The organism is Rhizobium sp. YJ-22 (genome assembly GCF_029601685.1).
Lineage (GTDB): Bacteria > Pseudomonadota > Alphaproteobacteria > Rhizobiales > Rhizobiaceae > Metarhizobium.
This window is the reverse complement of sequence record NZ_JARRIR010000001.1, coordinates 338,256-393,327: the sequence shown is the minus strand read 5'-3', so window position 1 is coordinate 393,327 and position 55,072 is coordinate 338,256. Positions and strand designations below refer to the sequence as shown.

Here is a 55,072-nt window from a genome sequence, read left to right as displayed (position 1 = left end):
CGGGCGCGCCAGGCGGCGGCGTTGGTCTCCAGGTCGGAAAGCGGCATGAAGTTCTTCATGTGGAAGGGAATGCGCACGCGCACCGGCAGGCCGTCTTCCTTCTCGATCTCGTCCATGAGTTCGAGCTGGTAGAGATTGCCGTCCATGTTCTGGATCGAGGTGAGGCCGAGCGAGGCGCAATAGGCCATGCCCTGCTTGAGCACCTCCTTGTCGGCGGCGCGGTCGGCGGCGGTGATGTTTTCCGGCTCGCCGCCGGTGCCGACGCCAAGCATTTCACGCCCGCCGGTCTTGCCAAGCGCCGAGACCGGGCGGATGGCGTTGGATTCGCGCAGTTCGCCGCTCGCCAGCCCGTCCTCGGCCATGACGATCTCGTTGCCGATGCCGACGTCGCGCCCCTCGAGGATGCCGGCCCTCGTCAACGCGATGGTATTGGCCCAGGCGGTGTGATGATCGGGCGCGAAGATCAGCAGCGGTCGGTCGGGCAGGATGGCATCGAGATGATGGCGGGTGACGCGTTCCTCGTCGGAAATGATGGTGTAGTCGGCGCTCTGGCCGATGATCAGCGCCAGATCCGGGTTGGCGGCCGCGTATTCGAGCACCTTCTGCTTCAGGGCGTCAAAACCCTTGACGCGGAACAGCGACAGTTCCGACAACTCCACCGAGCCGCCGAAGATGTGCAGATGCGCCTCGTTGAAGCCGGGCAGCACGGTGCCGCCCCCGGCGTCGATGACCCTGGTGGCCGGGCCGGACAGGGCGGCGACATCCGCCTCGCTGCCGACCGCGACGATCTTGTTGCCGGCGATCGCCAGCGCTTCGGCCCGCGGATTGGCGTCGTCCATCGTCAGGACCTTGCCATTGCGGATGATGATATCAGCCTGTGTCGACATCGCGACCTGTTCCCCGTTTGTTAGAATGACATGCCGCAGATCGTGCGGAAGAAGGCGAAGACGTCCTGTCCTTCCTCGTCGCCGAGCGGATCGGGCTGCGAGGAGAGCTTGACGAGGACGGTCTGCGTGGAGGGATCGACCCACAGCCACTGGCCGTGGATGCCGATCGCGGCAAATGCGCCGTCGGCATCGCCCGACTGATACCACTGGCTGCGATAGCGCCCGTTCGGCAGGTCGACATTGCGCCCTTCCTGCCAGGCCTGGCGATCGCCGTTTTCGCGCATGTCGGCGACCCACGCCGCGGGCAAGACCTGCCGGCCTTCGACCGCGCCGTCATTGCGCAGGAGTTCGCCGACGCGCGCCAGATCGCGGGCGGTGACGCTGATGCCGCCGGCCGTGCGCGGCGAGCCGATGGCGTCGACGGTGATCGAGCCGTGGTTCCGGGCGCCCATCGGCTTCCAGAGAAGATCGGACAACAGATCGGCATAACGCGCGCCGGTCACGGTCTCGATGATATGGCCGAGCAGATCCGAATTCGGCGAGAGATAGTTGAACGGCCCACCATGCGGTCGGTCGGCCTTTTGCAGCGTCATCAGGAAGGCCGGCAGCGTTTCGACCGGCGTTCCCTCGATTGGCGGGTTCCACAGCATGGCGCGGCGATAGCGGGCGAATGCGCTCTGCGGATCGAGATAGGATTCCTCGAAATCGAGGCTGACGCGCATGTCGAGCACGTCGCGGTAAGTCGCGTCGCCATAGGCGCTGCCGACGGCCTGCGGCACGTAATGGGTGACGGGCATATCGGGATCGAGAAGGCCTTGCGCCTCCAGAATGCCCGACAGCATCGCCGTCAGCGACTTGCTGATCGAGAAGACGAGGTGAGGGGCGTTGACGTTTGCATGCGGCGCATAATATTCGGCGACGACCTTGCCCTTGCGCAGCGCAACGAAACCATCCGTATGGGCATGGCGCAGGAAATCCTCGACGGTCTCGGCACCGTCGATCCCGGTGCTGATGCGCGTCGACAGGAAATCCGGGCTGGCGAGCGGCGCTTCCGGCTCGACGCGGGCGCAGGAAATCTCGGCGGTCGGCACGAGGTCGCGCACATTCTGGAAAGCCCAGACATTGTAAGGCGCGGTGCGCCAGTTGGAGAGCGTCACATCGGCGCGCGAAAAACCGTGCGTCTCGACGAAACTGCGGATCATGTTTTCCTCCTCGGGCGCTCCGGGTCCGTCAGGGAAGCGGATATCCGACGCCTGTTCTTGACGACGCAATTCTCTTTCCGGGCTCGCGGATCGGGCCCGGCGCGTCGTGGACGATGGGCCGGAAGACAAGGCTTCCGGCCACAATAGCTCTGGAAGGCTACCCTTACTTCTGCAGTTCGGTCCAGATCTTGGTGTAGATCGCCTGGACTTCCGGCGGGCAGGCGAGGTTGAACTTGCCGGCGGCCTTCAGTTCTTCCGGGATGACGATTTCCGGCGCATCCTTCATATCGGCCGGCATGAAGGCTTCCGAGCCCTTGATGCCGTTGGCGTAGCGCGCGAAAGTGGAAATCAGACCGGCATTTTCCGGCTCCATGATGAAGTTCAGGAACAGCTTGGCATTGTCGACGTTCTTGGCATCGGCGAGGATGGAGGCGTTGTCCATCCAGACCGGGTAGCCTTCCTTCGGATAACCGTAGGCGACGTCCTTGTTCTGCAGGCGGGCGCGGAAGGAGGCGCCGTTCCAGTTGACGCCGGCCATCAGGTCGGCCTTGGCATATTGCTCGACATTGCCGTAGGCCATGGAAGCCCATTTCGGCTTGGCGGCCATCAGGGTGTCGCGAACCTTCTTCAGCACTTCCTTGTCGCCGGTGCAGGGCTGGCCGCCGGCATAGGTGACCGCCATATGCATGACGTCGGACATTTCCGGCACGACGTTGACCTTGCCGACGAGTTCGGCCGGCGGATCGAGGAAGATGGCCGAGGTGTTGATGTCACCCTTGTAGGCGGAGCGGTTGACGGTTACGCCGGTCGTGCCCCACTGCCACGGAACAGAATAGTGGCGGCCCGGGTCGAAGGGTACGTCGACCCACTGCGGATCGATATTCTTGAAGTTTTCCATCTGGTCGGGGCGCGATTCCAGGAGCAGGCCTTCCGAGATCCAGATCGGCATGACGCTGGCGGAGGGCACGACGATATCGAAGCCATGGCCACCCTGGCGGATCTTGGCGAGCGCCGTGTCGTTGGAATCGTAGTCGGTGACGGTCACCTTGACCTTGAACTTGTCGCCGAACTTCTTGATCAGGTCCGGGCTGGTGTAATTGCCCCAGTTGTAGATGTTCAGTTCGCCATCGGCATGCGCCACGGCGGCGGAGCCGAGAAGGGTAAGCGCAAGCGCGGCAAATCCCAGTTTCTTCTGCATTGGCTGTTCTCCGGTTATGATGTCTTTTCGGTCCTGCTGAGGAAGAAGAAGATAGTCACGATCGCGAAGGACAGCAGCAGGAACACCGTCGAGATCGCATTCATTTCCGGGGTCACGACACGGCGCAGCTGGCCGAGCATGTAGGTCGGCAGCGTGTCCTGACCGCCCGATTTCACGAATTCTGTGATGACCACGTCATCGAGCGAGATGACGAAGCCGAGCATGAAGCCGGCCAGCACGCCCGGCCACAAAAGCGGCAGTGTGACATAGCGGAAGGCCTGGAACGGCGTTGCGTAGAGATCGGCCGCGGCCCGCTCCAGCGTCAGATCCATGCTTTCCAGTCGCGCCCGGATCGGCAGGTAGGCGAAGGGCACGCAGAAGGCGGCATGGGCCGCGATCAGATAACCGAGGCCGGAATAGCCGGTCCACACCTTGACGCGCGAGAAGAAGATCAGAAGCGCGACGGCGGTGACGATTTCCGGCACCAGCAGCGGCAGGTTGATGAACGCATATTTGAAGGTCAGGCCGCGATACTGCACGGTACGGGTCGTGGCGATCGCCGCCATGGTGGCGACGACGGTGGCGACCACCGAGGCGGTGACGGCGATCTGCAACGAGCGGATCGAGGCATCGATCACCTGCGCATTGTTCCAGGCGCTCTGGAACCAGCGCAACGAAAAGCCTTCCCAGATGGCGATCGAGGTGCCGGCGTTGAAGGCATAAATGACCAGCGTGACGATCGGCAGGTACAAGCCGATGAAGCAGATCATCGCGATGGTGGAAAAGCCCGGAACGCGCCGGACCGAAAACGGCTTAGCCATGGGCGCCTCCCGACTTGCTGGCGTTCTTGACGTAATACAGCATGGCGACCAACACGATGATGACGAGGGTCACCGACAACGACGCGCCGAGCGGCCAGTTGCGGCCCTGGCCGAACTGCAGCTCGATCAGGTTGCCGATCATCAGGTTCTTGCCGCCGCCGAGGACGCGCGGAATGACATAGGACGACAGGGCGGGAATGAAGACCAGGATGGCGCCGGCGATCAGGCCAGGCTTGACCAACGGCACGATGACCCGGAACAGCACGTTCCACCGGCTGGCATAGAGATCATAGGCCGCCTCGATCAGCCGGAAATCCAGCTTCTCGATGCTGGCATAGAGCGGAAGCACCATCAGCGGCAGGAAGACATAGGTCATGCCGAGCAGGATGGCGAAATCCGAAAACATCATCGGGATCGGCGCGGCGATGAGCCCGAGCTTCATCAGCAACGTGTTGACGATGCCTTCGTTGCGGATCACTTCCTGGATCGCGAAAGCGCGGATCAGCATGTTGGTCCAGAACGGGATGGTGATCAGGAACAGCCAGATCTGCCGGTTATGCGAGGGCCGCGTGGCGATGAAGTAGGCCGTCGGGAAACCAAAGGCGACGCACAGGCCGGTGGTGGCGATGGCAAGCTTGATGCTGCGCCAGAAGATCGAAAGATGCGCATCCGCGATCGACAGCGTGTCGTCGAAAATATCGCGGGTGAACAGGACGCTGAACCAGGCGTCGGTGGAGAACTGCCACTTCACGTCGCCGTAATTGCCTGGCGCCAGGAAGGAATAGAGAACCACGATGAGAAGCGGGCCGACACCGGCCACGGCGATGAGGATCAGGGCGGGGGCGCTGAGCAGCCACCGGTCCCGGATATCCTTCCTTCGCACCTGCTCGCTTGCTTCTGCGGCGCTGATCGTCATCTCAATCCCTCAAGATCTGGGCGACGTCGTCGCTCATGTGGATGCCGATCTGCTCGCCGGTCGAAAAGCCGCAAGGGCCGCTGCGGGAATTCTGCTGGCGCACGGTGAAATGCGTGCCGTCTTCCAGGACGGCATGGATATGCGTGTCGGTGCCGAGGTAGACGATGGTCTGGATGGTGCCCTTGAGGTCGGCCTCGGCCGAAACGGCGGCGGCGCGCGCATGCTCGGGGCGGATGACGACGGTGACCTTGCCGGAAGGCTGGGTGCCCTCGGCGAAGCGGGCGGCGATCTCCTTGCCGGAGGCGAGGCGCACGCGGGCGACGTTGCCGTTGACCGAGACGACGTCGGCGGCGAGGAAATTGGTCTCGCCGATGAAATCGGCGACGAAGCGGTCGGCCGGGCGATCGTAGATCGCGTCGGGGGCGCCGACCTGGCGCACTTTGCCCTCCGACATGACCGCGATGCGATCCGACATGGTCAAGGCTTCTTCCTGGTCATGGGTGACGAAGACGAAGGTGATGCCGGTTTCCATCTGCAGGCGCTTGAGCTCGATCTGCATCGACTTGCGCAGCTTGAGGTCGAGGGCCGAGAGCGGCTCGTCGAGCAGCAGCACCTTCGGCTGCGGCGCCAGCGCCCGGGCGAGCGCCACGCGCTGCTGCTGGCCGCCGGAAAGCTGGGTAACCAGGTGTTTTCCGCGTGCTTCGAGCTGGACGAGGCGCAGCATGTCCTGCGTGACCTTCTCGATCTCGGCCTTGGGGCGGCCGAGCATCTTGAGGCCGAAGCCGATGTTTTCGGCCACCGTCATGTGCGGGAAGAGCGCGTAGTTCTGGAAGACGGTGTTGATGGGGCGCCGGTTCGGCGGCAGAAGCGAGATATCGGCCTTGTCGAGAAGGATCTTGCCGCCCGTGGGCATTTCGAAGCCTGCGAGCATCCGCAGAAGAGTGGTTTTTCCGCAGCCCGATGGACCGAGCAGCGTGAAGAATTCGTTTGAAGCGATCTTGAGCGAGACGTTGTCGACGGCGCGGAAATGGCCGAAGTCCTTGACGACGTTCTGCATATCGATATCGCCGCCCCGGGTGGTCCCAGCAGGCTGTTGGTGCATTCATTCCCCCTGTTGTTGCGGGAAGGGACTTCTGCCCTTCTCCGTTCGGTTGTGCAAAGAGAACCGATCTTTGTTGACAGATGATCGCGCCGCTCTACACTGGCCTGAATTTGATCATATCAAAACACAATTTGATCAAATTGGGAAGGGCGCTTTTGGTCGATCGGCATGCTGATCGAAACGTGGCATTTCACAGGACGACTGGCAAGCACGCCCGCGAGGCTATTGGCAGAGGATGCAACATTGGGGGCGGGCAGGCCGGGGGGCGGCTGCCGGAAGGAGCGAGGCGATGTGGGCTTGCGATGACAGGCAGACATTCGAATCCGTCAAGCAATGGGTTTATCGCAATCTGCGGCAAGCCATCATGTCAGGTCGGTTCCCGCGGGGTCAACCGGTAACCATCCACGGCATCGCACAAAGTCTGTCGGTCAGCGCCATGCCGGTGCGCGAGGCGATCCACCGGCTGGTGGCCGATGGCGCGCTCGAACATCTCGACAATCGCCGCGTGCGGGTGCCGGACATGGATCCGGAGAAATTCGACGAGGTCATCGCCGCGCGCATCGCGCTGGAGACGGTGGCGGCCGAGCGTTGTATGCCGCACATCGATTATCTTCGGCTGGCACGGCTGGAAAAGCTCGATGCCGAGATCGACGCCGCCTACGAGTCCGGTAATATCGAACTCGGCATCGAACGCAACTTCGCCTTCCATCGCTGTCTTTACGAGGTGCATGCCGCGATGGTGCTGCTGCCGCTGATCGAAACGCTGTGGCTGCGGCTGGGGCCGTTCATGCGCGAGGCGACCGAAAACCTGCACGAGAGCTACCGCGTCGACCGCCATGCCGAAGCGCTCGCGGCAATCCGCGCCCGCGATACCGAGGCTTTGCGCCAGGCGATTGCCGCCGATATCCAGGACGGTGCCGGCCATCTCGGCCGCACCCGTTTCCTGGAGGTCGAGGCGAGCGCCGCCGCCGAAGCGAAATGACGTCGGGAGAGGAAAGCCGGCAAACGCTGACCCGTCGCCGCCCCGGTCGCGAGCGATTTTCCCGCTCTTTCAAAGACGTCCCGCCGGCATGGAAGACAGGGCGGCCAAGAATGGGGAATTCTCGCATTTTTTTGAAAAAGACTATTTGCAATCGCCCCCCTTTTGTTTATAAGCCGCCCCACCAGCCGAGCCAATCACCTCGGCCCTGCTGGGGAATAGTTCAATGGTAGAACAGCGGACTCTGACTCCGTCGATCTTGGTTCGAATCCAGGTTCCCCAGCCAATTTCTTCTCAGTAGAAATTATCAAATGATTTGAATACGTTGGACGGGCTATTCGACCCACTGCGTACCTCTGGACGTACCTCAATGCGTACCTCTGGGCCAACTTTCCTCTCGACTGAGCATGACCTACCGGCACCCGACTGATTTGCGATTGGTGATTTCGGCCCACTATCGGAGCCGTCTGGCGCGTTACCCCCGCACTGATCGGCTACGCGGCCGGTCGATTACCGCCCACCATAGGGAGTACCCGCGTCCTCTGGAGTGATTAACCCACCCCTGAAGAGCGCGACTACTCGTCGTCTAACCACCACTCCACCCCCGCAGCAACTCTCCCGACCACCACGGGGGAGCGCATCTGCATGCGACAACCGCAAGGAAATGGAATGAAGATCGAGACCATCAGAAAACGGATGGACAAAGTCGAATTCGGGCGAGCTACTGGCCCGTTCGAGGTCGAGCTTTCAGACATTCAAATCGACCCGACGATGCAAGTTCGTGACCGCTTGGACAAGGGCAACCTACATCGCATCCGCTCGGCATATCGTGCAGGCAGCGAGGTTCCTCCATTGCTCCTGGCGTTCGTCGGAACCGATGATCAGCACCTTTTCGTAATCGATGGGCATCACCGCTTCACCACCCTCGAACTGCTTGCAGCGGAAGCAAGGCACCGAGGCGGCAAACCAGTCGATGCCGTGCAAGCGATGATCGTCAAACTCTCACCTGACGAAGCTCGTTACCAAGCGGCCATCGCCAACAACGCCCACGGTTTACAACTGAAATCCAAGGAAAGCCGTAGGGTCTTTGCAACCTATGTCCGAGCTGGCCGTCACAGAACTTCGGACGGGTTCAAATCGTACCGGGAGATCGCCAAGGAGATGGGACGCGATCACAAAACAATCGCAGCCTGGATGAGGTCAGACTTTCCGGCAGAGGCAACCCGCATGGGCGAGCCTGAGAAGGCCACGGAAGGAGGCGATGGACCTCCACGTCCAATCGTGATGCTCAAGCACGAGATCGACGCTTGGCTGCTGGAAGGTCGGAACCTATTCGATCAGGGACGTAGCGGCGACCGTAGTGGCCTTGTGGAAGGCATGGAGCGGTTAGTTGAGGCGTTCAAGGCAAATCTGGCGAGCGAGGACTGGGACGGCCTCATTCCCGGCATCGACGTGGCACCTTCGAGGATGAGCCTGCCAGCGGATGCAGACTTCTGATGCAAACGGGCTGGGGAAATTCCCCATGTACAGTTCCCAGCCCCACCGGCCTTTTTCGGGAAAAATCTTCGAGCCAACATTCTATAACGCAGCTTCTCCGACACCCCCGCCACCCCATGGTGTTTAAGGTGCTCCGTGGCAGCGTTTGTATTTCTTGCCGCTTCCGCATAGGCACCGAGCGTTACGCCCCTTCGCTGGAAAGACGAACCTGTGGTCCGTTTCATCCTCTGGCACGATGCTAGCCCGGGTGACGGCTATCCGGGTATCTGGTTGCGCCCATACCATCGAAGGCATAAACAGCTCTGGTTTGGCAGCGGCCGAGTGGTATCGACCACGTATGGTTTCACGTTGAAACGGATTGAGGGAAAGCGTCATGATCTGCTGACCTATCGTTTCAGACTTGAGCCCAGCGTTTCGTATACCGCCAACCAAAATCTGCTCAACTTGATCTACGCCCTTGCCCTTGCATCGAGCCTTGAGGTCAGCAAACACACTTGGCGCAATCGCGCTGTAGTCACCAATCGCAGATGCGAGATGGGCTCCACCAGGTAAAAGTTGGTGAAGGTATGCCCTGAACTCCGGCGTCAAACCCCTTCCATCCGGATGCTGGAAGTTGGAGACCAAGGCGAAGAAGGGGTGGTATTCCGTAGGTGATAGCCCATATCCAGCAAACAGGATGGACAACCGATGGTCAACGGACTTGATCGTCTGGTTGCCTGCAAACCTCTTCGTTAAGTCGTTCGCGGTCTCTTGAATGATTTGGCGAAGGTTGCCGCCGGTACCGCCTCGGTGCACAAGGGAGCTTGCGAGCCAATCGTGGGTATCGAAATGAGATACCCTCGCCAGTCCAGCGAAGCTAACCGCTGCTATGCCATCCCCCGCGAAGAGGGCGATGGTTTTACCGTGCTCATCATCGGAATAGCCGCCCGAGATGCGGCGATCAGTGGCCACTACGCACAACGAACCGGATATGTATGCGATGCTCAAGGTCATGGTGGCAGTCTAGCATAACGCAGGAGTGACGAGGAGTTCGAGAAAGTATGCCTCATGAGAACCAACTGAAATGGCAGTTCGATAATTTCGATTGACAACCCAAATCGAACCGAACAATAACAGACCATCCAAATCGAACCGAAGGTCCTCGCCATGTTCACCCGTGCATATCTCCGTGCCTCCACGAAGGAACAAGACGCATCTCGCGCTCGCACCGAGCTTGAAACCTTCGCCAACGAGCGCGGCCTCATCATCGCGGCAACTTACCTGGAAAACGAGAGCGGCGCTTCGCTCCAACGCCCAGAGCTTTTCCGCCTCCTATCGGATAGCCGCCCTGGCGACGTGCTTCTGGTGGAACAGGTAGATCGCCTGAGCCGCCTCAATTCAGCGGACTGGGAGCGGCTTCGCAACGAGATCAGGCAGAGGCAGGTTAAGGTGGTCGCACTCGACCTGCCGACCTCCTGGCAACTCGCCACGGCCAATTCAGATGACTTCACTGCGCGTATGGCGGACGCGATCAATGGCATGCTCTTGGACATGCTGGCTGCTATTGCCCGCAAGGACTACGAGGACCGTCGCAGGAGGCAGGCTCAGGGCATTGAGAAGGCAAAGGCGAAGGGCACCTATGCTGGCCGCCCGGAGGACACCAAGCGGAACGCAGCCATCGTTTCTATGCTCAGTTCAGGTCAGAGTTGGAACACTATCATTCAAGCCACGGGCTGCTCGCGGTCCACCCTCTCCCGGCTGGCGAAGCGACAGACACCGAGCGTTGAGGCTTGAGCCCTTGCGTGGGGGTGTCTGTTTTTTTCATCACCTCAGGGTGTTTGCGGTGACGGATAACGCTCCAACAACGCCGCCCTGGCCTTTGCAGACAGTTGGACGGCTTCCACGCAGGCCCGCCGCGCCTTCATCGCATCCGGTGCCTTGTAGTGGCCCATGGTCATGTCCAGCGGCATGTCGCCCTTCGAATGCGCCACGACCTCTGCGATTGTCCAAGGCGAGAACCCGACCGCGCCTTCGTTGATCGCGCTACTGGCCCTGGAAATGAACCATCGACGGAAGGAATGGAAATTGACGCGGGACTTACCATCGCTGGGTCTTGGGTCATCCACGCCGACCGAGTTGCGGAATGTGCCGAAGGATTTGGTCAGTCGCTGCCCGCGCTCCTTCCGTGGATCATCGCCGGGGGCGAGCCTCGGCATCTCGGGAAACAGATCGTCGCTCAACCCCTTGCCCTTAACCCTGCTCGCGATCACACCACGAAGGTCAGGATGCATTGGAACGAGCCTTGAATGCTTCTCATGCTTCCCAGCTCGAAACCGGATTTGGTCGCCCTGGCAGTCGGCAACCGTCAGATCAACGATAACGCCCATCCGCGCCCCAGTCAGCGCCGCTATAACCATGGCATCGTAGACGAACCCCCTTTTGGGCTTGCCGGAGAAGAGCCTTTCCAGCTCCTCGTCATCGAAGCTCCGCATGTCGTTACCTTCCTCAGGACGCTCCTTCTCCGCTCGTTGCTGCGTCCAGACGTTCGTTTCGACATAGCCTTTGGTCATGAGCCATTTCCAATAGCCGGAAAGGCCGGTCACGTACTTGTTGATGGTCTTGCTCGCCAAGTCGCCGCCGATGAGGCGGGAGCTGACAAAATCGCCAGCCACCCTTCTGGTTACAACTTCGATGGAGCCTTGGTACTGGTTCTCTCGAAGCCACGCCTTAAGGTAGCCAAGCACACGCTCGAAGTCAGCCACGGTGCGCGGACCCCATTTCTTCTTCTCCAAAAGGAACGTGGGTACGGGAAGGTCCAAGGGAGTTACATTTCCCAGAGCGACATCGGCGAAGGCCTGCGCCCTTGCTTCACGGTTAGGCTCGTACTCCTCTTCGCCTTCATCACCTCCTATGGGACGGCCTTGGATTTCCTCTGCCCGCCTCTTCACCGCGTCTGCGATAGCATCGATGTTAACCTCATCAAGCGCCCCAGCACCGCGCCCAGCGGCCTCCAGGGCAGCACGCAGGGCCATTGCCTCACGCATCAGGGGGTCAGATGGGGCGTCCTTGCTATACGCCTCAAGTTCGGCCTTGAGCCTCGCCACGACCGCATGTTTCAGCACGTTAGCGGTCGCGAGGCTATCGGTGCCCAACGCCTGCTTGAGCTTGGTCTTGCCGACTTGTTTTCGGAGGTTACGAGGGACATCGACCACAACCCTCCATCCTCCACCGTTCATCGGCTCCAAGTACCTCCTGTCGTGCCGTGCCACCCTGTTCGTACCTCGCTGCGTACCTCTACTGCGTACCTCTCGTATCCTCTCAACCTATTGAAAGTCAACATCTTCATAGGGTTGCAGACTACCGGGCTGGACGTCCAGGTTCCCCAGCCAAATTTTCCTTGAGTTTTCAACTGTTCGAAAACGTTACTTTCCTCGTGAAATTTCGCATGTCCTCAGTCTTCCGAACGGTCGCTGTTCTCGCGATCGTGGTGGTAGCGCTTGCTGAGCGGAAAGGGCGGTAGCCAGGATTCGCGGCGGGTGGTCCAGAGTTCGTAGGTAGGGGTGAACTGGGCGGGGGCGTCGAGGGAGCCGAGGCTGACCTCGATTTCGTCGGCGCTGCGGGAGAAGACCGACGAGCCGCAGCGGGGGCAGAAGAAGCGGCCGGCATAATCGCGGGTTTCGCCCGATACCGTCACCGCCTCCTCGGGAAAGATCGCCGAAGCGTGGAATAGTGCGCCGTGATGCTTGCGGCAATCCAGACAATGGCACAGACCCACCCGGTAGGGGCGCCCCGCAGCCACAAAGCGGATATTGCCGCACAGGCAGCCGCCGGTAAAACGATCCATGCCCTGTTTCTCCTTCTCAAGCGCGGGCAGTTTAGCGCTGTGATGCCTTCCTTGCAAAATTCTCGCCAGACGACAGGTGCGCCACGGCTGGGAACCCTTTTTGCCGGCGGACGTTTGCCTCTGCGTGAACATGAGTAGATCAAACGAGGAGATCGAACATGCGTAACATCATGATTGTCGGGGCGGCGGTGGCGGCCCTTGGTTTTGCGGGCGGCGCCTATGCGGATGACGGCGCTGCCACCGGTGCGGCCGGCGGCGCGGTCACCGGCGCCATCGTCGGCGGACCGGTGGGGGCCGCTGTCGGCGGCGTCGCCGGCGCCATCGTCGGCACAGCGCTCGATCCGCCGCCGGACCGGGTCGTGACCTATGTCGAGCAGCAGCCGATGAGCAGCTCCGTCGTCGTCGAGCAGCCCGTCGTGGTCGGGAAGGCGATCTCGCACGAAGTCGTTCTGACGCCGGTGCCGGAAGACCCGCGCTATGCATACACCGTTGTCAACGAGCAGCGTGTCATCGTCGACCCGGAAACCTATACGGTGGTCCGTGTCCTCAATTGATAGCGGAAGCAGCATCGAGCCGCCCCGTGATTCGCCTGGAATCACGGGGCGGCTCTCACGCGTTTGATACCGGAAGCCGCTCGCCTGTGGCAGGCCATACTCCCTTTGGAACCTGCGCTGCGGTTCAAAAGGATGGGTTTTTGGATGCGCGGGCTTTCTTCGACAGAAATTTGACGCTTGCCGATAAATTTGCCATAAATTCCCCTGTCCATTCCGAACATAGCCGGATCGTTATCGCGGCTTGGGAGAGGACCGGGCAGGCTGCGGGGCGTCGAACATGGCGCTTCCGAGGGCTTGGGGCTCCTTGCCGGTTGCGTGTTTCCTGGAGGTGGATCATGCCCATGCAGACCGTTCGAACGCCGATCAGCGGGGATCAGCTCTCCCTGCTTCGCGATGTTTTCGACGCCGCTTGTGCCGAACATGGCATCCGCAAGGACAGCCCTGATGGCGAAGCTCTTGCGGTGATCCTGGTTCATTCGCTGCAGAAGGGCGTTCGCGACCGCGAAAAGCTCATCTCGCTTGCCCAGGTCCTGACGACCGCCGATCGCTGAGCGTCCACCGTATCCGGCGCAGTCGCGCCGTCTTCGAAGTTTTTCCCCGTAAATTCAGGTCCGTCATCCGCTTTCGGCCGCCTTTGCGGCGAGGGCAGTGCAAAAACAAATTGTCGAAACCCGCCCCTGCTGGTATCATCGCGCCAACGAAACTCATGGACAGCGCGCCAGCAGCATACCCCGTCAGGGTCTTGCGCGGCGACCGGATCAAAAACGTGACAGACCCCGAACGCGGCCCGGTGCCGCTGGACAACGGGGCGTCGGCGACAGGCCGCAAGGGCAGCAAGAGCTCCCGGCGCGGCAAGAAGAAACGCCACGGGGCTCCCCGTGACGCATCTGCTGTTGCCAAAGCGAGCCCTCTCGGCGCAGCCGAGGCGGCAGCACGCCCGACAGGCGCGGAGCCGGCAGAGCCGGTCCGCAAGCGCAAGCGCCGCCGCCGCTCCAAGAGTGGCGAGCCCGGACAGGCTGCGCAAGTTCAATCCCGATCGGTCGAGCCGAAAGCCTCCGAGCCGCCGAAGCCGGAAGGCGAGCGCCGCCACAAACGGCGCGCGCGTGGCGGCAAGAAGGCGCAGCATGCGCGCCCGCTGGCTCCCGTGCATATGCCGGCGCCGCCAACGCCGGCTTCCGTGCGCCCGAAATCCGGCCGGCCGGATGGGCCGCAGCGGCCGGATCGCGACGCCCAGGAGGCCCGCGTCCATCACCGCGACGGCGAGCCGGTGTCCGATGATCTCTATGCCGCGCTCGATCTCGGCACCAACAATTGCCGCCTGCTGATCGCCCAGCCGACGCGGCCCGGCCAGTTCCGGGTCGTCGATGCCTTTTCGCGCATCGTGCGGCTGGGGGAGGGGCTGGGCGCCAGCGGCCGGCTTTCGGATGCGGCGATGGAGCGCGCGGTCGAGGCGCTGCGCGTCTGCGCCGTCAAGCTGAAGTCCCGCCAGATCCGGCGCATGCGCCTGATCGCCACCGAGGCCTGCCGCGCCGCCGAAAACGGCGAGGAATTTCTGAGCCGGGTGACGACGCAAACCGGGCTGAACCTGGAAATCATCAATCGCGAGACCGAAGCGCGGCTTGCCGTGTCCGGCTGCTCGTCGCTGGTCGGGCGCGATGCCCGCTCGGTGGTGCTGTTCGATATCGGCGGCGGCTCTTCTGAGATCGCCGTGCTGCGCATCGGCGACAACCGCTCGCCGCGGCTGGCCAACCACATCACCCACTGGACCTCGCTGCCGGTCGGCGTGGTAACCCTGTCGGAGCGCCATGGCGGCCGCGACGTGTCGCCGGATATCTTCGAGGCGATGGTTTCTGAAGTCGAGGGCATGCTCGCCCGCTTCGATTGCCCCTCGCTCGACAGCGTCGCGGTGACCGACGATTTCTACCTGATCGGCACCTCCGGCACGGTGACGACGCTGGCCGGCGTCCATCTCGACCTGCCGCGTTACGATCGCCGCCGGGTGGACGGGCTGTGGCTCAGCAATGCCGAGGTCAGCGAGATGCAGGCGCGGCTCCTATCCTGGGATTTCGCCGGTCGCGCCGCCAATCCCTGCATCGGACCGGATCGCGCCGATCTGGTGCTGGCCGGTTGCGCCATTCTGGAGGCCATCCGCCGCCGCTGGCCGTCGAAGCGCATGCGCGTTGCCGACAGGGGCTTGAGGGAAGGCCTGTTGACCGACATGATGGCCGATGACGGTGTGTGGCGCCGCAATCGCCAGCGCCGCCAGCAGATGCGGCGTGACGGAGCTTCGAGACATCCATGACCAAACCCCCGATCGGCGGAAACCGCACCGGCCGCAAGCTTGGCCAGAAGGTCAAGAAAGGCAAGCTGAAGGCGTCGTCGCGCCGGTGGCTCGAACGCCATATCAACGATCCCTATGTGCAGCGCGCCCAGCTCGAGGGCTATCGCGCCCGCGCTGCTTTCAAGCTGCTGGAGATCGACGAGAAGCACCAGATCCTCAAAGGTGCGCGCCGGATCATCGATTTGGGTGCCGCGCCCGGAAGCTGGTCGCAGATCGCGGCCAAGGTCACCGGCTCGACGGCCGAGGACGTGCGCGTCGCCGGCATCGATTTTCTCGAAATCGCGCCGCTGCCGGGCGTCACCTTCCTTCAGATGGATTTCCTTGAGGACGAAGCGCCGGATGCGGTCATGGCAGCGCTCGGCGGCGCGCCGGATGTCGTGCTTTCCGACATGGCAGCGCCCACCACCGGCCACCAGAAGACCGACCATATCCGCACCATGCATCTGTGCGAGGTCGCGGCCCATTTTGCCGTCGACGTGCTGGTCAAGGGCGGGCACTTCCTTGCAAAGACCTTCCAGGGCGGCATCGAGCGCGAACTGCTCGACATGCTGAAGAAGAATTTCCGCCAGGTCATCCACATCAAGCCGGCCTCGTCGCGGGCGGAATCGGTGGAGATGTTCCTGCTCGCCAAGGGTTTCAAAGGCCGCGATGCGCAGGCGCCGGATGCCGAGGTGCAGGAGCCGGAACAGGCCGTGGAAGAATAGACCGGCTGCCGGGGCGCGGCCGAGGGGAGGGGAGACCGCCATGCTGCTGTATATCACGCTGGGAACCAACGATCTGGCGCGCGCCCGGCCGTTTTACGATGCCGTTCTGGCCGAACTCGGCTTGTCCTGCCGCGAGGCGGACGAGAACGAGTTCGGCTATGCCGCTGAGGGTGACGACCGCTGCCGTCTCTGGGTGACGAAGCCCTATGACACCAGGCCCGCGACCATCGGCAATGGCTCGATGGTGGCGCTGGTCGCCGAAACCCGGTCGGCGGTCGATGCCTTCCATCGCGCCGGCCTTGCCCATGGCGGCACGGACGAGGGCGCGCCGGGCCTGCGCCCCTATCACCCGCATTTCTATGCCTGCTATGTCCGCGATCCCGATGGCAACAAGCTCTCGGCCGTCTGCGAGAGGCCTGAGTAAACTTACTCGGCGACCACCTTTTCCGGTTCGGCGGCGGCGCGGCGATGGCCGGAAACGGCCGCGCCTGCCTGGCGGTCCATGGTGATGAAGGGAACGGCGCCGAGCAGCGCCATGATGGCGATCACCCAGAAGGCGATGTGGAAATCGGCCAGTTGCAGCGTCGTGCCGTTGAAGACGGTCGCGGCGTCCAGCACCAGCGCGGCGAAGGCGACGCCGAGCGCCAGGCTGATCTGCTGCAGCACCGAGCCGAGCGAGGTCGCCTGGCTCGCCTTGTCGTCGGGAATATCCGCGTAGGACAGCGCGTTGACGCCGGTGAAGAAGAAAGAACGGGTGAAGCCGGCGACGAGCAGGAAAACGATGATGACGAGATGCGGCGTCTGCGGCGTGAAGAAGCCGTTGGCAGCCGTGGCGAGACAGGTGATGCCGGCGGCCGACAGCAGCGTCGTGCGAAAGCCGAGGCGGGCGAAAACGCGCGGCGCGATGAATTTGGTGGTGATCGCCCCGATGGCCCCGGCGAAGGTGATGGTGCCGGATTCGAAGGGATTGAGGCCGAAACCGAGCTGCAGCATCAGCGGCATCAGGAACGGGATGGCGCCGATCGAGATGCGGAAGATCGAGCCGCCGAGCGTCGCCACCCGGAAGGTCGCGTTGCGGAACAGGCCGAGATCGACGATCGCCGCCGGATGCCGCTTCCAGTGCAGCACATAGGCGATGGCGCAGCCGAAGCCGGTGAGCGTCGAGACGATGCCGACCGCCGGCGGCAGCGCCGGCAGGCTGATGACCGACAGGCCGAAGACGATGCCGGCCGCCGCCAGCGCCGTCAGGATCAGGCCGCCGATATCGAGCGGCGGCGGCGAGGTGGCGGGCACCTCCGGCAGGTAGACGCCGGTCAGCCACAGCCCGGCCACGCCGACGGGAATGTTGATCAGGAAGATCCAGTGCCAGGTGAAGAAGGTGGTGATGAAGCCGCCGAGCGGCGGCCCGGCCAGAGGCCCGACCAGCGCCGGAATGGTCAGCAGCGCCATGGCGTTGACCAATTCGCTGCGCTTGGTGGTGCGCAAAAGCACGAGGCGGCCGACCGGGGTCATCATCGCCCCGCCCATGCCCTGCAGGAAGCGCGCCAGCACGAAGCCGACGAGGCTGGAGGAGATGGCGCAGAGCACCGAGCCGACCATGAAGACGATGATGGCGAGGCGGAAGACGCGCTTGGCGCCGAAGCGGTCCGCCATCCAGCCGCTGATCGGAATGAAGATGGCGAGCGCCACCATATAGGCGGTCAGCGCCAGCTTGAGCGTGATCGGCCCGACGCCGAGATCGGCGGCGATGGCCGGCAAGGCGGTGGAGATGACCGTCGAGTCCATCTGTTCCATGAACAGGGCGACGGCGAGGATCAGCGGAACGATACGATTCATCGGCTTGGAACGGTTTCGACGCGGGCAGGCGGTACGATGCGCCCGCTGTAATCCTTAAAACGTATGATGACAAATCGGGCGCCATCGAGAGCGATCACGTCTGCGTGAACCGGTTTACGGCCGTCGTCGCGACCCTATCTTGCGTTTCGTCAAGGCCTCGCCATTGATGCCCGCAGTCGCGCATTTGCCCGGAGGATTGTCCATGCCCCTGTCGTTGCCGATGAAGCGCCGCACCCTGTTCGGCACCGTGGGCGCCGGCCTGTTGGCCGCGCCTTTCGTCTCGAACGGACTTCTGACGAACCCCGCGGCCGCGGCCGCCGACGAGAAAGACAAGGCCATGAGCCTCCCGCCCGATATCAACCGTTTCAAGCTCGGCGGCTTCAAGGTCACCGTGATCAAGGATGGCGCGCGCCCCTCCGACAAGCCGCAGGAGACCTATGGCCTCAACCAGCCCCCGGGCGATGTCGCCGCGTTGCTGAAGGAAAATTTCCTGCCCGAGGACCGTTTCGTCAACACCTTTTCGCCTGTCGTCGTCGATACCGGCAAGGAGATCGTGCTTTTCGACACCGGGCTCGGAGCCGGCGCGCGGGCGCAAGGCGGCGGCCGGCTGCTGGAGGGGTTGGCCGCAGCCGGCTACAAGCCGGAGGATATTTCGCTCGTCGTGCTCACCCATATGCATGGCGACCATATCGGCGGCTTGATGGAGGACGGCAAGCCGGCCTTTCCGAAGGCGCGCTATGTCGCCGGCCAGGCCGAATATGATTTCTGGAAGGACAAGGCCCGAGAAGGCACGCCTGCCGAGGGCAACCACAAGATGGTGCTGTCGAATGTCGTTCCGCTTGCTGAAAAGACCACCTTCATCGGTGACGGCGCCACCGTCCTGCCGGGCATCACCGCCATGCTGGCGGTCGGGCATACGCCGGGCCACATGATCTTCCGTCTCGAATCGGACGGCCGGCATCTGGTGATGACCGGCGATACCGCCAATCATTACGTCCTGTCGCTGCAGCGGCCGGATTGGGAGGTGCGTTTCGACATGGACAAGGCCCAGGCCGCCGCCACCCGCAAACGCGTCTTCGACATGATCGCTGGCGAGAAGATCGCCTTCCTCGGCTATCACATGCCGTTCCCGGCGGTCGGTTTCGTCGAGAAGATGGGTACCGGCTATCGCTTCGTGCCGAAGACCTACCAGTTCGATCTCTAAAGCATTTCCAGCAAAAGCGTGCAGCGGTTTTGCGCCCGGAAATACGCTAAAACAACAAACGAAAAATGGCGCGCCCGTCCGGCGCGCCATCGAGATGCCGGTTCTCAGGCGTAATCGTACATTTCGTTGGCGACATCGCGCAGCATGTTGCTCATGCGGCCGCGCAGTTCGTCATCGAGAACGGCGATGCCGGCAGCATCGAAATCGCGGCGCAGGCGGGCAAAGGCGCCGTCGGCATCGTCGATATCGGCGGCGGCGACCATGCGGGCATAGGCCTGCGGATCTTTGTCATGCAGCACGGCGGCGGCCCAGAGGCCGAGAAGCGTGTTGCGCCGGGCGCGCGCCCGGAACATGAAATCCTGATCGTGGGCGAATTTATCTTCGAGCGCGCGGGCGCGTTGCTTCAATGCGGTCATGGCTTCATCCCCGTTTACTTGCTTGTTCTGCTTTGTCTTGTCAGGTCCAGTGTCCTTCGTGGCCTGCGAGAGAGGTTTTACAGGCGGGCACTTAAGGAAACGCCCAATCGGGACGGTAAATATTTCGGAAGAATCCGAATGGACTTGACCGGCCGCAATTCTGGAAGAAAAATACGGGAGACGCTCCTCACAGTTCCCGCCGATCGGCATGCATGGCCGTGATGCGCGAACCCGCCCAAGACGGCGCGCGCGGCGCTTTGGTGCAATTGCGAAGGGGAAAGCCGATTTGCTATTCCCTTCCTGTCATAGTCGTGTTACCTGCCCTCGCCAACTTCCAAGCAACGAATGTTGATCGCCGGTCGAGGATTCGCTCCGGGGGATCGGCTTTTTCCATGAAGGATTTTGGCGATGGCACGCATCATCGAAACGGCAACCGGGCTCGAAGCCCTGACTTTTGACGATGTCCTCCTGCAGCCGGGACATTCCGAGGTCATGCCCGGCCAGACGAACATCTCCACCCGCATCGCCCAGGATATCGAGCTGAACCTGCCGATCCTGTCGGCCGCGATGGACACCGTCACCCAGAGCCGGCTGGCGATCGCCATGGCCCAGGCCGGCGGCATCGGCGTCATCCACCGCAATCTCACGCCCGTCGAGCAGGCCGAGGAAGTCCGTCAGGTCAAGAAGTTCGAAAGCGGCATGGTCGTCAACCCGGTGACCATCGGCCCGGATGCGACGCTGGCCGAGGCGCTGGGACTGATGAAGGCGCATGGCATTTCCGGCATTCCGGTGGTCGAGAACGGCGCCAGCGGCCGCCCCGGCCGCCTTGTCGGCATCCTCACCAACCGCGACGTCCGCTTCGCCTCCAATCCCGAGCAGCGCATCTATGAGCTGATGACCCGGGAAAATCTCGTGACCGTCAAGGAAAGCGTCGACCAGCAGGAAGCCAAGCGCCTGCTGCACGCCCATCGCATCGAAAAACTGCTGGTCATCGACGGCGACGGCCGCTGCGTCGGCCTGATCACCGTCAAGGACATCGAGAAGTCGCAGTTGAACCCGAATGCGTCCAAGGATGCGCAGGGTCGCCTGCGCGCCGCCGCCGCCATCAGCGTCGGCGATGACGGCTTCGAGCGCGCCGAGCGCCTGATCGATGCCGGCGTCGACCTGCTGGTCGTCGATACCGCCCATGGCCATTCGCAGCGCGTCCTCGATGCCGTCTCCCGCGTGAAGAAGCTGTCGAATTCCGTGCGCATCATGGCCGGCAACGTCGCCACCGCCGACGGCACCAGGGCGCTGATCGATGCCGGCGCCGATGCCGTCAAGGTTGGCATCGGCCCGGGCTCGATCTGCACGACGCGCATCGTTGCCGGCGTCGGCGTGCCGCAGCTCGCCGCGATCATGGCCGCCGTCGAGGCTGCGCACCAGTCCGACATACCGGTCATCGCCGATGGTGGCATAAAATATTCCGGCGATCTCGCCAAGGCGATCGCCACCGGCGCCTCCGCCGCCATGATCGGCTCGCTGCTGGCCGGCACCGACGAAAGCCCGGGCGAAGTCTATCTCTACCAGGGCCGCTCGTTCAAATCTTATCGCGGCATGGGCTCGGTGGGCGCGATGGCGCGTGGCTCGGCCGATCGCTATTTCCAGGCGGAAGTGCGCGATACGCTGAAGCTGGTTCCGGAAGGCATCGAGGGTCAGGTGCCCTATAAGGGGCCGGTCTCGGGCGTGCTGCACCAACTCGCCGGCGGCCTGCGTGCCGCCATGGGCTATGTCGGCGGCGCGACGCTGAAGGATTTCCAGGAAAAGGCGACCTTCGTGCGCATCTCCGGCGCCGGCCTGCGCGAAAGCCACGCCCATGACGTCACCATCACCCGTGAAAGTCCGAATTATCCGGGTGCCGTATAAGATGGAAGGCGACAGGTCCTTCGCCGGCAAGGTTTTCCTGCTTGCCGGCCTGGCGCTCGCTTGCCTTGCCGCTTCGTGCTGGCTCGGCTGGCGGTTCCATCAGGCGTCGGGCGGTTATCCGATCTGGCTGGTGCCGTTCGGAAACGTCTCGCCCGTCGACCTGCATGTGCTGAAGGATCTGTTGCTGCAGCCGGACCGGACACAGGCCGCCGTGCTGCTGTTCTGGATCTATGCCGGACCGGACCTCATCATGCCGGCGGTGCTGGCCGGGCTGGGGATGCTGCTGCTCAAGCGCTTCGCGCCCGGCGGCACCCTGTTCCGCAAGCCGCTGACGGCGGCCAACATGCGCGCGCTTCTGGCCGTGCCGTTGGTCTATGCGCTGGCCGATTATGCCGAGAATGCCCTGAGCCTCGCCTATTTCTGCATTGCGCAGCCGCCCGCCTGGATCATGGAAAACGCGCCCGTCGCATTGCCCTGGATCGCCAGCTTCAAGATGGCCTTCTTCTGCATCACGTTGCTGCTGACCTTGCGGTTCGTGCTGCTGCGATGGCTCGGCGTGACAAGGCCGGAGCCGCGGCGTTAAGCGTCGGTAAGCGTCGGCTTGAAGCCGCCGCGAAATTTCTGTCAGATCCAAATATGTTCCTTTCAAAGCGCCGGAAACCCGCTAGCATCCGGGCGCTCGTGCGTGGCGCGCGGGCTTTGAAGGGGAAATCGATGAAGAAGTTTTTGTTCGCGGCGCTTCTCGCCGTGAGCGCGGCCGCTCCGGCCGCCGCGCAGACGGTGAATGCGGGCACCTACACCGTCAAGGGCACCAATCTCGACGGATCGAGCTATGAGGGCACGGCGACGATCACGCTCGCCAGCGAGACCACCTGCGTCATCGAATGGAAGACCGGTGGCACCACCTCGCAAGGCGTGTGCATGCTGCATGAAGACGCCTTTGCCGCCGCCTACATGCTGGAGGATCAGATCGGCCTGATCGTCTACAAGGTCAAGGGCGGCGGCGTTCTCGAGGGAAGCTGGACGCTGACCGGCAAGGACGGCAGCGGCACCGAGACCCTGACCGAAGAGAAATAAAGTTTGGAGCATTCCAGGAAAAGTGAATATCGGTTGCGTTCGGAAGTGCGTAAAAACAAATAGATAGAGTGCCTTCGCGATTCGAAGAAAAGCGAAAACGCTCTAACGGCGCTTTGAAGGGCAGGGACGGGATGCGAGCATCCGCCCCTGTCCGGTTTCTCTGGCTCTTGCGGAGGGAGACGGTTTCCCCGTGGCGCGATTTTCGATAAGGATCGCCGTGCGCGATCGCGCGCCATGTGATTCCGGAGGCTTACGTGACATTCACCACGGCAATTTTCGCGCCGATGATCGCCCATGTGGGCCTGGTCTATGGCTTGTATTTCCTGCTGCTGCGCCGCCGCACGGCGCTGGTGAAGGCGGGTGAGGTCGAAGTCTCCGCCTTTCGCGACATACGCGACGAGCCGACCGAAAGCCTGCGCGTGCGCAACAATATCGCCAACCAGTTCGAACTGCCGGTGCTGTTCCATATCGGCTGCCTGGCGCTGTTCATCGCCGAGGCCGACAACGAGGTCGCCCTCATCCTCGCCTGGCTGTTCGTCGCCAGCCGCTATGTCCATGCCTATGTGCATGTGACCAGCAACCGCCTGCGCTGGCGCATGCCGGCCTTTCTGTTCGGCTATGCCATGCTCGGGCTGATGTGGCTGTGGCTATTGGTGTGGATCACCTTCAGCTAAGGCATTTCCAGGAAAAGTGGGTACCGGTTTTCCGTCCGGAAATGCGATGGAAACGGGACTCAACCGAGATGTTTGCCGGCGGCATACCAATCAGGGCGGTCGTCCTCGAAGGCGTGGTATTCCGGCAGGAATTCGGGCCGCGAAGCATCGTCGAAGGCGCCGATCAGCAACGCCACGACCGGGGCGTCGTCGATGGCGCCGAGCGAGCTGCCGCAGGTCGGGCAGAAAGCGCGGCTGGAATAGTCCGACGAGCGCCACGTGGCCGGCTTGCCGGCCGCGCCGGTCCAGGCGACCCGCGCTCGAGGAAATTCGACCCAATAGGCGGCCGGCGCGCCGGTATGGCGGCGGCAGAATTCGCAGGCGCAGCTATGCGGCTTTTCCACTGGTCCCGTCGCCTCGAAACGCACGGCGCCGCACAGGCAACCGCCACGATAGATCATCGTGTCGCTCATGAAGTTTGCCTTACCAACCCGGCATCAGTTGCCCGGCCCGCATCCGCATCCTGAGCCCGCCGTCGAGATCGTCATTAACTGCCGCCGGGGTGATGTTGTCGAGGCAGGCGGTGATGTGGTTGGTGATCGCCGCCATAAGCGATGAGGAAAAACCCGGCCGTTTCATGATGCCGATCTGCACCGGCGGCAGCGGCGGAAAGCCGTCCGCCTGGCTCAGCACCCGCATGCCCGGCCTGAGCGCCGATTCCGGCAGCACCGACACCGCCATGCCGGCCAGCACCGCGGCGGCGACGACGGTCGAGGACCAGCTGGTGAACAACACCTGGTAATCGCGGCCGACGCCGTCCAGCGCCGAGCAGGCAAGCTGCCGCCACTGGCAATCGCGCCGCCCGACCGCCAGCGGCACCGGGGCGTCTTCGCTCAAGGGGTGGTTGGCGGAACTGACCCAGCACAGCGGCTCGGTGCGCACCACCTCGGAAATGCGCTCGCGCGGATTGTGGGTGACGAGCGCGATGTCGAGTTCGCCGCGGCTCATTTTCTCCGCCAGATCCACCGAAGGCTCGCAGACGATGAACAGTTCGACATTCGGATGGGTCTTGGCGAAACGGCCGATGATTTCCGGCATGTAGCGGTCGGCATAATCGTCGGGCGTGCCGATGCGCAGCGTGCCTTCCAACCGGTTGTCGTCGAAGGCGGCGATCGCCTCGTTGTTCAGCCGGATCATCTTGCGGGCATAGTTGAGCAGCTTCTCGCCTTCGCCCGACAGGCGCACGCCGCGGCCATCCTTGGCAAAAAGCTGCTTGCCGACCCGCTCTTCCAGCCGCCGCATCTGCATCGACACCGCCGATTGCGTCTTGAACACCCGTTCGGCGGCTTTGGTGAAACTGCCGGTATCGACGATGGCGATGAAGGTTTGCAGTTGGTCGATATCGAGCGGGGCGGACATCGGGGTTACCTATCAGAGCGGTTGATGATTGATATTAGAAACATTCGTTGGACTGATCAATGGCTTTTTGAGAACATCGGAACAAATCAAAAGGACAGTCGCGGTGCAACCCTGCCTGCGCCGCTCGGTCTGAACTCCCCGGATGCACCGCGTCCGCGGAGACCGATTTCTCATGCCTTGACGAAAGGACGATTGCGATGCGCACGACACAACGGATCCTGTCTCCCTCCCTGAGCCGGGCGTCGACCACAATCCGTCGACAGAGCCCCTGGGCTTTGGCCCATGCCGTTGTCCGCGCCGTGAAGGCCCGCCTGGAACTCAATCGCCTTCAGGAACTGGACGACCATCAGCTTCTGGACATCGGCCTGACGCGCCACGATCTCGTGCGCGCCGGCACGTCCACCTTCTTCGAGGATCCCATCGCGGACCTCGCAGGCTCGGCGCGGGCGCGTGCCCGCCGCATGGAACGCCCGCGCTGAGCCGAAAACTCCGGCCATCCTTCGGGCCGCCCATCGTTTCCCCGCAGGGTGATAGCCAATAAACCCTGCCTCTTCCCGGTGAAGGTATCCCGCCTTCACCGGGTTTTTTATGCCTATCGGAGGAGAGGCTTACGTCTCCCCGCCGTCCTTGGCGCGATAGGTGTCGAAGATCGATTCCAGGCTTTTTTGGTAGTTCTTCTGCACTTCCAGGCCGCTATCGAACATGGCGTTGACGAGGTCGGTGAATTGTTTCGGCGCTTCGGACGCGGATGCGGAGGGTTCGGCCGGCTTGGCGGCGGCGGGCGGGGTCATCCACTCCTGGAATGCCTTGGCGAAGGGATTGTCGGTGAAGGGGTTGGTGGTGGCCTGCTGCGGCTGGCCGGTGGCGGCGGAGAACATCGCCTGCATGGATTGCGTGAAGGGATTGTCGAAGATCGTCGGCTCCGCTTTTTTCGGCGCGAAGCCGGTGGCCTCGAGCCATTTCCGGGTCGCCTGCTGCATGGCCTCCCCGAACGGATTGGCGGCGCTCATCTGGCCGGCGGTCTGCTTCTGCAGCCCGCCCATCAGCATATCGGCCATGACCGGCAGCATCTGCTTGAGGATCTCCTGGCCGATGCCGGTGATCTGCGCGGCCTGGGCGGCGATGGCGCGCGACACCTCCTTGGAGCCGAAGATCTGTTCGAGGATGGAGTTGCCGGCGGTGATGCCCTGAGGCGTGAAGGCACGGCTCATATCCTCGAAATACTGGGTGTAGTCGCCGGAGGCGAATGTCTTCATCAGCGCGCCGAAATCGTAAGGCGTCGCGGCGGAGCGTTTCAGGCCGGAGGAGAAGGCCGGCATCAGCGCCGCCATCGCCTTGGCGGCCTGCTCCTGCGCGAGATTGAACTGCCGCGCCATCGCGTCCGTCGCCGCGCCGTTCTGCGCACGCATCATCAGGTCGAATAGAGGCAGCATCGGAGTGTCCTTCCCGCAATATCGGTTACAGAACGACTATAGCGGGAAAGACCACGGCGGAAATGCCCCCGCCCTGCTTTTTTGTGGACGGGACACAGCAATTTGCCGCCGCTTCGGCCTCAATACTGGCAGGTCTTGAAGACCGGGTCGACCGAACGGTTCCAGTCGCCCTCATAGCTGGCGAGCAGGCTGTCGGCGAGGCTGGTCTTTGTCGCCACGATTTCGTCGAGGGGAGCGAGGTGGATGGTCTCGTCACGCCCTTGCGCGTCGAGGCGGCCTCGCGCCTTGAGACCGGCGCGGGCGATGTCCAGCACGTCGGCGGCGACCGCATGCAGCGGACGGCCGTTTATCACGGCCGTCAGGCCTTGCGTCGGCACGGCCTCGCGCAACGCCGCAACGGCCTCGAAATCCCAGCCCTTCGTCAACTCGCGCGCCGCTTCGAGCGCGGCTCCGTCATAGAGCAGCCCGACCCAGAAGGCCGGTAGGGCGCTGATATGCGAGAGCGGACCGCCGTCGGCGCCGCGCATTTCGAGGAAGCGCTTGAGGCGCACATCGGGGAACAGGGTGGAGAGATGATTGGTCCAGTCACCGAGCGTCGGTTGCCACTCGGCCACTTCGCCCTTCAGCGCGCCGTTCATGAACTGGCGGAAGGTGACATGGGTACAGTCGTGATACGTGTTGTCGCGGACGATGAAATACATCGGCACATCCAGCGCCCATTCGACGTAATGTTCGAAGGTGAAGCCGTCCTCGACGGCGAAGCGCAGCAGGCCGGCACGCTGGTTGTCCGTGTCGCGCCAGATTTCGCCGCGCCAGGAGAGATAGCCGTTCGGCTTGCCCTCGGTGAACGGCGAGGAGGCGAAGAGTGCGGTGGCGAGCGATTGCAGCTTCATGCCGACCTGCATCTTCTTCGCCATGTCGGCCTCGGACGAGAAGTCGAGGTTTACCTGTATCGTGCAGGTGCGGTACATCATGTCGAGACCGTGACGGCCGACCTTCGGCATGTAGCGGGTCATGATGTCGTAGCGCGATTTCGGCATGCGCGGCGTTTCCGCCAGCGTCCATTTCGGGCTGCCGCCGATGCCGAGGAAGCGGATGCCGAGCGGCTCGGCGACGGTGCGCAGCACCTCCAGATGCTCGACGGTCTCGTCCGCGGTCTGGTGCAGGGTTTCCAGCGGCGCGCCCGAAAGCTCGAACTGGCCACCCGGTTCCAGCGAGATGGCGCCGCCGCCCGAGGTCGCGGCGAGGCCGATGATATGACCGGCATCCATGATCGGCTCCCAGCCGAGCCTGGCCTGCATGCCGTTCAGCAGCGCCGAGATGCTCGCTTCGCCAAAATAGGGGACAGGGCTGTTGTCTGCCATGAAGAAGGCGAATTTCTCGTGCTCGGTGCCGAGACGGAACTGCGTTTCCGATTTTGCGCCCGAGGCCAGATAGGCGGCAAGTTCGCTGGTCGTGCTGATCGGTGTATCGTCGGTGGTATCGCGGGCCATGGGGGAACCTTAGAGCAGATCCGGCAAAAGTGCGAAACGGTTTTGCGTGCGCAGTTGCGGTGAACGAAGAGATGCGGAAGCCTTCATCGCTTCCCGCAGGAAGAGACCGTGACGGTGATTGGACCGGATCGATAGACGGCGCAAGTGAAATTCCTTCAACAGATGTTCAAAAAAAACGATGGGTTGGGCCCTCGGCGCGAAGCCATCCCGGCGCATAGATAGGAAAGCTAGCGCCAGTCGCCAATGGCGGCCTGCACCACGGCCATGGCGGCGACCGCGGCGGTATCGGCGCGCAGGATGCGCGGCCCCAGCGGAATGGCGGTGACGAAATCGAGGCTGCGAAGCCATTGCCGCTCCTCCTCGGAAAAGCCGCCTTCCGGCCCGATCAGCAATGCCAGCTTGCGCTCCTTGACGTTTGCCAGCACCGGTAGCGGGTTCTGCCCGGCATCGCCCTCGTCGCAATAGATGATGCGCCGGTCCTGCGGCCAGCTGTCGAGCAGGTCGCGCAGCTTGACGGGAGCGGCGACGCGCGGAATCGACAGGATGCCGCATTGCTCTGCCGCCTCGATCACATTCGCCTCCAGCCGGTCCAGGCTGGTGATCTTGCCCTGCACATGCTGGGTCATCACCGGCTGCAGCAGGCCGGCGCCCATTTCCACGGCCTTCTGCACCAGGTAATCCAGCCGCCCGACCTTCAGCGGCGCGAAGAGATAATGCAGGTCGGATGGCTGCGGCTGCGGGCGGGCCAGTTCGACCGGGGTCATCTCGATACGCTTGCGGGTCGGGAAGGCGAGCCTGGCGATCCACTCGCCGTCGCGGCCGTTGAACAGCAGCACGTCCTGTCCGGCTTCGGCGCGCAGCACATTGGCGAGATAGTGGAACTGCTCCTTGTCGGCCTCGACGGGCGCGTCCTTGCGCAGGTCCGTCTCGACATGAAGCCGCTGCATTCTGAAATTGGCACGCATAAAAGACTTTCCGGCCAGAGCATTTCCAGGAAAAGTGTAAAACGGTTTTCCGTCCGGAAATGCGTCAAAACAAACTCACACAAACAGCGCCACCATAATCCAATATAGCAGCGCCGCAAGCGCACCCGAAAGCGGCACGGTGATCACCCAGGCCGCGACGATGCCGACCAGGTAGGAACGGCGTACCAGCCGGCGGCGGCGCGTCTCGTCCGGATTGCGCTCCTCGCGCTCGACCAGTTCCACCGCCCCGGCCTTGGCGCGCAGGTATTCCAGCCGCCGCCGGGAATGGCGGGTATACCATTCGCGAAACAGCCCGACGCCAAAGACGCCGCCCACGGCGATATGCGTCGAGCTGACCGGCAGGCCGAACCAGGAGGCGACGATGACCGTCACCGCCGAGGACAGGGCCACGCAGAAGGCGCGGGCCGGATTGAGCTTGGTGATCTGCTCGCCGACCAGATGAATGAGGCGCGGCCCGAACAGCAACAGCCCCACGGAAATGCCGAGCGCGCCGATCGCCATCACCCAGGCCGGCACGCCGACAGCGGCGGAGATGTCGCGCGATTCGATGGTCACATGCACCAGCGCCGAAAGCGGGCCGATGGCGTTGGACACGTCGTTGGCGCCATGGGCAAAGGACAAGAGCGCCGCAGCCCCGATCAGCGGCAGGCGGAAGAGCACGCGCAGCGCGCTGTTGCGGTTTTCCAGCCCCGCCGCCTGGGCGCGCACGAAGGGTCTCGCCGATACCCAGCTCAGCAGCCCCACCGCCATGCCGGTCACGGTGGCGCCGATCACCGAAAGGCCATGCAGATATTGTGTCTGGATCGCCAGGAAGGCGGTAAAACTGCCGGCCATCACGCCGATGAGGATCGGCACCCAATGGCAGGCGGCGCCGATCTTGTCGTCGCGATAGATGATCGTTTCCTTGATGAGGAACAGGAAGCCGATGGCGATGACGCCGCCCATCAGCGGCGAGATCACCCAGCTCACGAAGATCATCGCCATGCCGTGCCAGTTGATGAAATCGACGCCGCCGGCGGCGATCCCGGCGCCGAGCACCGCGCCGACGATGGAATGGGTGGTCGAGACCGGCGCGTTCAGCCAGGTGGCGAAGTTGAGCCAGATGGCCGCCGCCGCCAGCGCCGCCATCATGATCCAGGTCAGCGTTTGCGCATCCATGACCGAGGCATGCGAGACGATGCCGCCGGAAATGGTTTCCACCACCCGGCTGCCGGCCAGCGTCGCCCCGAGGATCTCGAAGACGGCGGCCATGATGAGCGCCCCGGCCATGGTGATGGCGCGGGCGCCGACGGCGGCGCCGACATTGTTGGTGACGTCGTTGGCGCCGATGTTCATCGCCATGTAGGCGCAGAGGGCGGAAGCGGCGACGACGACGACGGCGGCGGGCTGATGGAAGACATAGACGCCGGCGACCAGCATGGCGAAGGCGGTGAACAGCACGGCCGCGCCCAGCGGCCCGAAGCGGCGCAGCGCGAATCGCGCCGCGTCGTCGACGAAGGTCAGCTTGTCGAGATCCTTGTCCAGCGTCTTCTTGGTGCGCTCAACGGGTTTCGGTGCCATCCGTTCGCCCTCCGGCGACAACGGGCACGCAAGGGCGCGTGCCGTCCGGTCGTTATAACTGTCTGGAAGCGACGGCGTTGCAATACGGACGGAGAAACCGCCCGCCGCGCCGCCGCGGATGATGCCACCGGTATCAAAGGCCGGCGGGTTCCGGAAGGGGGGTCAGGCCGGGCTTGGGGTCAGCGTCCGGCCGAAATTGAGGATGATCTGGCGCAGCATCGGCTCGTTGACCTTGCCGGCGGCGGTGTCGAAGCGGAACCATTCGCGCTTGCGCTGGCCCTTCTCCTTGTATTTCTTGGCGAAATCCTCGAAGGCGAGTGGATAGACCTGTACCCGGCAATCGACGGCGAAGCCATCCTTCATGCCTTTGCTGTAGTCGAAATGCCCGAGCGTATCGTGGCCGACCGTGCCAAGTACGCCGGCTTCCTCCAGGGCTTCCTGGGCGGCGACCTCATAGGCTGCCTTGTCGGCCATCGGCCAGCCCTTGGGAATGACCCAGCGGCCGGTGTCGCGGCTCGTCAGCAGCAGAACCTCGACCGCGTTCGTTTCCGGATTCAGGCGATAGCACAGCGCGCCGTATTGCTGTCTCGGAGGGCGCCGGAACATCAGTCGGACATCGGAAGCGATGCGGGTCAGAATGGTCAATTCAGGTCAGGCCTTTCACTGGCGGTTCGGGACGATCCTCTGTCATGATCTTGTGGTAAATATGCGTCAAGCTGGCGTGGTCGCCAGAATGTCGCGAATTTTAATTGTGCACCGGTTTCTCTGTATAGACTGTAAATCGCCGAGGGCAAGTCGGCACCGCTGGCCGCTGTCCGTTTTGCGACATCGCCGCGCAAGGCCGGATGAGAGCGACGGCCGGGCCGGGTGGCGTCAGGCGCGGGTCTCGCGCTGGAGAAGACGCAGGCGCGCGATGCGCGCCCATTCGCCGTTGCGCTGCGTCTCGCGCATCGTCTCGACGATATAGTCGATGTGAGCCTCGGCCGCCCGCCGGGCGGCGGCAGGGTCGCTGGCGAGGATGGCGTCGTGGATGGCGACGTGCTGGCCAAGCAGCCGGTCGCGTGCGCCTGGCGTGTTGAACACCATCTGGCGGTGGAAGAAGATGCCCTGCGTCAGCAGCCGGTAGCAGGCGCGCAGCGTATGCATCAGCATAATGTTGTGGGCGGCCTCGCCGATGGCGTTGTGGAGCTCGATATCGGTGGCCAGTTCCTCCTCGAAGCTGCCGCTTTCATGGGCGGCGCGCATGCGCTCGACGATGGCCGTCAGGATCGCCCGGTCGGTGGCGGTGGCGCGCCGGGCGGCAAGCTCCGCCGTCAGCCCCTCCATCTCGCGGCGATAGTCGAGGTAGTCCTGGGTGGCGCGTTCATGGCGGGCGATCAGCTCGGCCAGCGGCCGGGAAAAGATCTGGCCGACGATATCGGCGACGAAGGTGCCGCCGCCATGGGTGCTGGCGAGCAGGCCGCGCGTTTCCAGCTCCTTCAACGCCTCGCGCAGGATCGGGCGGGAGACGTCGAGCCGCTGCGCCAGATCACGTTCGCCCGGCAGGCGGTCACCGTCGCGCAGCACGCCATCGAGGATCAGCGTCTCGATCTGGTGAACCACGCCGTCGGCCGTGCGATTGTGCTCGACGCGGGAAAAAAGCGGATGGTTCTCATCGGTCACGCCGTTACCTCTGATAGTGATGGCCATCAAGCCAGCGTTTTGCGCCCGAAGTCGTTCGGAAACAAGAGCATTCCGGCAGCCATGTCAATGGCGGCCCGGATCGGCCGTGCGTCAGCGGCGGGCCTTGCCGCTTCGCCACGTTAACGTTGCGGCGCGATTTCTGCAAAGGCGGCGAGAAAGAATGATATGCCCTGTCGAAGATCGTATTTCGCGGGTGGCGTGTGGCGTGCAGTTTCGTATTCTCGGCAGTTGGCGGGTCATGGCGGCCCTTCTGGTCATGATATTCCATTTCCTCAGCTACGGCCCGCCGAGCGCGCTCGCGGGGACCGTCAGGCTGTTGTCGTTGATGCCTTTGCTGGACATGTTCCTGATCGTCTCCGGCTTTCTGATCATGGAGCGCTATAGCGACCGACTGCTTGTCGAGCGCAATTCCTACTGGCAGTTCCTTTTGCGGCGCGTTGTGCGCATCTATCCGCTGTATGCGGCCACGCTCGTCTATTTCGTCGGCATCGGCATGCTCGTTCACTTCGGTGTCGTCACCTCGCATTCGCCCGGCCGTTACGATTTCGCCGCCTTGCCGGCCAATATCCTGCTCGTGCAAGGCTGGGGCTTCACCGAAGAACTCACCTTCAACTATGTCGGCTGGACGCTCTCGGCGGAATGGTTATGCTATCTGCTGTTGCCGGTCACCATTCTCGCCTGGCGTTTTGGCGGACTGACGGGGCTCGTCGCGCTGGCCGCCCTGTCGATCCTGATGGTCGAAGGCATGGTGGCGGCGGGCGTCATGCCCTTCGACGAATGGTATCTGGCCGATACCTGGGGCGCCTATCGCGCCTTCGTGGATTTCACCATCGGCGCCGTCATCGCCATAGGCTCGCGCCGGGTACGGCTTGCCTGGGCCAATCATGCCGTGGTCTGGGGCGTGTTCACGCTTGTCATCGTTATGATGTGGAACGGCATGGCGGCGGGATATCCGGCCCTGGCCCTGCTGTCCCTGGCGATTTTCCTGGCGGCGGTCGCCGAGCGCCAGGCTCCGTTGGCTTCCGGCTATCTCGGTTTCCTGGACGGTCTGTCGCTGGCGTCCTTCAGCCTTTATCTCATTCACCCGGTCGTCGCCTCGCTGCTGCTCAATATCGGCTGGAGACGGGTGCTGGAGCCGATGCAGGTCATGAATTTCTACGTCTTCCTGCCGGTGGCGATCGCTGCCGCCGTGGGGTTGTCCATCGCCTCGTCCCGCTGGTTCGAACCGGCGGCGGCCAGGGCGATCAACGGCCTGTTCAGCCCGGTGAAAACGCGCGGTCGAGCCGCCGCCTAGGGCATGACCAGCCGAAGCGAGATCGCTAACGCTCCCAGTTCGGCACCGGGCTGTAGAGAGCGCTGAGATAATCGATGAACAGCCGCACCTTGGCCGGCAGGAACTGGCGACTAGGATACACGGCGAAAACGGCGACGTTGCGCGAGCTTTCCAGCTCTGGCAGCACCCGCACAAGCCGGCCGCTCTTCAGCTCCGGGCCGATATCCCAGGTGGAGCGCAGCGCAATGCCCATGCCGGCCAAAACCGCCTCGCGGATCACTTCGCTGGAATTGGTGATCAGCCGTTCCTGTGGCCGGTAGGTCACCGCTCCCCGCGGTCCCTCCAGTTTCCAGACATCGTTGTTGTGCGGGCGCAGGCACAGGTGGTGGCGCAGATCCTCGACGCTTTCCGGCATGCCATGGGCGAAGATGTAGTCGGGCGTGGCGCAGAGCACACGCCGAACCGGCGCCAGCTTGCGGGCGACGAGGCTGGAATCGCCAAGCTCCGCGATGCGGATCGCCAGGTCGTAGCCGCCGCCGACGATGTCGGTGAAATCGTCCGAGAGCACCATGTGCAGCGACAGGTCCGGATGGGTTTCCAGGAAGGGTTTCAGATGCGGCGCGACATGCATGCGGCCGAAGGAGGTCGGCGCCGTCACCTTCAGCATGCCCTGGATGCGCGCCGAGCGGCCGGAGACATAGGACTCGGCCTCGTCGATGCCGGCGAGGATCGACAGCACCCGCTCGTAAAACCCCTGTCCCGCCTCGGTCAGCGAAATCTGCCGCGTCGTGCGCTGCAGGAGTCTGGTGCCCAGCCGGTCCTCCAGCCGCTTGATGCGCTTGGAAACCACCGCCGGCGACAGGTTCAGCGCCCGTCCCGCCATCGACATGCTGCCCAGCGACACCACGCGGGCGAAGACGTCGAGATCCTCGAATTTCGTCATAGCCGGCGCTCCATTTATTCCGCATGGTTGAAAGTGTTTAGCATTTGCGCCGCCGTGGGTGAAGTGGTAAAGGAAAAATACCAGTTGGCTCAAGGACTATGGCGGGAGGCCAGATGAGCGGTTTCATTCGGTTTCTGGAGCCGCAGCCGGCCATCCTGGCGCGTCGCCGACAGATCGTCGCGGATCTCGCCGATCTGCTGGCGAAGGATGGATTGATTCACGAGCCGCGCGAGCTGGTGCCGTTCGAGACCGACGCCTTCGTCTCCTATCGCCGTCTGCCGCTGGCCGTCGCGTTGCCGCGCACCACGGAAGAGGTGGCGGCGGTTCTGCGCTATTGCCACAAATATGCCATTCCGGTGGTGCCGCGCGGCGCGGGCACCTCGCTTTCGGGCGGCGCCATTCCGCAGGAGGATGCGGTGGTGATCGGCCTGTCGAAGATGACGCGCATCCTCGATGTGGACTTCGCCAACCGCTGCGCCACGGTGCAGGCGGGTGTCACCAATCTCAATATTTCCGAGGCGGTGATGGCGGAGGGATTCTTCTACGCGCCGGATCCGAGTTCGCAGCTCGCCTGCACCATCGGCGGCAATATCGGCATGAATTCCGGCGGCGCCCATTGCCTGAAATACGGCGTCACCACCAACAACCTGCTCGGCGTCACTCTTGTCTTGATCGACGGCACGGTGATCGAACTCGGCGGCAAGCATCTCGATAGCGCCGGCTATGATCTTCTCGGCCTCGTCTGCGGCCATGAGGGCCAGCTCGGCATCGTCACCGAGGCGACCGTGCGCCTCATCGCCCGTCCGGAGGGCGCGCGGCCGGTGTTGTTCGGTTTCGAGACCTCGGAAGAGGCGGGTTCCTGCGTCGCCGATGTCATCGGCTCCGGCATCATCCCGGTCGCCATCGAATTCATGGACAAGCCGGCGATCGAGATCTGCGAAGCCTTCGCCAAGGCCGGCTATCCGCTCGATGTCGGCGCGCTGCTGATTGTCGAGGTCGAGGGTTCGGAGCCGGAAATGGAAGCAATGCTGTCCGGCATCGTCGAGATCGCCCGCCGCCATGGGGTGAAGACGGTGCGCGAATGCCAGTCGGCGACCGAGGCGGCGGCGATCTGGAAAGGCCGCAAATCCGCCTTCGGCGCGACGGGCCGCATCGCCGATTACATCTGCATGGACGGCACCGTGCCGCTCAGCCAGCTTTCCCATGTGCTGAAGAAGACGTCGGAGATCGTCGACCGTCTCGGCCTGCGCGTCGCCAATGTCTTCCATGCCGGCGACGGCAACATGCATCCGCTGATCCTGTTCAACGCCAACGACCCCGAAGACGCCGCCCGCGCCGAACAGGCCGGCAACGAGATCCTGAAGCTCTGCGTCGATGCCGGCGGCTGCCTGACTGGCGAGCACGGCGTCGGCATCGAAAAACGTGACCTGATGACCCATCAATACAAGAAAGCCGATCTCGACCAGCAGATGGCCGTGCGTGCCGCCTTCGATCCGCAATGGCTGCTCAATCCGTCCAAGGTGTTCCCGCTTGACGGCCGGTCGGCGGCATGATGCTTCGTCCGCAAACCGAGGCGGAAGCCTGCGACATCGTCCGTGACCACGCCGCCCGTTCCGCCCCGCTTGGCGTCTGCGGCGGTAATACCCGCGCCGGCTTCGGCAATGCGGTGGCAGCGGAAACGGTGCTTTCGTCGCGCGCGACCGCCGGTATTACCGCCTATAATCCGGCCGAAATGGTGATGACCGCCAAGGCCGGCACACCAGTCGAAGACGTGCAGGCGGCACTTGCCGAAAACGGCCAGATGCTCGCCTTCGAGCCCGCCGATCACCGCGCTGCAATGGGCACCGAGGGCGAGCCGACCATCGGCGGCGTCTTTGCCGCCAACGTCTCCGGCCCGCGCCGCTTCGTGGCCGGCGCGGCGCGCGACAGCCTCCTCGGCATCCGCTTCGTCAACGGCCGCGGTGAGGCGATCGCCAATGGCGGCCGGGTGATGAAAAACGTCACCGGCCTTGATCTGGTCAAACTGCTTGCCGGCTCGCATGGCACGCTCGGCTTCCTCACCGAAGTCACATTTCGCGTGCTGCCGGTGGGCAAGGCGGTGGAAACGCTGGTGATTTCCGGCCTCAACGATGCCGAGGCCGCCCATGCCATGGCAGCCGCCATGGCGCTGCCGGTCGAGGTCTCCGGCGCCGCCCACCTGCCGGAAAGTGTCAAGGGCCGCTTCGCCGGCGGTGTTCTGGCCGATGGCGCGGCCACCGTGCTGCGCCTGGAGGGCCTCGCCGCCTCGGTGGCGTTGCGCATGGAGAAACTGGCCGCTGTCATGGCCGCCTACGGCCCGGTCTCGCGGCTGGACGGCGAGGCGAGCCATCGCCTCTGGCGGGAAGTCCGCGATATCCACCCCTATGCCGATGGCACGCCGCGTCCCCTCTGGCGCGTCTCCGTCGGCCCCTCCGCCGGCCATCAACTGGTCGCGGCGCTGCGTCTCGAAACCGGCGTCGACGCCTATTACGACTGGCAGGGCGGCCTTGTCTGGATGCGCATGGAATCGGATCCGGAAGCGATGTTGCTGCGCGGCTATATGAAAGCGCTGGGCGGCGGCCACGCCACCCTCCTGCGCGCATCCCCCGCCGCCCGCGCCGCCACCCCGGCCTTCGAGCCGCAGGCCCCGGGCGTGGCGCTGCTGTCGGCCCGGGTCAAGGCCGCGCTCGATCCGCAGGGCATTTTCAATCCGGGCAAGATGGGCTGACGAGTCGAAGGCGAGAGACGATGCAAACCAATTTCACCGCCGCCCAGCTGACCGATCCCCAGGTCGCGGAATCGGAAAAGATCCTGCGCAAATGCGTGCATTGCGGCTTTTGCACCGCCACCTGTCCGACCTATGTGACGCTCGGCGACGAGCTGGACAGTCCGCGCGGCCGCATCTATCTCATTAAGGACATGCTGGAAAACGGCCGGCCGGCGGACGCGCAGGTGACGAAACATATCGACCGCTGCCTCTCCTGCCTGTCCTGCGTCACCACCTGTCCCTCGGGCGTCGATTACATGCATCTGGTCGATCATGCCCGCATCCATATCGAAAAGACCTACAGGCGGCCCTTCGCCGACCGGCTGGTGCGCGGCGTGCTCGCCATGGTGTTGCCCTATCCGGCGCGCTTCCGCGCCGCCCTGCGGCTTGCCCGTCTCGGCCGGCCGCTCGCGCCGCTGTTCGACCGCGCCGGCCTCAAACCCTTCGCCGCCATGCTGCGGCTGGCCCCGGCAAGCGTGCCGGCCGCCTCGTCGCTCTCACGAGCCGGCGGCCATCCGGCCAGGGGCGAAAAACGCGGGCGGGTGGCGATCCTGACCGGCTGCGCCCAGCCGGTGCTCGATCCCGCCATCAATGCCGCGACCATCGCGCTGCTCACCCGCCTCGGCGTCGAGGTGGTGGCGCCGCAAGGCGAGGGGTGCTGCGGCGCGCTGGTGCATCATATGGGCCGGGAGGAGCAGGCGCTCGGCTTCGCGCGGGCCAATGTCGATGCCTGGACGCGCGAGATCGAGGCGGGCTGGCTGGATGCCATCGTCATCACGGCGTCGGGCTGCGGCACCACGATCAAGGATTACGGCCATATGCTGCGCCTCGATCCCGCCTATGCCGAAAAGGCGGCGCGGGTCTCGGCGTTGGCGAAGGACGTCACCGAATATCTGGCGACGCTCGACCTGCCCGTCTGTCCGCCCAAGGGGTTGACGGTCGCCTATCATTCCGCCTGCTCGATGCAGCACGGCCAGAAGATCACCACGCTGCCCAAGCAACTCCTCAAGACCGCCGGCTTTGTTGTGCGCGATCCGCCGGAGGGGCATCTGTGCTGCGGCTCGGCCGGCACCTATAACATCCTGCAGACGGAGATTTCCGACCGGCTGAAGGCGCGCAAGGTCAAGAACATCATGGCCACGCGCCCGGATGTGATCGCCGCCGGGAATATCGGCTGCATGACGCAGATCGCATCAGCGACCGCGACGCCGATGCTGCACACCGTCCAGCTTCTCGACTGGGCCTATGGCGGCCCGCGCCCGGCCGGCCTGCCGGAAAAATCCCTCGCAACTTGAATCGTATCCGAGCGATCGGCTTAATCGAAGAGAGGAAGGTCGCTGCTATCATGGCGGTTCAAGCACCATGAACCGGAGATCGCCATGGGCAGTCGGAAAGCCATTTTTCTTGCCGCCGGCCTGTTCGCCGCCGGCCTGTCCCCGGCGCTGGCCGGCGACCGGTTGAGTTGCGCCGCCGATGACGCGGCGTTGTCGGCCTCGTTCGAACTGCAGTTCAACGATCAGGATGGCGGCCGGCTGGAGCATATTCGCGGCGCCATCGATACCCGCCAGGCCGGGGTGCCGGAGAGCCTGCGGCATCTGGACCTGACCTCGCAGATGCTGTCGCAATACTGGACCGACGACCGGACGATGAAGATCCGCCTCCTCGCCCGTGCTTATGGCGATCTCGGCATGGATGTGGTCGAAATCGCCGCCGTGCTGCAGCGGCAGGCCGGCGACGCCGGTCTCTATCGCGGCCGCTACGACCTGACCGCCTTTCGCGTGCCGCCTTCCGCCCGCGGCAATGCCGCGCCGCAACCACTGGCCAGCGCCACGGCGGCCATCGCCTGCTCGCCCCGCCAGCAATTCGCCCTGGCGAATTGAACGGGTAGCTGCTCCTCATTCACCTGCCGTTTGGATCAGGCAGGAGCGAACGGCCGGTGGGCAAGTCCCCTCTTCCCGCGTACGGGGAGAGGGCTCGCGTGAAAGGCAGGTTCAGCCGCCGCCGAACAGGTTGCGCAGGATATCGACGCCGCGATCCTCGAAGGCGACCTTGCCCTGGCGGTTGCCGGGACCGACGACGATGACTTTCGTGCCGATGGGCGCCCGAGCATAGAGGTGCTCGACATCGGCATTCATCATGCGAATGCAACCCGAGGACATGTTGAGGCCGATGGTCCATGGCTGGTTGGTGCCGTGGATACGGAAGATGGTGTCCTGGCCGCCCTTGTAGAGATACATGGCGCGGGCACCGAGCGGATTGTCGATGCCGCCTTCCTGGAAGGCCGGGATCTTGTGGCCTTTGCGCGCTTCGCGGGCGATCATCTCCTTCGGCGGCCGCCAGTCCGGCCATTCCGACTTGCGGCCGATCTTGACGACGCCCGACCAGCCGAAACCGTCACGGCCGACGCCGACGCCGTAACGGGTGGCGCGGTTGTTGCCCTCGACATAGTAGAGATACTTGTTGTTGGTATCGATGATGATCGTGCCGGCGGTCTCGTCGGTCACCAGGCGCACCTTCTTGCGCTTGAAGGCCGGCGCCACCTGCTTGGACGGCATGGCGATGCGCGTCACGTCGGAGGCCGGGCGGGCGGGCGCCTGCGCCATCGGTCCGGCGGCATGGGCGACGGATGCGGCGAGCGTCAGCGAAACGGCCAGCGCCATGGCCAGCCGGGTCGGCGTCTTGTTCATTCATGTCCCCTTATGAAAATGCAATTGCGATACGGTAATTCAGATCGGGAACGGCGCAACCCGCCGATCTCGCCGAAATCCGGCGTCTTGCGAAATTTTTCCGGATATCGTTGCAATCAGATCACGATGACGCGTGTCCCGACGTCGACGCGCTCGTAAAGATCGGTCACATCCTCGTTGCGCATGCGGATGCAGCCGGAGGAAACGGCATAGCCGATCGTCCAGGGCGCATTGGTGCCGTGGATGCGATAGAGCGTCGAGCCGAGATACATGGCCCGCGCGCCGAGCGGATTTTCCGGCCCGCCCTCCATGCTGGCCGGCAGGTAATGGCCCTTGGCGGCTTCGCGCGAGATCATTTCCTTGGGCGGATTCCAGCTCGGCCATTCGGCCTTGCGGGTGATCTTGTGGGAGCCGGCCCATTCGAAGCCCGGCTTGCCGACGCCGACGCCGTAACGCCTTGCCTTGCCGCCGCCCATCACGAGATAGAGGAAGCGATTGTTGGTGTCGATGACGATGGTGCCGGCCTTTTCCTTCGTGTCGTAATCGACCATCTGCGGCAGGTACATCGGGTCGAAGCGGCTTTTCACCGGCCGCTGCGCCGGAGCAAGCCCGACATTCTGCACCGGCGCCCGCATCACCGGCTGGCGCTGCTCGAACAACCCGCGGCGCACCACCTGGCGCTGATACTGATAGACCTGCGGCTGGCTGACCACGCGGCGCGGCGCATAGACGCGCGGCATGGAGCCGTTGGTGAGCTGCATCACCCAAGGGGCGGAGAGATCGGCGCTGACGGTGACCGGCGGACGGGTGCCGTAGCGGCCGTCATTGGCCTCGGCAACGGTGGCGGAAAGCATCGCGAAGGCGATGGCGAGTGAGAAGGGCATCTTCAACATGGTCGGGACTCTTTACGTTTGACCTGGGGAAGCAAGGTTTCGATAACCCTGTTGGCCCGATGCTCGCACCGCCTCTTGAGTCAAAGGTAAACGTCTCCAATGAAAATGCCCCGCGCCGGATAAACCTTTCGTCAGGGTTATCGCCGGGTTTGGAAAGAGAGTCAGCAAATGGTAAAGCAGCCCTCCGAGTGGATCAGGAAGGCTTGACAATGACGACGGAAGGCATCGCGATCGGAGAGGACGGGCAGCCGCGCTGCGCCTGGCACGGCAATCTCGACGATTATCGCCGCTATCATGACGAGGAATGGGGCAGGCCGGTGACCGACGACACCAGGCTGTTCGAAAAAATCTGCCTTGAAGGTTTCCAGTCGGGCCTTTCCTGGCTGACGATCCTGCGCAAGCGCGAGAATTTTCGCACCGCCTTCTGCGGTTTCGATTTCGACAAGGTCGCCGCCTTCACCGACACCGATATCGAGCGCTGCGTCGCCGATCCCGGCATCATCCGCCATCGCGGCAAGATCGTCTCGACCGTCAACAATGCCCGCCGCGCCCAGGCGCTGAAGGCGGAATTCGGCTCGCTCGCCCGCTATTTCTGGGGTTTCGAGCCAGGGACGGAAGAGCGGCCGGCAAGCGTCACCCGCGCCTGGATCGCCACCAACCCGACGTCGCAGACCTCCGTGCGCCTGTCGAAGGATCTGAAGAAGCGCGGCTGGACCTTCGTCGGCCCGACCACGGTCTATGCCTTCATGCAGGCGATGGGCATGGTCAACGACCATCTCGACGGCTGCATCTGCCGCTTGCGTGTGGAGGCGCTGCGCGATGCATTGCAGCGGCCGTGAAAAGCTGGTTTGATCGCCGCATGCATCACCTCATCCGCCTTGCCGTCGCCGCCGTTTTTGCCTGCCTTGCCGGAGCGGCCTTGGCCGATCCGCCGCATCCCAATCTCTACAAGGGCGAGCGTCTCGTGCCGATCGAGGTGTTGCCCGGCAAGCCGGTGCAGCTGAAAGGCTGGACGCGCGACGGCAAGGGGCTGGTCTATTCGCTGCATGTGCGCGCCGGCGAAAAGGTCGGCGTCAATTTCTGGACGCCGAGCCGCTTCACCTATCTGGTGATGTTCGACGTTTCCAAGACTGACGAGGACGCCTTCTACAGCAGCGACGACGACGGCAACGTCAAGGCGCTGCCGGTGGCCAAGAACACCACCTGGCTGATCCGCCCCTATTATTCCCGCGTCGCCCGCCGCCGTGGGCTGGGCGCGCCCTATACGGTGACGCTGGATATCAGGCCTTGAAAGCAATTCCAGCAAAGGAGTGAAGCGGTTTTGCGTCCGGAATTGGGCAAGAATATACTACTCGATCCCGTCGAGCAGTGGCCCGAGTTCGCCGAGGTGAACGATGCGCCGAAAGCGCGGCGCATCCGCCGGCGGCTCCACATGCTCGAACACCCAGGTCAGCTCATGCGGCACGAAGACGCCGTAGGCGCCGGCGGCAATCGCCGGCACGATGTCGGATTTCAGTGAATTGCCGATCATCATCGAGCGCTCGGGGCCGTCCGCGAGTTTGGAGAAGATGCGGCGGTAGGTGACGGCGGACTTGTCGGAGACGATCTCCACCGCATCGAAATAATCGCCGAGGCCGGATTGCGCCAGCTTGCGCTCCTGGTCGAACAGGTCGCCCTTGGTAATCATGACGAGGAAATAGCGCCCGGCAAGACTCTCCAGCGTCTCCTGCACATGCGGCAGGGTCTCGACCGGATGGCGCAGCAAGTCACGGCCGATGCCGAGGATTTTTTCGATGATTTCGGCCGGCGCCTTGCCTTGGGTGATCTCGATCGCCGTCTCGATCATCGACAATGTAAACCCCTTGATGCCGAAACCATAAAAATCGAGGTTGCGCTTTTCCGCTTCGAGGAGTTGGCTGGAAATCTGCTCGCCCTCAGCGAAATCGGACAGCAGTTCGGTGAAATGCTGCTCCGTCAGCCGGTAATATTGCTCGTTCTGCCACAGCGTGTCGTCGGCGTCGAAGCCGATGGCCGTCAGGTTGCGTGCGGTCATGCTCTGTCTCCATGCTTTGCGTCCGCCCTGTCCGCCGCCTTTGGTGCGGGCTGCATCCGGCTGGCGATGACGGTGTGGACGACCTGATAGTCGCGGCTGGCCTCGCCGGTCGGGATCACCGGCCAGGACCAGCGCGCCGTTTCCGCAGGCGGCGCGATGCCATGCAGCAGGTCGACCTCCTGATGCAGCTTGCCGGTGCGATCCACCACCCGGAAACCGATGTCGGTCAACAGGCAGACATAAGCGGGCAGGGCGCTCAAACCTTCGAGATGCGCCGCGATCAGCCGCGGCACCACTGCCTGCGGCAATCCCGCCGCCTCCGATTTGCGCCCGGCGCCAATGCCGATCTGCGACAGCACATTGGCCGAAACCACCAGATCGAGATAGGGAACCTGCCGCAGAAATGCCAGCGGCTCCGGCTCCTTGCCGGCGACGACGGCATCGAACCCGGAAATATCCCGCTCGATCAGCCGCACATTTTTAAGCCCCTTTGCCTTGAGCCATAGCCGCACCGAAGCCAGATGCACGAGATCGACGAGCACGACGGTATCGAATTGCCGCGACAATTCCTCGACTGGCACATCCCGCAACAGCCCGGAGCCGAGCACGACGACGGTGCGCCGCTGCCGCAACCCGGCAACCTCCGCCCGCACCGCGTCATGGCAGTGCCGCTCATGCTCCGCCCAGTCCGAAGCACACCGCCGCGCTCGCGACCAGAGATTGACCGACCCACGCACGAAACCGCGATGCATCGACGCGGTCACAGGCAGGCTGGCGAGATAATTGAGCGCTTCGAGGATCATGCTTCTATCGATAGACGGCGGAGCGATGGCCGATCTCGATGGCGACGCGTTTGTTCACGGACAAAATCAATCCTGGCTGGCTTGCGGCGGAATATAGCACTCGGGGAGCCCCGTCGCCAGCCTTCGCCCTTGCCGCTCCCGCCTTCATATTCTAAGACACCGGCACAGTTTGAGAGACCAGAACGGACCGGTTGCGCATCATGAACGACAAGTCGAAGAAACCGCAAAAACTCAAGGCCCGCCTGCCGCGCGGCTTCGTCGACCGGTCGGCTGCCGATATCCGCGCCGTCAACGAGATGACGGGCAAGATCCGCGAGGTCTACGAACGCTACGGCTTCGACCCGGTGGAGACGCCGCTGTTCGAATATACCGATGCGCTCGGCAAATTCCTGCCCGACAGCGACCGCCCCAACGAAGGCGTGTTCTCGCTGCAGGACGACGACGACCAGTGGATGAGCCTGCGCTACGACCTGACCGCGCCGCTCGCCCGCCATGTCGCTGAGAATTTCCAGGAAATCCAGCTTCCCTACCGCACCTATCGCGCCGGCTACGTCTTCCGCAACGAGAAGCCCGGCCCCGGCCGCTTCCGCCAGTTCATGCAGTTCGATGCCGATACGGTCGGTGCCGCCGGCGCGCAGGCCGATGCCGAAATGTGCATGATGATGGCCGATACGCTGGAAGCGCTCGGCATCAAGCGCGGCGATTACGTCATCCGCGTCAACAACCGCAAGGTTTTGGATGGCGTGCTCGAAGCCATCGGCCTCGGCGGGGAGGACAAGGCCGGCCAGCGCCTCAATGTGCTGCGCGCCATCGACAAGCTCGACAAGTTCGGCCCCGAAGGCGTCAAGCTGCTGCTCGGCCCGGGCCGCAAGGACGAGTCCGGCGACTTCACCAAGGGCGCGGGCCTTGACGACGACCAGATCGCCAAGGTGCTGTTCTTCGTCGGCATCAAGGATTACGCGGAAAGCGCCGGCGCTCTCGCCGAACTGGTGGCCGGTACCTCCAAGGGCGGCGAAGGCGTCGAGGAACTCAACATGATCGGCGCGCTGGTGACCGGCGCCGGCTACGCCTCCGATCGCGTCAAGATCGACCCTTCCGTCGTGCGCGGCCTCGAATATTATACCGGCCCGGTCTACGAGGCCGAACTGCTGTTCGACGTCACCAACGAGAAGGGCGAAAAGGTCGTGTTCGGCTCCGTCGGCGGCGGCGGGCGGTATGACGGTCTCGTCTCGCGCTTCATGGGCCAGCCCGTGCCGGCGACCGGCTTCTCCATCGGCGTCTCCCGCCTGATGACGGCGCTGAAGAACCTCGGCAAGCTTGGCCAGGATCAGGTGATCGCCCCGGTGCTGATCACCGTCATGGATGGCGATACTGAGAGCATGGGCCGCTACCAGCGCTTCACGCAGGCGCTGCGCGCCGAGGGCATTCGCGCTGAAATGTATCAGGGCAACTGGAAGAAATTCGGCAACCAGCTCAAATATGCCGACCGCCGCGATTGCCCTGTCGCCATCATCCAGGGCGGCGACGAGCGGGCGCAGGGCGTGGTGCAGATCAAGGATCTGATCGAGGGCAAGCGTCTCGCCGGCGAAATCGAGGACAATGCCACCTGGCGCGAGGCGCGCGTGGCGCAGGAGATCGTGCCGGAGGCCGAACTGGTCGCAAAGGTGCGCGAAATCCTCGAAGCGCAGGCCGAAGACCGGCGTCGGGCAGGCTGATGCATGTCGCGCAAAAGTGTGATGCGGTTTTGTGAGAACGACATGCGTCAAAACAAAGAGATGTTCCTATGGCGCTGATCAACCTGCCCGGATTCTCCGCTGCGCTGCTGGCCGATTTCGTCTCGCGCGGCACCGAGCGCGTCGATACGCCCATCATCCAGCCGGCCGAACCCTTTCTCGACATGGCCGGCGAGGATCTCCGCCGTCGCATCTTCCTCACCGAAAGCGAGACCGGCGAAAACCTCTGCCTGCGCCCGGAATTCACCATTCCCGTCTGCCTGCGCCATATCGAAAGCGCCATGGGCACGCCGAAGCGCTACGCCTATCTTGGCGAGGTTTTTCGTCAGCGTCGCGACGGCCCCAATGAATTCTTCCAGGCGGGTATCGAGGATCTCGGCGATGGCGATACGGCGTCGGCCGATGCCCGCGCCATTGGCGATGCCATGGGCATCCTGAAACTGCTGCTGCCCGGCAAGACGCTCAAGGTAACGCTGGGCGACCAGGCGGTTTTCGAAGCGGTGGTGAAGGCGCTCGGCCTGCCCCTCGGCTGGCAGAAGCGGCTGATCCATGCCTTCGGCAACCCTGATAGAATCGAGCAATGGCTGCAAACGCTTGCCAGCCCGCTGCCGATATCAGGCATCGACCCAAAGACACTGGAACTGGCGCAATCCGGCGACGATGCGGGCTTGATCGCCCATCTCGACGAGACCATGCAGGCGACCGGCTATTCCACCAATGCCAGCCGCGCGCCCGCCGAAATCGCCGCCCGCCTGCGTGAAAAACTGTCGCTGGCGCAGACGAAGCTGGACGAGTCCGTGCTGCTGCTGCTGCGCGAATTCCTGTCGCTGGAACTGCCGCTGGCCGAAGCGCCGGCAGCCCTTGCCGGCTTTGCCGATGCCGCCGGCCTGCATCTCGGACCGGCGGTCGCCGCCTTCGAGGCGCGGCTGCGCGCGCTGGAAGCCGCCGGCATCGATGTCGCGCCGATCGTTTACCGCGCCGCCTTCGGCCGTCCGCTGGATTATTACACCGGCCTCGTCTTCGAGGTGACGGCAGGCGAAAGCCAGGCCGTTCTTGCCGGCGGCGGGCGCTTTGACCGACTGATGACGCTGCTCGGCGCGTCGAGCCATATCCCGGCGGTCGGCTTCGCCTTGTGGCTGGACCGGATCGAGGCGGAAAGGGCGCGCTCATGACCATCACCATCGCCGTGCCCTCCAAGGGGCGCATGAAGGAGGATTCGGCCGCGATCTTCGAGCGCGCCGGCCTGAAGATCGTCGCCGTCGGCAATGAGCGCTCCTATCGCGGCCGTGTCGAGGGTTTCGACGATATCGAGATCGCTTTCCTTTCGGCCTCGGAAATCTCGCGCGAGCTGGGTAATGGCAGCGTCGATTTCGGCGTCACCGGCGAGGATCTGATGCGCGAGCAGATGGCGGAAGTCGATGCCCGCGTCGAGTTCTGCGCCCGCCTCGGCTTCGGCCATGCGGATGTGGTGGTCGCCGTGCCGGAAATCTGGGTGGATGTCGACAGCATGGCCGATCTTGGCGATGTCGCCGCCGATTTCCGCGCCCGCCACCATCGCCGCCTGACCATCGCCACGAAATACTGGCGGCTGACGCAGCAGCATTTTTCCGGCAGCCACGGCATCCAGCTCTATCGCATCGTCGAAAGCCTGGGCGCCACCGAGGGCGCGCCGGCGGCAGGGCAGGCGGATATCATCGTCGATATCACCTCCACCGGCTCGACGCTTACCGCCAACCACCTGAAAATCCTCTCCGACGGCGTCATCCTGCGCTCGCAGGCCTGCCTGGTGCGCGCCCGCAAGCCGGAGCACGAGGCGGACGCACGGGTGAAACGGATCGTCGAAGCAGTGCGCCGCGCCTTGTGAACGCTGCGGTTTCCAAAACAGCAAAAGGCCCGCCGGATCGCTCCGGCGGGCCTTTTGCTTGGAATGTCGAAAATCAGGCGAGCGTTGCCACGCCGCGACGGGCATCCAGCGAATAGGCGCCGGCGCCGACGGTGGCGAGCAGGATATAGGCGCCGGCCAGCGTGATGTTCTTCATCAGCATGATCTGGTTGAGCACGGTCAGCCAGCCATTGGCGGCGGCCGGGAAATCCGGAACGTTGATGGCGCTGCTATGGAAGACGAGGCCGGTGAACACGCAGAACACCGCCAGCGCCCAGCCGACGATCTTCGTCTGGAAACCGACGAGCACGGCGAGGCCGGCGACCAGTTCGAACAGGCCGGCGAGATAGGCAAGCGCGGTCGCGGCCGGCAGGCCGGCTCCCGCAATCATCCCCGCCGTCCCGGCGGCATCCATCAGCTTGCCGAAGCCGGAATAGATGAACATAAACGAAAGCAGAACGCGCGCGAGAAGGAGAAGGGCGCTATTGGGCGAAGACATCGGGAAACTCCTGTTGGGGTCTGCGGCACGGCATCGGCCACGAAAAACTGTCTTGCGTCAATTTGCCCATTTTTACTGTTTTGGAAAGATAAACGATTGGAGACATATCGTTCACAAAATGGACGAACGATCGGGAGGCACATGATTTGATACGATGGAACGCGAAAAGCTATCGGTGCTGCGATCTCGTTTTTCTATTCATCCGACGACGACATGGTCGGCGTAAAACATCCTGAAGGTTCAGGGAACAAGGCTGTGACATCCATACGCCGATACGTCAAAAAATGCAGAGCCCGTCACTTGAAACGAAGTGGCGATAGGCGCCCTCTTCGTTGCGATGTAGACGTGTTCTGGCGGGTTTAGGTGAAAAAATGCTCGATGGAAAAAAGCTTTGGAATTTCCGCAAACAAAAAAGGCGGGTCTCGCGACCCGCCTTTTCCGTAACCTGAACCGGATGGCTCAGATGTAAGGCTGGATGCCTTACATCATGTCCATGCCGCCCATTCCGCCCATGCCGCCAGGCATGCCGCCGGGGGCATCCTTCTTCGGCAGTTCGGCGATCATGGCTTCCGTGGTGATCAGCAGCGAGGCAACCGAAGCGGCGTTCTGCAGAGCGGTACGGACGACCTTGACCGGATCGACGATGCCCATGGAGATCATGTCGCCATATTCGCTCGTCTGGGCGTTGTAGCCGTAGTTGTCTTCGTTCTTCTCGAGGATTTTGCCGACGACGATCGAGGCTTCGTCACCTGCGTTCTCGGCGATCTGGCGAACCAGCGACTGGAGAGCCTTGCGCACGATGTTGATGCCGGCTTCCTGGTCGTCGTTCTCGCCCTTGGCGGTGATCTTGGTGGAGGAGCGCAGGAGCGCTACGCCGCCGCCGGGGACGATGCCTTCCTGAACGGCAGCGCGCGTCGCGTTGAGCGCGTCGTCGATGCGGTCCTTCTTTTCCTTGACTTCGACTTCCGTCGAGCCGCCGACGCGGATGACGGCAACGCCACCGGCGAGCTTGGCAAGGCGTTCCTGCAGCTTCTCGCGGTCGTAGTCCGAGGTGGTTTCCTCGATCTGCGCCTTGATCTGGGCAACGCGGCCTTCGATGTCGGACTTCTGGCCGGCGCCGTCGACGATCGTCGTGTTTTCCTTGGAGATCGAAACCTTCTTGGAACGGCCGAGCATGTCGAGCGTGACGTTTTCGAGCTTGATGCCGAGGTCTTCGGAGATGACAGTGCCGCCCGTCAGGATGGCGATGTCTTCGAGCATGGCCTTGCGGCGATCGCCGAAGCCCGGAGCCTTGACGGCAGCGATCTTCAGGCCGCCACGCAGCTTGTTGACGACGAGCGTTGCAAGGGCTTCGCCTTCGACGTCTTCAGCGATGATGAGCAGCGGCTTGCCGGTCTGAACGACGGCTTCGAGAACCGGCAGCATGGCCTGGAGGTTCGAAAGCTTCTTTTCGTGCAGGAGGATGTAGGCGTCGTCGAGATCGGCGACCATCTTCTCGGCATTGGTGACGAAGTAGGGGCTGAGGTAGCCGCGGTCGAACTGCATGCCTTCGACGACTTCGAGTTCGGTTTCGGCGGTCTTGGCTTCTTCAACCGTGATGACGCCTTCGTTGCCGACCTTCTGCATGGCTTCGGCAATGTCGAGACCGACCTGCTTGTCGCCGTTTGCGGAGATCGTGCCGACCTGGGCGACTTCTTCCGAAGTGTTGATCTTCTTGGCCTTGGCCTGGAGATCCTTGACGACTTCGCCGACGGCGAGGTCGATGCCGCGCTTCAGGTCCATCGGGTTCATGCCGGCGGCAACGGCCTTGTGGCCTTCGCGAACGATCGCCTGGGCGAGAACGGTTGCGGTCGTGGTGCCGTCGCCGGCGATGTCGTTGGTCTTGGAAGCGACTTCACGAACGAGCTGTGCGCCCATGTTCTCGAACTTGTCGTCCAGTTCGATTTCCTTGGCGACCGAAACGCCGTCCTTGGTGATGCGCGGAGCGCCGAAGGACTTGTCGATCACGACGTTGCGGCCCTTGGGGCCGAGCGTTACCTTGACGGCATCGGCGAGGATATCGACGCCGCGCAGCATCTTTTCGCGCGCGCCGCGGCCGAATTTGACTTCTTTGGCTGCCATTGTGAGAACTCCTGAAGAGGTGTCTGCGTAAGTCGGGAAAGGATAAAACCGGCGATCAGCCGATGATGCCCATGATGTCGGCTTCCTTCATGATCAGAAGGTCTTCGCCGTTGAGCTTGACTTCGGTGCCCGACCATTTGCCGAACAGGACGCGGTCGCCGGCCTTGACGTCGAGAGCGACGAGCGCGCCCTTGTCGTCACGGGTACCGGTGCCGACGGCGACGATTTCGCCTTCCTGCGGCTTTTCCTTGGCGGTATCGGGAATGATGATGCCGCCCTTGGTCTTGGCTTCGGATTCGACGCGGCGAACGACGACGCGGTCGTGCAGCGGGCGGAAGTTGATGGCTGTCATTGTCTAATCCCTCGATCAAATGACTGAACGAACCGGTGAGAGGTCCGTCTGAAAGGTTGTTAGCACTCCTCATTTGCGAGTGCTAGCAGCGACGTAGGTAAGGACGCTTCCTTGGCGAGTCAAGAACGGGCCGTCGAAAAAATTTCAGAAAAATTGGTTAAGACTGCGGCATGAGCCGCGATTCGCAAAATATTCACATCCAGGTGCCGGAGACTGCCCCGAGTTTCGGGCAATTGCTGCGGGTTTTCGCCCACATCGGCTGCCTCAGCTTCGGCGGTCCGGCGGGGCAGATTTCGCTCATGCACCGCGCCGTCGTCGAGGAGCGGCGCTGGATGTCGGAAGAGCGGTTTCTGCATGCGTTGAACTATTGCATGCTTCTGCCGGGACCGGAAGCGCAGCAGCTCGCCACCTATATCGGCTGGCTGCTGCATGGCTTGCGCGGCGGGCTGGCGGCGGGGCTGCTGTTCATCCTGCCGGGGCTGGCGGTCATGCTCGGGCTCTCGGTCGCATATGGGCTCTATCACGAGACCGGCTGGTTGCAGAGCCTGTTTCTCGGGCTGAAGGCGGCGGTGCTCGCCATTGTCGTCGAGGCGGTTTTCCGGGTCGGCCGCCGGGCGCTGAAAGGGCGGCTGCATCATGGGCTGGCGGCGGTGTCGTTCCTGGCGTTGTTCGTCTTCGGCATTCCGTTTCCGCTCGTCATTCTCGCTGCTGCGCTCATCGGCCTCGTCTTCGCGCGGAAGACCGCCGTGGTGACCGACGAACTGAACGAGGCGCGGCCGGCGCCAACGATGACGCGCACGCTGTTGTCGCTGGTCGTCTGGCTCGCAATCTGGCAGGCGCCGCTGGTCCTCCTGCTGCTCGTCTCCGGGGATGCCCCGGCCTTTGCCGACCTGTTTTCCTTCTTCTCGAAGATGGCGCTGGTCACCTTCGGCGGCGCCTATGCGGTGCTTGCCTATGTGGCGCAGATGGCGGTCGATCATTACGGCTGGCTGCGGCCCGGCGAAATGCTCGACGGCCTGGCGCTTGCCGAAACCACGCCGGGACCGCTGGTGCTGGTCCTCTGTTTCGTCGGCTATCTCGCCGGTGGTCGCAGCGGTTCCGGGCTCGATCCGGTGCTGGCCGGGACGCTCGGACTGTTGCTGACGGCCTGGGCCACCTTCGTGCCGAGTTTCCTGTGGATCTTCATCGGTGCGCCCTATGTCGAGCGGCTTCGCGCCAACGCATATGCGGCGGCGGCGCTGTCGGCGATCACCGCCGCGGTGGTCGGCGTCATCCTCAACCTGTCTCTGTGGTTTGCGCTGCATGTGCTGTTTGGCGCCGTGGAGAAGCTGGAATTCGGCCCGGCCGCACTCCCCTGGCCGGTCTGGCAGAGCGTCGACTGGAAGGCGGCGGGGCTGGCTGCGCTCTCGGCGGTGCTGCTCTTGCGGCTGCGATGGGGTGTCGCGCGGGTTCTGGGGCTTGCCGCCGCGCTCGGGCTGGCGCTGCCGCAGCTCTGAAACGACGGTTCTTTTCGGCATGCGCGGTAAATCTTCTTGCCTTGATGCCCATGGTTTGCGATGTGACCTGATGTTTTGGAATGCCGGGACTTATGCTTGATGGCCGAACGTATCGAAGGTTTGCGGGATATCGTCGCGTTGTATGACGTCATTCTCTGCGATGTCTGGGGGGTGGTGCATAATGGCGAGACTGCCTTCCTGGAGGCCTGCGCCGCGCTGAAGGCGGCGCGCGAGGCGGGCCTGACGGTGGTGCTGATCACCAATTCCCCGCGCCGCTCCGACGGCGTGGTGCGCCAGTTCGCCGGCATCGGCGTGCCCGATGGCACCTTCGACGCCATCGTCAGCTCCGGCGACGTCACCCGCAAGCTGATCGAGGCGCAGGGGCCGAAGAAGGTCTATCTCATCGGCCCGGAACGCGACTGGGCTCTGGTCGAGGGCCTGCCGGTCACCTCCGTCGCCATGGACGCGGCCGAGGTCATCGTCTGCACCGGCCTGTTCGACGACGAGAGCGAAACACCCGAGCAATATCGCCCGCAACTCGAAGCGCTGCGGGCCCGCGATCTCACGATGATCTGCGCCAATCCCGATCTCGTGGTCGAGCGCGGCACGCGCATGATCTACTGCGCCGGGTCGCTGGCCGAGATGTACAAGCGCATGGGCGGCCGCACGCTGGTCGCCGGCAAGCCGCATCCGCCGATCTATGCCGCAAGCCTTGCCGCCGCCGAGGCGATCCGCGGCGCCTTTGCGCGCGAGCGGGTGCTGGCCATCGGCGACGGCCTGCCGACCGACGTGCGCGGCGCGGTCGCGCAAGGCCTCGACCTCCTGTATATCAGCGGCGGCATCCACGCCGCCGATTATGCGCCGGCCGGCGGCGAGGGTACCGATGTCGATGCGCTGGAGCTTTTCCTGGCGCGCCACAGCGTCGCCCCGCGCTGGTGGATGCACAGGCTGGCGTGAGTTTTCTCTGGCAGGACAGTCCGATGACCGTTTTCCATCGCAATGAAACCAAGGAAGCCTTGCCGGAGCGGCTGCGCGGCGGCGTCGTCGCCATCGGCAATTTCGATGGCGTGCATCGCGGCCACCAGTCGGTGCTCGCCCGCGCACTCGAACTCGCCGCCGCGCGTCAGAAACCGGCGCTGGTGCTGACCTTCGAGCCGCATCCGCGCACCGTCTTCAAGCCGCAGACGCCGGTCTTCCGCCTGACGCCGGCGCCGCTGAAGGCGCGGCTGCTCGAAGCGCTCGGCTTCCAGTCGGTGATCGAATATCCGTTCACGCCGGATTTCTCGCAGCGCTCGGCGCAGGATTTCATCACCTCGATCCTGATGGAGTGGATCGGCGTCTCGGAAGTCGTCACCGGCTTCGATTTCCATTTCGGGCGCGGGCGCGAGGGCGGCCCGGCCTTCCTGATGTCGGCCGGCGCCCGCAACGGCTTTGGCGTCACGCTGGTCGATGCCTTCCGCGACGAGAATACGGAGGTGATCTCGTCGAGCCGCATCCGCACTCTGTTGTCCGAAGGAGCGGTGGCGGAAGCCGCCGGCCAGCTCGGCTATCGCTACACCGTCGAGGCCGAGGTCATCCACGGCCAGCAGCTTGGCCGCACGCTCGGCTATCCCACCGCCAACATGTCGCTGCCGGGCGAGGTGACGCTGCGTCCCGGCATCTATGCCGTTCGCTTCCGGCTGGAGAACGGCGCCATCCATGACGGCGTCGCCTCCTTCGGCTATCGCCCGACGGTCATCGACAACGGCGCGCCGCTGCTCGAAACCTATCTGTTCGATTTCTCCGGCGATCTCTATGGCCAGGTCTGCTCGGTCTCCTTCTTCGGTCATCTGCGCGACGAGCTGAAATTCGACGGCCTCGAACCGCTGGTCGCCCAGATCCGCAAGGACGAGGAGGAGGCGAGGGCGCTTCTGTCCGGTGTGCGCCCGCTCGGGGTTCTCGATGAAAAGATCGCGTCCTGAGGCGGATCGCGACGATGCTGCGCCGCGACAAACTTCGCGGCCGCCTCTTTCCTTTTGGCGTAAAACCCCCTAAACATCCGCCACCATGGCCCAATTCCGGTTGATGAAGACGTCCCGAATTATTGGCCCGGCCCTCCGCGCACTCTGAGCGAGGCCGGAGGTCCGGGTTTTTGGCGTTCGGCCCCAATGGTCGGCGCGACTGACGCTTTCCGATTTTCAGACACCCTTTTACGCGCCCTCAATCGGGCGCCCGATGGCAGATCATGACCGAGACCGCTGACAAGAACGACTATTCCTCGACCCTCTATCTTCCGCAGACCGATTTCCCGATGCGCGCCGGCCTGCCGCAGAAGGAGCCGGAAACGGTGGCCCGCTGGCAGAAGATGGGGCTTTACAAGCAGCTGCGCGCCTCCGCCGCCGGCCGCGACAAATTCGTGCTGCATGACGGCCCGCCCTATGCCAACGGCAACATCCATATCGGCCATGCGCTGAACAAGATCCTCAAGGACGTCATCACCCGCTCGTTCCAGATGCGCGGCCGCGACGCCAATTACGTGCCCGGCTGGGATTGCCACGGCCTGCCGATCGAATGGAAGATCGAGGAAAAATACCGCGAGAAGGGCAAGAACAAGGACGAGGTGCCGATCAACGAATTCCGCAGGGAATGCCGTGAATTCGCCGCCCACTGGATCAAGATCCAGTCCGAGGAGTTCAAGCGCTTGGGCATCGAGGGCGACTTCGACAATCCCTACACGACGATGAACTTCCACGCCGAGGCGCGCATCGCCGGCGAACTGCTGAAGATCGCCAAGAGCGGCCAGCTCTATCGCGGCTCCAAGCCGATCATGTGGTCGGTGGTCGAGCGCACGGCGCTGGCCGAAGCGGAAGTCGAATATCAGGATTACGAATCCGACACGATCTGGGTGAAATTCCCGGTGACTGAGGGCGCCGCCGATTTCGCCGGCGCTTCCGTCGTGATCTGGACGACCACGCCCTGGACCATCCCCGGCAACCGCGCCATCTCCTTCTCGTCGCGTTTCGGTTACGGCCTCTATGATGTGACCGCCGCCGAGAATGATTTCGGCCCGCAGCCCGGCGAAAAGCTGATCTTCGCCAAGAAGCTCGCCGAGGAATGCGCCGCCAAGGCCAAGGTGACGCTCGCCCTCGTTCGCGACGTGACGGCCGAGGAACTGGCTACGCTCGTCTGCGCCCATCCGCTGGCCTCGCTCGGCTATGACTTCCAGGTGCCGCTCCTCGACGGCGACCATGTCACCGACGATGCCGGTACGGGTTTCGTCCACACCGCCCCCGGCCATGGCCGCGAGGACTTCGACGCCTGGATGCACCACGCCCGGTCGCTGGGAGCGCGCGGCATCTCGGCGAAAATCCCGTTCACGGTCGACGATGCCGGTTTCTACACCGGCGATGCTCCCGGCTTCGGCCCGGAAGCGGAAGGCGGTGCCGCCCGCGTCATCGACGACAACGGCAAGAAGGGCGACGCCAACAAGCGCGTCATCGAGGCGCTGATCGCCGCCAAAAACCTGTTTGCGCGTGGCCGCCTGAAGCATACCTATCCGCATAGCTGGCGTTCCAAGAAGCCGGTGATCTTCCGCAACACGCCGCAATGGTTCGTCTACATGGACAAGGAACTCGGCGACGGCACCACGCTGCGCTCGCGCGCTCTGAACGCCATCGACGAGACCCGCTTCGTGCCCGGCGCCGGCCAGAACCGCCTGCGCGCCATGATCGAGAACCGCCCGGACTGGGTGCTGTCGCGCCAGCGCGCCTGGGGCGTGCCGATCTGCGTCTTCGTCAATGCCGGCGGCGAGATCCTGCAGGACGAGGCGGTCAATGCCCGCATCCTCGATGCCTTCGAGGCCGAAGGCGCCGACGCCTGGTTCG

Annotated in this window: 55 protein-coding genes and 1 tRNA gene (2 of these 56 only partly in view); 29 read left to right on the top strand and 27 right to left on the bottom strand. The window is 63.5% G+C overall.

The window, feature by feature from the left end; genetic code table 11:
• The 6 genes from P7F60_RS01890 to P7F60_RS01865 all read right to left on the bottom strand — a co-directional run.
• Positions 1 to 887, bottom strand: partial view of an amidohydrolase gene (locus P7F60_RS01890; protein WP_277915999.1) — the 5' portion only. Its footprint begins 784 nt before the window's first position; the window shows 887 of its 1,671 coding nt (coding positions 1-887); the start codon lies at positions 885 to 887; its stop codon lies off the left edge, out of view.
• Between the two features lie 20 nt (positions 888 to 907).
• Positions 908 to 2,089, bottom strand: coding sequence for a serine hydrolase (locus P7F60_RS01885; RefSeq protein WP_277915998.1), 1,182 nt, complete (start codon positions 2,087 to 2,089; stop codon positions 908 to 910).
• Positions 2,090 to 2,252: 163 nt separating this feature from the next.
• Complete coding sequence (locus P7F60_RS01880) at positions 2,253 to 3,287, bottom strand: extracellular solute-binding protein (protein WP_277915997.1); 1,035 nt, start codon at positions 3,285 to 3,287, stop codon at positions 2,253 to 2,255.
• Between the two features lie 14 nt (positions 3,288 to 3,301).
• Positions 3,302 to 4,108 carry an ABC transporter permease gene (locus P7F60_RS01875; protein ID WP_277915996.1) on the bottom strand — a complete coding sequence of 269 codons (807 nt, stop codon included), beginning with the start codon at positions 4,106 to 4,108 and terminating at the stop codon, positions 3,302 to 3,304.
• Positions 4,101 to 5,024 (bottom strand): ABC transporter permease, encoded by a 924-nt coding sequence (locus P7F60_RS01870; RefSeq protein WP_277915995.1) that lies wholly within the window; start codon positions 5,022 to 5,024, stop codon positions 4,101 to 4,103. Before P7F60_RS01870 ends, P7F60_RS01875 begins: the two co-directional genes overlap by 8 nt.
• Before the next feature lies 1 nt (position 5,025).
• Positions 5,026 to 6,081 (bottom strand): ABC transporter ATP-binding protein, encoded by a 1,056-nt coding sequence (locus tag P7F60_RS01865; RefSeq protein ID WP_277916494.1) that lies wholly within the window; start codon positions 6,079 to 6,081, stop codon positions 5,026 to 5,028.
• 280 nt (positions 6,082 to 6,361) lie between these two features.
• On the opposite strand from P7F60_RS01865, the gene P7F60_RS01860 reads away from it, so the two are divergent.
• From P7F60_RS01860 to P7F60_RS01850, 3 genes are all read left to right on the top strand, one after another.
• Positions 6,362 to 7,108: a GntR family transcriptional regulator gene (locus P7F60_RS01860; protein WP_347276851.1), complete on the top strand. Its 747-nt coding sequence runs from the start codon at positions 6,362 to 6,364 to the stop codon at positions 7,106 to 7,108.
• Positions 7,109 to 7,317: 209 nt separating this feature from the next.
• Positions 7,318 to 7,391, top strand: a tRNA-Gln gene (locus P7F60_RS01855).
• Between the two features lie 383 nt (positions 7,392 to 7,774).
• Positions 7,775 to 8,602, top strand: a complete 828-nt coding sequence (locus P7F60_RS01850) for a hypothetical protein (RefSeq protein ID WP_277915994.1) — start codon at positions 7,775 to 7,777, stop codon at positions 8,600 to 8,602.
• A gap of 123 nt (positions 8,603 to 8,725) precedes the next feature.
• Here the strand turns inward: P7F60_RS01850 and P7F60_RS01845 are convergent, their stop codons facing one another.
• Positions 8,726 to 9,595 carry an SEC-C domain-containing protein gene (locus P7F60_RS01845; RefSeq protein WP_166096839.1) on the bottom strand — a complete coding sequence of 290 codons (870 nt, stop codon included), beginning with the start codon at positions 9,593 to 9,595 and terminating at the stop codon, positions 8,726 to 8,728.
• A gap of 153 nt (positions 9,596 to 9,748) precedes the next feature.
• Between P7F60_RS01845 and P7F60_RS01840 the strand changes: the two genes are divergently transcribed.
• Positions 9,749 to 10,375 (top strand): recombinase family protein, encoded by a 627-nt coding sequence (locus P7F60_RS01840; protein WP_166096838.1) that lies wholly within the window; start codon positions 9,749 to 9,751, stop codon positions 10,373 to 10,375.
• 35 nt (positions 10,376 to 10,410) lie between these two features.
• On the opposite strand, the gene P7F60_RS01835 is transcribed toward P7F60_RS01840, so the two are convergent.
• Both P7F60_RS01835 and P7F60_RS01830 read right to left on the bottom strand, forming a co-directional pair.
• Positions 10,411 to 11,850: a DUF6538 domain-containing protein gene (locus P7F60_RS01835; RefSeq protein WP_277915993.1), complete on the bottom strand. Its 1,440-nt coding sequence runs from the start codon at positions 11,848 to 11,850 to the stop codon at positions 10,411 to 10,413.
• Positions 11,851 to 12,032: 182 nt separating this feature from the next.
• Positions 12,033 to 12,425 (bottom strand): GFA family protein, encoded by a 393-nt coding sequence (locus P7F60_RS01830; RefSeq protein ID WP_166096843.1) that lies wholly within the window; start codon positions 12,423 to 12,425, stop codon positions 12,033 to 12,035.
• Positions 12,426 to 12,583: 158 nt separating this feature from the next.
• Between P7F60_RS01830 and P7F60_RS01825 the strand changes: the two genes are divergently transcribed.
• The 5 genes from P7F60_RS01825 (at position 12,584) to P7F60_RS01805 (ending at position 16,448) form a co-directional block, all read left to right on the top strand.
• Positions 12,584 to 12,979 (top strand): DUF1236 domain-containing protein, encoded by a 396-nt coding sequence (locus P7F60_RS01825; RefSeq protein WP_166096835.1) that lies wholly within the window; start codon positions 12,584 to 12,586, stop codon positions 12,977 to 12,979.
• Positions 12,980 to 13,314: 335 nt separating this feature from the next.
• Positions 13,315 to 13,530 carry a hypothetical protein gene (locus tag P7F60_RS01820; RefSeq protein ID WP_277915992.1) on the top strand — a complete coding sequence of 72 codons (216 nt, stop codon included), beginning with the start codon at positions 13,315 to 13,317 and terminating at the stop codon, positions 13,528 to 13,530.
• Between the two features lie 155 nt (positions 13,531 to 13,685).
• A complete protein-coding gene (locus tag P7F60_RS01815; protein ID WP_277915991.1) occupies positions 13,686 to 15,281 on the top strand; it encodes an exopolyphosphatase in 1,596 nt (531 codons plus the stop codon).
• Positions 15,278 to 16,024, top strand: a complete 747-nt coding sequence (locus tag P7F60_RS01810) for an RlmE family RNA methyltransferase (protein ID WP_277915990.1) — start codon at positions 15,278 to 15,280, stop codon at positions 16,022 to 16,024. The genes P7F60_RS01815 and P7F60_RS01810 overlap by 4 nt, the downstream gene beginning before the upstream one ends.
• A gap of 40 nt (positions 16,025 to 16,064) precedes the next feature.
• A complete protein-coding gene (locus tag P7F60_RS01805) occupies positions 16,065 to 16,448 on the top strand; it encodes a VOC family protein (RefSeq protein WP_277915989.1) in 384 nt (127 codons plus the stop codon).
• A 2-nt stretch (positions 16,449 to 16,450) separates the two neighbouring features.
• On the opposite strand, the gene P7F60_RS01800 is transcribed toward P7F60_RS01805, so the two are convergent.
• Positions 16,451 to 17,860, bottom strand: a complete 1,410-nt coding sequence (locus tag P7F60_RS01800) for a DHA2 family efflux MFS transporter permease subunit (RefSeq protein WP_277915988.1) — start codon at positions 17,858 to 17,860, stop codon at positions 16,451 to 16,453.
• 202 nt (positions 17,861 to 18,062) lie between these two features.
• Here P7F60_RS01800 and P7F60_RS01795 point away from each other — a divergent pair, with 202 nt between their 5' ends.
• The gene (locus P7F60_RS01795; RefSeq protein ID WP_277915987.1) at positions 18,063 to 19,064 is read left to right on the top strand and encodes an MBL fold metallo-hydrolase; all 1,002 of its coding nucleotides are present in this window, start codon (positions 18,063 to 18,065) and stop codon (positions 19,062 to 19,064) included.
• A gap of 104 nt (positions 19,065 to 19,168) precedes the next feature.
• Here P7F60_RS01795 and P7F60_RS01790 read toward each other — a convergent pair whose 3' ends face one another.
• Positions 19,169 to 19,480, bottom strand: a complete 312-nt coding sequence (locus P7F60_RS01790) for an ATPase inhibitor subunit zeta (RefSeq protein ID WP_277915986.1) — start codon at positions 19,478 to 19,480, stop codon at positions 19,169 to 19,171.
• Between the two features lie 408 nt (positions 19,481 to 19,888).
• On the opposite strand from P7F60_RS01790, the gene guaB reads away from it, so the two are divergent.
• The 4 genes from guaB to P7F60_RS01770 all read left to right on the top strand — a co-directional run bounded on the left by guaB (position 19,889) and on the right by P7F60_RS01770 (position 23,136).
• A complete protein-coding gene (gene guaB / locus P7F60_RS01785; protein WP_277915985.1) occupies positions 19,889 to 21,385 on the top strand; it encodes an IMP dehydrogenase in 1,497 nt (498 codons plus the stop codon).
• Position 21,386: 1 nt separating this feature from the next.
• Entirely contained in the window at positions 21,387 to 21,968 is a 582-nt protein-coding gene (locus P7F60_RS01780; protein ID WP_277915984.1) for a hypothetical protein, read from the top strand.
• A 131-nt stretch (positions 21,969 to 22,099) separates the two neighbouring features.
• Positions 22,100 to 22,462 carry a hypothetical protein gene (locus P7F60_RS01775; protein ID WP_277915983.1) on the top strand — a complete coding sequence of 121 codons (363 nt, stop codon included), beginning with the start codon at positions 22,100 to 22,102 and terminating at the stop codon, positions 22,460 to 22,462.
• Between the two features lie 284 nt (positions 22,463 to 22,746).
• On the top strand, positions 22,747 to 23,136 hold the full coding sequence (locus tag P7F60_RS01770; RefSeq protein ID WP_277916493.1) for an MAPEG family protein: 390 nt from the start codon (positions 22,747 to 22,749) through the stop codon (positions 23,134 to 23,136).
• Positions 23,137 to 23,195: 59 nt separating this feature from the next.
• On the opposite strand, the gene P7F60_RS01765 is transcribed toward P7F60_RS01770, so the two are convergent.
• Complete coding sequence (locus P7F60_RS01765) at positions 23,196 to 23,588, bottom strand: GFA family protein (protein ID WP_277915982.1); 393 nt, start codon at positions 23,586 to 23,588, stop codon at positions 23,196 to 23,198.
• 10 nt (positions 23,589 to 23,598) lie between these two features.
• Positions 23,599 to 24,534, bottom strand: coding sequence for a LysR substrate-binding domain-containing protein (locus tag P7F60_RS01760; RefSeq protein ID WP_277915981.1), 936 nt, complete (start codon positions 24,532 to 24,534; stop codon positions 23,599 to 23,601).
• A gap of 197 nt (positions 24,535 to 24,731) precedes the next feature.
• Here P7F60_RS01760 and P7F60_RS01755 point away from each other — a divergent pair, with 197 nt between their 5' ends.
• Positions 24,732 to 25,013 (top strand): DUF1127 domain-containing protein, encoded by a 282-nt coding sequence (locus tag P7F60_RS01755; RefSeq protein WP_277915980.1) that lies wholly within the window; start codon positions 24,732 to 24,734, stop codon positions 25,011 to 25,013.
• A 129-nt stretch (positions 25,014 to 25,142) separates the two neighbouring features.
• Here P7F60_RS01755 and P7F60_RS01750 read toward each other — a convergent pair whose 3' ends face one another.
• The 6 genes from P7F60_RS01750 to P7F60_RS01725 all read right to left on the bottom strand — a co-directional run bounded on the left by P7F60_RS01750 (position 25,143) and on the right by P7F60_RS01725 (position 31,668).
• The gene (locus tag P7F60_RS01750) at positions 25,143 to 25,967 is read right to left on the bottom strand and encodes a DUF937 domain-containing protein (RefSeq protein WP_277915979.1); all 825 of its coding nucleotides are present in this window, start codon (positions 25,965 to 25,967) and stop codon (positions 25,143 to 25,145) included.
• Positions 25,968 to 26,086: 119 nt separating this feature from the next.
• Positions 26,087 to 27,460 carry a glutamate--cysteine ligase gene (locus tag P7F60_RS01745; RefSeq protein ID WP_277915978.1) on the bottom strand — a complete coding sequence of 458 codons (1,374 nt, stop codon included), beginning with the start codon at positions 27,458 to 27,460 and terminating at the stop codon, positions 26,087 to 26,089.
• A 227-nt stretch (positions 27,461 to 27,687) separates the two neighbouring features.
• Entirely contained in the window at positions 27,688 to 28,425 is a 738-nt protein-coding gene (locus P7F60_RS01740) for a 16S rRNA (uracil(1498)-N(3))-methyltransferase (RefSeq protein WP_277915977.1), read from the bottom strand.
• Positions 28,426 to 28,500: 75 nt separating this feature from the next.
• Positions 28,501 to 30,006 (bottom strand): inorganic phosphate transporter, encoded by a 1,506-nt coding sequence (locus tag P7F60_RS01735; protein WP_277915976.1) that lies wholly within the window; start codon positions 30,004 to 30,006, stop codon positions 28,501 to 28,503.
• A gap of 162 nt (positions 30,007 to 30,168) precedes the next feature.
• Positions 30,169 to 30,651, bottom strand: a complete 483-nt coding sequence (locus tag P7F60_RS01730; protein ID WP_277915975.1) for an NUDIX hydrolase — start codon at positions 30,649 to 30,651, stop codon at positions 30,169 to 30,171.
• A 228-nt stretch (positions 30,652 to 30,879) separates the two neighbouring features.
• The gene (locus P7F60_RS01725) at positions 30,880 to 31,668 is read right to left on the bottom strand and encodes a FadR/GntR family transcriptional regulator (protein WP_277915974.1); all 789 of its coding nucleotides are present in this window, start codon (positions 31,666 to 31,668) and stop codon (positions 30,880 to 30,882) included.
• Between the two features lie 226 nt (positions 31,669 to 31,894).
• Between P7F60_RS01725 and P7F60_RS01720 the strand changes: the two genes are divergently transcribed.
• Entirely contained in the window at positions 31,895 to 32,983 is a 1,089-nt protein-coding gene (locus P7F60_RS01720) for an acyltransferase (RefSeq protein ID WP_277915973.1), read from the top strand.
• A gap of 25 nt (positions 32,984 to 33,008) precedes the next feature.
• Here P7F60_RS01720 and P7F60_RS01715 read toward each other — a convergent pair whose 3' ends face one another.
• The gene (locus P7F60_RS01715) at positions 33,009 to 33,905 is read right to left on the bottom strand and encodes a LysR family transcriptional regulator (protein WP_277915972.1); all 897 of its coding nucleotides are present in this window, start codon (positions 33,903 to 33,905) and stop codon (positions 33,009 to 33,011) included.
• A gap of 113 nt (positions 33,906 to 34,018) precedes the next feature.
• Here P7F60_RS01715 and P7F60_RS01710 point away from each other — a divergent pair, with 113 nt between their 5' ends.
• From P7F60_RS01710 to P7F60_RS01695, 4 genes are all read left to right on the top strand, one after another.
• The gene (locus P7F60_RS01710) at positions 34,019 to 35,458 is read left to right on the top strand and encodes an FAD-linked oxidase C-terminal domain-containing protein (RefSeq protein WP_277915971.1); all 1,440 of its coding nucleotides are present in this window, start codon (positions 34,019 to 34,021) and stop codon (positions 35,456 to 35,458) included.
• On the top strand, positions 35,458 to 36,651 hold the full coding sequence (locus P7F60_RS01705) for an FAD-binding protein (protein WP_277916492.1): 1,194 nt from the start codon (positions 35,458 to 35,460) through the stop codon (positions 36,649 to 36,651). The genes P7F60_RS01710 and P7F60_RS01705 overlap by 1 nt, the downstream gene beginning before the upstream one ends.
• 20 nt (positions 36,652 to 36,671) lie before the next feature.
• A complete protein-coding gene (gene glcF / locus P7F60_RS01700; protein WP_277915970.1) occupies positions 36,672 to 37,985 on the top strand; it encodes a glycolate oxidase subunit GlcF in 1,314 nt (437 codons plus the stop codon).
• Positions 37,986 to 38,069: 84 nt separating this feature from the next.
• Positions 38,070 to 38,570, top strand: coding sequence for a hypothetical protein (locus tag P7F60_RS01695; protein WP_277915969.1), 501 nt, complete (start codon positions 38,070 to 38,072; stop codon positions 38,568 to 38,570).
• Between the two features lie 111 nt (positions 38,571 to 38,681).
• Here the strand turns inward: P7F60_RS01695 and P7F60_RS01690 are convergent, their stop codons facing one another.
• On the bottom strand, positions 38,682 to 39,377 hold the full coding sequence (locus P7F60_RS01690) for a L,D-transpeptidase (protein WP_277915968.1): 696 nt from the start codon (positions 39,375 to 39,377) through the stop codon (positions 38,682 to 38,684).
• A gap of 116 nt (positions 39,378 to 39,493) precedes the next feature.
• A complete protein-coding gene (locus P7F60_RS01685; RefSeq protein WP_277915967.1) occupies positions 39,494 to 40,270 on the bottom strand; it encodes a L,D-transpeptidase in 777 nt (258 codons plus the stop codon).
• A gap of 209 nt (positions 40,271 to 40,479) precedes the next feature.
• On the opposite strand from P7F60_RS01685, the gene P7F60_RS01680 reads away from it, so the two are divergent.
• Positions 40,480 to 41,109 (top strand): DNA-3-methyladenine glycosylase I, encoded by a 630-nt coding sequence (locus P7F60_RS01680; protein ID WP_277915966.1) that lies wholly within the window; start codon positions 40,480 to 40,482, stop codon positions 41,107 to 41,109.
• The gene (locus P7F60_RS01675; protein ID WP_277915965.1) at positions 41,106 to 41,561 is read left to right on the top strand and encodes a hypothetical protein; all 456 of its coding nucleotides are present in this window, start codon (positions 41,106 to 41,108) and stop codon (positions 41,559 to 41,561) included. Before P7F60_RS01680 ends, P7F60_RS01675 begins: the two co-directional genes overlap by 4 nt.
• A gap of 57 nt (positions 41,562 to 41,618) precedes the next feature.
• Here P7F60_RS01675 and P7F60_RS01670 read toward each other — a convergent pair whose 3' ends face one another.
• Both P7F60_RS01670 and P7F60_RS01665 read right to left on the bottom strand, forming a co-directional pair.
• Positions 41,619 to 42,323, bottom strand: coding sequence for an HAD family hydrolase (locus P7F60_RS01670; RefSeq protein WP_277915964.1), 705 nt, complete (start codon positions 42,321 to 42,323; stop codon positions 41,619 to 41,621).
• Entirely contained in the window at positions 42,320 to 43,126 is an 807-nt protein-coding gene (locus P7F60_RS01665; RefSeq protein ID WP_277915963.1) for a hypothetical protein, read from the bottom strand. The genes P7F60_RS01670 and P7F60_RS01665 overlap by 4 nt, the downstream gene beginning before the upstream one ends.
• A gap of 200 nt (positions 43,127 to 43,326) precedes the next feature.
• Here P7F60_RS01665 and hisS point away from each other — a divergent pair, with 200 nt between their 5' ends.
• The 3 genes from hisS to hisG all read left to right on the top strand — a co-directional run bounded on the left by hisS (position 43,327) and on the right by hisG (position 46,723).
• A complete protein-coding gene (gene hisS, locus P7F60_RS01660; protein ID WP_277915962.1) occupies positions 43,327 to 44,841 on the top strand; it encodes a histidine--tRNA ligase in 1,515 nt (504 codons plus the stop codon).
• Positions 44,842 to 44,909: 68 nt separating this feature from the next.
• The gene (locus tag P7F60_RS01655) at positions 44,910 to 46,031 is read left to right on the top strand and encodes an ATP phosphoribosyltransferase regulatory subunit (protein ID WP_277915961.1); all 1,122 of its coding nucleotides are present in this window, start codon (positions 44,910 to 44,912) and stop codon (positions 46,029 to 46,031) included.
• On the top strand, positions 46,028 to 46,723 hold the full coding sequence (hisG, locus tag P7F60_RS01650; protein ID WP_277915960.1) for an ATP phosphoribosyltransferase: 696 nt from the start codon (positions 46,028 to 46,030) through the stop codon (positions 46,721 to 46,723). The genes P7F60_RS01655 and hisG overlap by 4 nt, the downstream gene beginning before the upstream one ends.
• A 73-nt stretch (positions 46,724 to 46,796) precedes the next feature.
• Here hisG and P7F60_RS01645 read toward each other — a convergent pair whose 3' ends face one another.
• The 3 genes from P7F60_RS01645 to groES form a co-directional block, all read right to left on the bottom strand.
• On the bottom strand, positions 46,797 to 47,240 hold the full coding sequence (locus tag P7F60_RS01645; protein ID WP_277915959.1) for a DoxX family protein: 444 nt from the start codon (positions 47,238 to 47,240) through the stop codon (positions 46,797 to 46,799).
• A 480-nt stretch (positions 47,241 to 47,720) separates the two neighbouring features.
• Positions 47,721 to 49,361 carry a chaperonin GroEL gene (groL, locus tag P7F60_RS01640; RefSeq protein ID WP_277915958.1) on the bottom strand — a complete coding sequence of 547 codons (1,641 nt, stop codon included), beginning with the start codon at positions 49,359 to 49,361 and terminating at the stop codon, positions 47,721 to 47,723.
• Positions 49,362 to 49,416: 55 nt separating this feature from the next.
• Entirely contained in the window at positions 49,417 to 49,713 is a 297-nt protein-coding gene (groES, locus tag P7F60_RS01635; RefSeq protein ID WP_277915957.1) for a co-chaperone GroES, read from the bottom strand.
• A 170-nt stretch (positions 49,714 to 49,883) separates the two neighbouring features.
• Here groES and chrA point away from each other — a divergent pair, with 170 nt between their 5' ends.
• The 4 genes from chrA to ileS form a co-directional block, all read left to right on the top strand.
• Positions 49,884 to 51,209, top strand: a complete 1,326-nt coding sequence (chrA, locus tag P7F60_RS01630) for a chromate efflux transporter (protein WP_277915956.1) — start codon at positions 49,884 to 49,886, stop codon at positions 51,207 to 51,209.
• 99 nt (positions 51,210 to 51,308) lie between these two features.
• Positions 51,309 to 52,166: a TIGR01459 family HAD-type hydrolase gene (locus tag P7F60_RS01625; RefSeq protein WP_277915955.1), complete on the top strand. Its 858-nt coding sequence runs from the start codon at positions 51,309 to 51,311 to the stop codon at positions 52,164 to 52,166.
• A gap of 23 nt (positions 52,167 to 52,189) precedes the next feature.
• Complete coding sequence (locus P7F60_RS01620; protein WP_277915954.1) at positions 52,190 to 53,170, top strand: bifunctional riboflavin kinase/FAD synthetase; 981 nt, start codon at positions 52,190 to 52,192, stop codon at positions 53,168 to 53,170.
• Between the two features lie 263 nt (positions 53,171 to 53,433).
• Positions 53,434 to 55,072 carry the 5' portion of an isoleucine--tRNA ligase gene (ileS, locus tag P7F60_RS01615; protein ID WP_277915953.1) on the top strand. The gene runs 1,268 nt beyond the window's last position, so 1,639 of the gene's 2,907 nt are visible here — the first part of the coding sequence; its start codon is at positions 53,434 to 53,436; its stop codon lies beyond the right edge, outside the window.

Bases quoted from the DNA above. Each gene is read 5' to 3' on its own strand.
- hisG (WP_277915960.1), top strand. From the start codon at position 46,028: ATGACCATCACCATCGCCGTGCCCTCCAAGGGGCGCATGAAGGAGGAT.
- P7F60_RS01830 (WP_166096843.1), bottom strand. From the start codon at position 12,425: ATGGATCGTTTTACCGGCGGCTGCCTGTGCGGCAATATCCGCTTTGTG.
- P7F60_RS01825 (WP_166096835.1), top strand. From the start codon at position 12,584: ATGCGTAACATCATGATTGTCGGGGCGGCGGTGGCGGCCCTTGGTTTT.
- P7F60_RS01795 (WP_277915987.1), top strand. From the start codon at position 18,063: ATGCCCCTGTCGTTGCCGATGAAGCGCCGCACCCTGTTCGGCACCGTG.
- chrA (WP_277915956.1), top strand. From the start codon at position 49,884: ATGAGCCGCGATTCGCAAAATATTCACATCCAGGTGCCGGAGACTGCC.
- P7F60_RS01655 (WP_277915961.1), top strand. From the start codon at position 44,910: ATGGCGCTGATCAACCTGCCCGGATTCTCCGCTGCGCTGCTGGCCGAT.
- P7F60_RS01865 (WP_277916494.1), bottom strand. From the start codon at position 6,081: ATGCAGAACGTCGTCAAGGACTTCGGCCATTTCCGCGCCGTCGACAAC.
- P7F60_RS01860 (WP_347276851.1), top strand. From the start codon at position 6,362: ATGCAACATTGGGGGCGGGCAGGCCGGGGGGCGGCTGCCGGAAGGAGC.
- P7F60_RS01820 (WP_277915992.1), top strand. From the start codon at position 13,315: ATGCCCATGCAGACCGTTCGAACGCCGATCAGCGGGGATCAGCTCTCC.
- P7F60_RS01815 (WP_277915991.1), top strand. From the start codon at position 13,686: ATGGACAGCGCGCCAGCAGCATACCCCGTCAGGGTCTTGCGCGGCGAC.
- P7F60_RS01750 (WP_277915979.1), bottom strand. From the start codon at position 25,967: ATGCTGCCTCTATTCGACCTGATGATGCGTGCGCAGAACGGCGCGGCG.
- P7F60_RS01845 (WP_166096839.1), bottom strand. From the start codon at position 9,595: ATGACCTTGAGCATCGCATACATATCCGGTTCGTTGTGCGTAGTGGCC.
- P7F60_RS01710 (WP_277915971.1), top strand. From the start codon at position 34,019: ATGAGCGGTTTCATTCGGTTTCTGGAGCCGCAGCCGGCCATCCTGGCG.
- groL (WP_277915958.1), bottom strand. From the start codon at position 49,361: ATGGCAGCCAAAGAAGTCAAATTCGGCCGCGGCGCGCGCGAAAAGATG.
- P7F60_RS01680 (WP_277915966.1), top strand. From the start codon at position 40,480: ATGACGACGGAAGGCATCGCGATCGGAGAGGACGGGCAGCCGCGCTGC.
- P7F60_RS01765 (WP_277915982.1), bottom strand. From the start codon at position 23,588: ATGAGCGACACGATGATCTATCGTGGCGGTTGCCTGTGCGGCGCCGTG.
- P7F60_RS01775 (WP_277915983.1), top strand. From the start codon at position 22,100: ATGAAGAAGTTTTTGTTCGCGGCGCTTCTCGCCGTGAGCGCGGCCGCT.
- P7F60_RS01620 (WP_277915954.1), top strand. From the start codon at position 52,190: ATGACCGTTTTCCATCGCAATGAAACCAAGGAAGCCTTGCCGGAGCGG.
- P7F60_RS01685 (WP_277915967.1), bottom strand. From the start codon at position 40,270: ATGTTGAAGATGCCCTTCTCACTCGCCATCGCCTTCGCGATGCTTTCC.
- P7F60_RS01755 (WP_277915980.1), top strand. From the start codon at position 24,732: ATGCGCACGACACAACGGATCCTGTCTCCCTCCCTGAGCCGGGCGTCG.
- P7F60_RS01740 (WP_277915977.1), bottom strand. From the start codon at position 28,425: ATGCGTGCCAATTTCAGAATGCAGCGGCTTCATGTCGAGACGGACCTG.
- P7F60_RS01690 (WP_277915968.1), bottom strand. From the start codon at position 39,377: ATGAACAAGACGCCGACCCGGCTGGCCATGGCGCTGGCCGTTTCGCTG.
- P7F60_RS01880 (WP_277915997.1), bottom strand. From the start codon at position 3,287: ATGCAGAAGAAACTGGGATTTGCCGCGCTTGCGCTTACCCTTCTCGGC.
- P7F60_RS01810 (WP_277915990.1), top strand. From the start codon at position 15,278: ATGACCAAACCCCCGATCGGCGGAAACCGCACCGGCCGCAAGCTTGGC.
- P7F60_RS01670 (WP_277915964.1), bottom strand. From the start codon at position 42,323: ATGACCGCACGCAACCTGACGGCCATCGGCTTCGACGCCGACGACACG.
- P7F60_RS01735 (WP_277915976.1), bottom strand. From the start codon at position 30,006: ATGGCACCGAAACCCGTTGAGCGCACCAAGAAGACGCTGGACAAGGAT.
- P7F60_RS01800 (WP_277915988.1), bottom strand. From the start codon at position 17,860: ATGAATCGTATCGTTCCGCTGATCCTCGCCGTCGCCCTGTTCATGGAA.
- P7F60_RS01805 (WP_277915989.1), top strand. From the start codon at position 16,065: ATGCTGCTGTATATCACGCTGGGAACCAACGATCTGGCGCGCGCCCGG.
- P7F60_RS01780 (WP_277915984.1), top strand. From the start codon at position 21,387: ATGGAAGGCGACAGGTCCTTCGCCGGCAAGGTTTTCCTGCTTGCCGGC.
- groES (WP_277915957.1), bottom strand. From the start codon at position 49,713: ATGACAGCCATCAACTTCCGCCCGCTGCACGACCGCGTCGTCGTTCGC.
- glcF (WP_277915970.1), top strand. From the start codon at position 36,672: ATGCAAACCAATTTCACCGCCGCCCAGCTGACCGATCCCCAGGTCGCG.
- P7F60_RS01705 (WP_277916492.1), top strand. From the start codon at position 35,458: ATGCTTCGTCCGCAAACCGAGGCGGAAGCCTGCGACATCGTCCGTGAC.
- P7F60_RS01760 (WP_277915981.1), bottom strand. From the start codon at position 24,534: ATGTCCGCCCCGCTCGATATCGACCAACTGCAAACCTTCATCGCCATC.
- P7F60_RS01695 (WP_277915969.1), top strand. From the start codon at position 38,070: ATGGGCAGTCGGAAAGCCATTTTTCTTGCCGCCGGCCTGTTCGCCGCC.
- P7F60_RS01850 (WP_277915994.1), top strand. From the start codon at position 7,775: ATGAAGATCGAGACCATCAGAAAACGGATGGACAAAGTCGAATTCGGG.
- P7F60_RS01645 (WP_277915959.1), bottom strand. From the start codon at position 47,240: ATGTCTTCGCCCAATAGCGCCCTTCTCCTTCTCGCGCGCGTTCTGCTT.
- P7F60_RS01625 (WP_277915955.1), top strand. From the start codon at position 51,309: ATGGCCGAACGTATCGAAGGTTTGCGGGATATCGTCGCGTTGTATGAC.
- P7F60_RS01885 (WP_277915998.1), bottom strand. From the start codon at position 2,089: ATGATCCGCAGTTTCGTCGAGACGCACGGTTTTTCGCGCGCCGATGTG.
- hisS (WP_277915962.1), top strand. From the start codon at position 43,327: ATGAACGACAAGTCGAAGAAACCGCAAAAACTCAAGGCCCGCCTGCCG.
- P7F60_RS01715 (WP_277915972.1), bottom strand. From the start codon at position 33,905: ATGACGAAATTCGAGGATCTCGACGTCTTCGCCCGCGTGGTGTCGCTG.
- P7F60_RS01665 (WP_277915963.1), bottom strand. From the start codon at position 43,126: ATGATCCTCGAAGCGCTCAATTATCTCGCCAGCCTGCCTGTGACCGCG.
- P7F60_RS01770 (WP_277916493.1), top strand. From the start codon at position 22,747: ATGATCGCCCATGTGGGCCTGGTCTATGGCTTGTATTTCCTGCTGCTG.
- guaB (WP_277915985.1), top strand. From the start codon at position 19,889: ATGGCACGCATCATCGAAACGGCAACCGGGCTCGAAGCCCTGACTTTT.
- P7F60_RS01875 (WP_277915996.1), bottom strand. From the start codon at position 4,108: ATGGCTAAGCCGTTTTCGGTCCGGCGCGTTCCGGGCTTTTCCACCATC.
- P7F60_RS01790 (WP_277915986.1), bottom strand. From the start codon at position 19,480: ATGACCGCATTGAAGCAACGCGCCCGCGCGCTCGAAGATAAATTCGCC.
- P7F60_RS01840 (WP_166096838.1), top strand. From the start codon at position 9,749: ATGTTCACCCGTGCATATCTCCGTGCCTCCACGAAGGAACAAGACGCA.
- P7F60_RS01745 (WP_277915978.1), bottom strand. From the start codon at position 27,460: ATGGCCCGCGATACCACCGACGATACACCGATCAGCACGACCAGCGAA.
- P7F60_RS01870 (WP_277915995.1), bottom strand. From the start codon at position 5,024: ATGACGATCAGCGCCGCAGAAGCAAGCGAGCAGGTGCGAAGGAAGGAT.